At 71.6% G+C, this 57,671-nt stretch carries 40 protein-coding genes and 4 pseudogenes (1 of these 44 running past the window's edge); 28 read left to right on the forward strand and 16 right to left on the reverse strand.

Annotated elements, in window-relative coordinates:
* From FA014_RS00925 to FA014_RS00940, 4 genes and pseudogenes are all read right to left on the reverse strand, one after another.
* Window positions 1–1,204 (reverse strand): annotated as a pseudogene (locus tag FA014_RS00925) (hypothetical protein); the annotation flags it as partial.
* A gap of 143 nt (window positions 1,205–1,347) precedes the next feature.
* Entirely contained in the window at window positions 1,348–3,063 is a 1,716-nt protein-coding gene (murJ, locus tag FA014_RS00930) for a murein biosynthesis integral membrane protein MurJ (RefSeq protein ID WP_154727843.1), read from the reverse strand.
* On the reverse strand, window positions 3,060–5,393 hold the full coding sequence (locus FA014_RS00935; RefSeq protein ID WP_154727844.1) for a DUF6049 family protein: 2,334 nt from the start codon (window positions 5,391–5,393) through the stop codon (window positions 3,060–3,062). The genes murJ and FA014_RS00935 overlap by 4 nt, the downstream gene beginning before the upstream one ends.
* The gene (locus FA014_RS00940) at window positions 5,390–5,938 is read right to left on the reverse strand and encodes an NUDIX hydrolase (RefSeq protein ID WP_154727845.1); all 549 of its coding nucleotides are present in this window, start codon (window positions 5,936–5,938) and stop codon (window positions 5,390–5,392) included. The genes FA014_RS00935 and FA014_RS00940 overlap by 4 nt, the downstream gene beginning before the upstream one ends.
* A gap of 288 nt (window positions 5,939–6,226) precedes the next feature.
* Here FA014_RS00940 and FA014_RS00945 point away from each other — a divergent pair, with 288 nt between their 5' ends.
* Window positions 6,227–7,675: a CCA tRNA nucleotidyltransferase gene (locus FA014_RS00945; protein ID WP_328288162.1), complete on the forward strand. Its 1,449-nt coding sequence runs from the start codon at window positions 6,227–6,229 to the stop codon at window positions 7,673–7,675.
* 9 nt (window positions 7,676–7,684) lie between these two features.
* Here the strand turns inward: FA014_RS00945 and FA014_RS00950 are convergent, their stop codons facing one another.
* A complete protein-coding gene (locus tag FA014_RS00950) occupies window positions 7,685–8,980 on the reverse strand; it encodes an MFS transporter (protein WP_154727846.1) in 1,296 nt (431 codons plus the stop codon).
* A gap of 60 nt (window positions 8,981–9,040) precedes the next feature.
* Between FA014_RS00950 and FA014_RS00955 the strand changes: the two genes are divergently transcribed.
* Window positions 9,041–9,517: a hypothetical protein gene (locus FA014_RS00955; RefSeq protein ID WP_154727847.1), complete on the forward strand. Its 477-nt coding sequence runs from the start codon at window positions 9,041–9,043 to the stop codon at window positions 9,515–9,517.
* Window positions 9,518–9,671: 154 nt separating this feature from the next.
* On the opposite strand, the gene FA014_RS00960 is transcribed toward FA014_RS00955, so the two are convergent.
* Window positions 9,672–10,766 (reverse strand): inositol-3-phosphate synthase, encoded by a 1,095-nt coding sequence (locus tag FA014_RS00960; RefSeq protein WP_154727848.1) that lies wholly within the window; start codon window positions 10,764–10,766, stop codon window positions 9,672–9,674.
* Window positions 10,763–11,419, reverse strand: a complete 657-nt coding sequence (locus tag FA014_RS00965) for a PadR family transcriptional regulator (RefSeq protein ID WP_154727849.1) — start codon at window positions 11,417–11,419, stop codon at window positions 10,763–10,765. The genes FA014_RS00960 and FA014_RS00965 overlap by 4 nt, the downstream gene beginning before the upstream one ends.
* A 341-nt stretch (window positions 11,420–11,760) precedes the next feature.
* Between FA014_RS00965 and FA014_RS00970 the strand changes: the two genes are divergently transcribed.
* The 6 genes from FA014_RS00970 to FA014_RS00995 all read left to right on the forward strand — a co-directional run bounded on the left by FA014_RS00970 (window position 11,761) and on the right by FA014_RS00995 (window position 16,594).
* Complete coding sequence (locus FA014_RS00970) at window positions 11,761–14,172, forward strand: transglycosylase domain-containing protein (RefSeq protein WP_195969102.1); 2,412 nt, start codon at window positions 11,761–11,763, stop codon at window positions 14,170–14,172.
* Window positions 14,173–14,360: 188 nt separating this feature from the next.
* Window positions 14,361–14,654 carry a 30S ribosomal protein S6 gene (rpsF, locus tag FA014_RS00975; protein ID WP_147795064.1) on the forward strand — a complete coding sequence of 98 codons (294 nt, stop codon included), beginning with the start codon at window positions 14,361–14,363 and terminating at the stop codon, window positions 14,652–14,654.
* Between the two features lie 64 nt (window positions 14,655–14,718).
* Window positions 14,719–15,258 (forward strand): single-stranded DNA-binding protein, encoded by a 540-nt coding sequence (locus FA014_RS00980; protein WP_154727851.1) that lies wholly within the window; start codon window positions 14,719–14,721, stop codon window positions 15,256–15,258.
* 113 nt (window positions 15,259–15,371) lie between these two features.
* Entirely contained in the window at window positions 15,372–15,608 is a 237-nt protein-coding gene (gene rpsR / locus FA014_RS00985) for a 30S ribosomal protein S18 (RefSeq protein ID WP_013772910.1), read from the forward strand.
* A gap of 14 nt (window positions 15,609–15,622) precedes the next feature.
* The gene (gene rplI / locus FA014_RS00990) at window positions 15,623–16,072 is read left to right on the forward strand and encodes a 50S ribosomal protein L9 (RefSeq protein ID WP_154727852.1); all 450 of its coding nucleotides are present in this window, start codon (window positions 15,623–15,625) and stop codon (window positions 16,070–16,072) included.
* A gap of 222 nt (window positions 16,073–16,294) precedes the next feature.
* The gene (locus tag FA014_RS00995; protein ID WP_154727853.1) at window positions 16,295–16,594 is read left to right on the forward strand and encodes a hypothetical protein; all 300 of its coding nucleotides are present in this window, start codon (window positions 16,295–16,297) and stop codon (window positions 16,592–16,594) included.
* A 63-nt stretch (window positions 16,595–16,657) separates the two neighbouring features.
* Here the strand turns inward: FA014_RS00995 and FA014_RS01000 are convergent, their stop codons facing one another.
* Complete coding sequence (locus FA014_RS01000) at window positions 16,658–17,974, reverse strand: MATE family efflux transporter (protein ID WP_154727854.1); 1,317 nt, start codon at window positions 17,972–17,974, stop codon at window positions 16,658–16,660.
* A 342-nt stretch (window positions 17,975–18,316) separates the two neighbouring features.
* Between FA014_RS01000 and dnaB the strand changes: the two genes are divergently transcribed.
* Window positions 18,317–19,687, forward strand: a complete 1,371-nt coding sequence (dnaB, locus tag FA014_RS01005; RefSeq protein WP_154727855.1) for a replicative DNA helicase — start codon at window positions 18,317–18,319, stop codon at window positions 19,685–19,687.
* Window positions 19,688–19,882: 195 nt separating this feature from the next.
* Window positions 19,883–20,017 (forward strand): annotated as a pseudogene (locus tag FA014_RS01010) (helix-turn-helix domain-containing protein); the annotation flags it as partial.
* Window positions 20,018–20,224: 207 nt separating this feature from the next.
* Here the strand turns inward: FA014_RS01010 and FA014_RS01015 are convergent.
* Both FA014_RS01015 and mgtE read right to left on the reverse strand, forming a co-directional pair.
* Window positions 20,225–20,488 carry a hypothetical protein gene (locus FA014_RS01015; RefSeq protein ID WP_154727856.1) on the reverse strand — a complete coding sequence of 88 codons (264 nt, stop codon included), beginning with the start codon at window positions 20,486–20,488 and terminating at the stop codon, window positions 20,225–20,227.
* A 329-nt stretch (window positions 20,489–20,817) separates the two neighbouring features.
* Window positions 20,818–22,122, reverse strand: a pseudogene (gene mgtE / locus FA014_RS01020) (magnesium transporter).
* 993 nt (window positions 22,123–23,115) lie between these two features.
* Here mgtE and FA014_RS01025 point away from each other — a divergent pair.
* The 7 genes from FA014_RS01025 (at window position 23,116) to FA014_RS01055 (ending at window position 39,054) form a co-directional block, all read left to right on the forward strand.
* Complete coding sequence (locus FA014_RS01025) at window positions 23,116–23,649, forward strand: hypothetical protein (protein ID WP_154727857.1); 534 nt, start codon at window positions 23,116–23,118, stop codon at window positions 23,647–23,649.
* A gap of 736 nt (window positions 23,650–24,385) precedes the next feature.
* A complete protein-coding gene (locus tag FA014_RS01030) occupies window positions 24,386–29,773 on the forward strand; it encodes a DUF7507 domain-containing protein (protein WP_154727858.1) in 5,388 nt (1,795 codons plus the stop codon).
* Between the two features lie 487 nt (window positions 29,774–30,260).
* Complete coding sequence (locus tag FA014_RS01035; RefSeq protein WP_154727859.1) at window positions 30,261–32,777, forward strand: helix-turn-helix transcriptional regulator; 2,517 nt, start codon at window positions 30,261–30,263, stop codon at window positions 32,775–32,777.
* A 599-nt stretch (window positions 32,778–33,376) separates the two neighbouring features.
* Complete coding sequence (locus FA014_RS01040; RefSeq protein WP_195969103.1) at window positions 33,377–35,644, forward strand: DUF7927 domain-containing protein; 2,268 nt, start codon at window positions 33,377–33,379, stop codon at window positions 35,642–35,644.
* A 44-nt stretch (window positions 35,645–35,688) separates the two neighbouring features.
* Entirely contained in the window at window positions 35,689–37,176 is a 1,488-nt protein-coding gene (locus FA014_RS01045) for a SpaH/EbpB family LPXTG-anchored major pilin (RefSeq protein ID WP_195969104.1), read from the forward strand.
* Between the two features lie 322 nt (window positions 37,177–37,498).
* Window positions 37,499–38,314: a class C sortase gene (locus FA014_RS01050; protein ID WP_195969105.1), complete on the forward strand. Its 816-nt coding sequence runs from the start codon at window positions 37,499–37,501 to the stop codon at window positions 38,312–38,314.
* The gene (locus FA014_RS01055; protein WP_154727863.1) at window positions 38,311–39,054 is read left to right on the forward strand and encodes a class E sortase; all 744 of its coding nucleotides are present in this window, start codon (window positions 38,311–38,313) and stop codon (window positions 39,052–39,054) included. The genes FA014_RS01050 and FA014_RS01055 overlap by 4 nt, the downstream gene beginning before the upstream one ends.
* Window positions 39,055–39,223: 169 nt before the next feature.
* Here the strand turns inward: FA014_RS01055 and FA014_RS19780 are convergent, their stop codons facing one another.
* A complete protein-coding gene (locus tag FA014_RS19780; RefSeq protein WP_195969106.1) occupies window positions 39,224–41,161 on the reverse strand; it encodes a DUF7507 domain-containing protein in 1,938 nt (645 codons plus the stop codon).
* Window positions 41,162–41,989: 828 nt separating this feature from the next.
* Here FA014_RS19780 and FA014_RS01065 point away from each other — a divergent pair.
* Window positions 41,990–43,744, forward strand: coding sequence for an RCC1 domain-containing protein (locus tag FA014_RS01065; protein ID WP_154727864.1), 1,755 nt, complete (start codon window positions 41,990–41,992; stop codon window positions 43,742–43,744).
* A 49-nt stretch (window positions 43,745–43,793) separates the two neighbouring features.
* On the opposite strand, the pseudogene FA014_RS01070 reads toward FA014_RS01065, so the two are convergent.
* Window positions 43,794–44,039 (reverse strand): annotated as a pseudogene (locus tag FA014_RS01070) (SDR family NAD(P)-dependent oxidoreductase); the annotation flags it as partial.
* A 151-nt stretch (window positions 44,040–44,190) separates the two neighbouring features.
* Window positions 44,191–44,448, reverse strand: coding sequence for a helix-turn-helix domain-containing protein (locus tag FA014_RS01075; protein WP_230322770.1), 258 nt, complete (start codon window positions 44,446–44,448; stop codon window positions 44,191–44,193).
* A 284-nt stretch (window positions 44,449–44,732) separates the two neighbouring features.
* Between FA014_RS01075 and FA014_RS01080 the strand changes: the two genes are divergently transcribed.
* From FA014_RS01080 to FA014_RS01120, 9 genes are all read left to right on the forward strand, one after another.
* Window positions 44,733–45,086 carry a hypothetical protein gene (locus tag FA014_RS01080; protein ID WP_154727867.1) on the forward strand — a complete coding sequence of 118 codons (354 nt, stop codon included), beginning with the start codon at window positions 44,733–44,735 and terminating at the stop codon, window positions 45,084–45,086.
* Window positions 45,083–45,448 (forward strand): hypothetical protein, encoded by a 366-nt coding sequence (locus FA014_RS01085; RefSeq protein WP_154727868.1) that lies wholly within the window; start codon window positions 45,083–45,085, stop codon window positions 45,446–45,448. Before FA014_RS01080 ends, FA014_RS01085 begins: the two co-directional genes overlap by 4 nt.
* Complete coding sequence (locus tag FA014_RS01090) at window positions 45,445–46,149, forward strand: hypothetical protein (protein WP_154727869.1); 705 nt, start codon at window positions 45,445–45,447, stop codon at window positions 46,147–46,149. Before FA014_RS01085 ends, FA014_RS01090 begins: the two co-directional genes overlap by 4 nt.
* A complete protein-coding gene (locus FA014_RS01095) occupies window positions 46,124–46,495 on the forward strand; it encodes a hypothetical protein (protein ID WP_154727870.1) in 372 nt (123 codons plus the stop codon). Before FA014_RS01090 ends, FA014_RS01095 begins: the two co-directional genes overlap by 26 nt.
* Before the next feature lie 133 nt (window positions 46,496–46,628).
* Entirely contained in the window at window positions 46,629–46,979 is a 351-nt protein-coding gene (locus tag FA014_RS01100) for a hypothetical protein (protein WP_154727871.1), read from the forward strand.
* A 209-nt stretch (window positions 46,980–47,188) separates the two neighbouring features.
* Complete coding sequence (locus tag FA014_RS01105; protein WP_154727872.1) at window positions 47,189–47,893, forward strand: TnsA-like heteromeric transposase endonuclease subunit; 705 nt, start codon at window positions 47,189–47,191, stop codon at window positions 47,891–47,893.
* Window positions 47,890–49,956: a Mu transposase C-terminal domain-containing protein gene (locus tag FA014_RS01110; RefSeq protein WP_154727873.1), complete on the forward strand. Its 2,067-nt coding sequence runs from the start codon at window positions 47,890–47,892 to the stop codon at window positions 49,954–49,956. Before FA014_RS01105 ends, FA014_RS01110 begins: the two co-directional genes overlap by 4 nt.
* 104 nt (window positions 49,957–50,060) lie before the next feature.
* Complete coding sequence (locus tag FA014_RS01115) at window positions 50,061–51,062, forward strand: AAA family ATPase (RefSeq protein ID WP_195969107.1); 1,002 nt, start codon at window positions 50,061–50,063, stop codon at window positions 51,060–51,062.
* A complete protein-coding gene (locus tag FA014_RS01120; RefSeq protein ID WP_154727875.1) occupies window positions 51,055–53,241 on the forward strand; it encodes a TniQ family protein in 2,187 nt (728 codons plus the stop codon). The genes FA014_RS01115 and FA014_RS01120 overlap by 8 nt, the downstream gene beginning before the upstream one ends.
* Before the next feature lie 42 nt (window positions 53,242–53,283).
* Here the strand turns inward: FA014_RS01120 and FA014_RS01125 are convergent, their stop codons facing one another.
* Window positions 53,284–53,589: an STAS-like domain-containing protein gene (locus FA014_RS01125; RefSeq protein ID WP_195969108.1), complete on the reverse strand. Its 306-nt coding sequence runs from the start codon at window positions 53,587–53,589 to the stop codon at window positions 53,284–53,286.
* The gene (locus FA014_RS01130; RefSeq protein ID WP_154727877.1) at window positions 53,589–54,569 is read right to left on the reverse strand and encodes an ATP-binding protein; all 981 of its coding nucleotides are present in this window, start codon (window positions 54,567–54,569) and stop codon (window positions 53,589–53,591) included. The genes FA014_RS01125 and FA014_RS01130 overlap by 1 nt, the downstream gene beginning before the upstream one ends.
* A 625-nt stretch (window positions 54,570–55,194) precedes the next feature.
* Between FA014_RS01130 and FA014_RS01135 the strand changes: the two genes are divergently transcribed.
* Complete coding sequence (locus FA014_RS01135; protein ID WP_419178358.1) at window positions 55,195–57,315, forward strand: heavy metal translocating P-type ATPase; 2,121 nt, start codon at window positions 55,195–55,197, stop codon at window positions 57,313–57,315.
* Between the two features lie 101 nt (window positions 57,316–57,416).
* On the opposite strand, the gene FA014_RS01140 is transcribed toward FA014_RS01135, so the two are convergent.
* Window positions 57,417–57,671, reverse strand: the 3' end of a protein-coding gene (locus FA014_RS01140; RefSeq protein ID WP_154727879.1) for a TetR/AcrR family transcriptional regulator. 435 nt of this gene lie beyond the right edge of the window; the window shows 255 of its 690 coding nt (coding positions 436–690); its start codon lies off the right edge, out of view; its stop codon occupies window positions 57,417–57,419.

Raw genomic sequence — 57,671 nt, forward strand, 5'->3', positions numbered from 1 at the left:
CCGCCGCGCCCGCACCCGCTGCGCCGGTCGTGCCCGCACCCGCCGCGCCGGTCGTGCCCGCACCCGCCGCGTCGGCGCTCCCCGCGCCGCCCTGCGGCGCGCCCTGCGCCGGCGTCGTCGTGTCGTCCGCTGCGGGCTTCTGGTCGTCGGTCATCGGGCTGCTTCCCGTCGGAGGTGCGGTGGTCGTGCCGGTCCCCGCCCCCGCGGCGGCCGCCGCGGTGGAGGCCCCGGCACCAGCGGCCCCGGCGCCTGCGGCGGCGGCCCCCGCGGGCACCTGTCCCGGGAGGGCGGGCCAGCGGCCGGCGTCGGCGGCACGGAAGATCTCGTCGGCGCGGACGGCGCGCCAGGGCTCGAGCTCGCGCACGAGCTCGCCGGGGCTGTGCGGCCCGTCGTCGTGCGGTCCGAGCGTGACCGCGCACAGCGTGTCGAGGTCGGCGGGGACGCTGCCCACCAGGTCGACGGGCGGCAGCGGCGCGCCGTCGTGCTCGGGCGCGAGCGGCAGGCCGGCGTCGAGCTCGACGGCCGCGCGGGACGGCGCCGGTCCGCCGGCGGACCACTCGGCGAAGGTGGGCAGGGCGCCCGGGCCGGAGGCGGACACGGAGGGCCACCGGCCGGTCAGGGCGGCGTACAGCACGCGGACCAGGCCGACCGCGTCCGCGCGGCTCATCGCGTGCGCGGTGCCGCCGGCCGCGCCGACCAGCTCGCCGTCGACCGCGAGGCCCTCGAGCACCACGCGGCCGGCGGCGGTGAGGACGACGGCGTCGGGGCGCAGGGCGAGGTGGTGCACGCCGCGGCGGCGGGCGGCCTCGAGGGCGGCGGCGACCTCGCCCACGACGGCGCGCGCCTGGTCGGCGGGCAGCGGGGCGCGGCCGGCGAGAGCCGCGAGGCTGCGGCCCTCGACGGCGGCCGTGACGACGTAGCCGGTGCCGTCGGCCTGGCCGACGTCGAGGATGCGGGCGAGCCGGGGCTCGACCACGAGCGCGGCGCGCCGGGCGGCGTCCAGGACCGCGGCGGTACGCGGGCCGGACACCAGCGTCACGGTCACGGGCCGGGCGAGGATCTGGTCGGTGGCGGTCCAGCGCTCGGCGGACGGCAGGTCGGTGGGCCGGCGCTCGTCGAGCCGGTACCGGCCGGCGACGGTGCCGCCGAGCCGGCCGAGCACGGGGGCGTCGGGTCGTCCGGGGTCGCCGGGGCGGGCCTGCACCACTCGTCCTCCGTCCGGTCGTCGGTGTGCGTCGAGCCCGGCCGCCGAGGGCCGAGGCTCCTTGCCATGCTAGACGGGCAGGGGGTCCCCGCGTCCGATGCGCGCCCGGTCCCGGGCACCCGGGTGGGGCCGCGCGCCGGTGGTCACGACCGGCCCAGCCGGCGCAGCACGGGGGCCGCGAGCGTGTGGAGCTCGCGCACCCGGAGCAGCAGCAGCACGCCGACGTAGACGCCCGACATCACGACGGCACCGAGCACGCAGGCGAGCACCGCCCGCCCCCAGGTGTCCACGGGCCCGAGCTCCGCGAGCAGGGCGAGGCCCGCGCCGGCCGCGAGCACCGCGCCGGCCAGCGCCTTGACGTGCAGCGCCAGCACGCGGCGCCCGTCGATCCCGCCGAGCCGCCGGTGCACCGACACGAGCGCGACGCCGGCGCCGACCGCGTACGACACCGCCATCGAGAGGCAGGCCGCGGCGACCCAGTACCGGTCGTCGAGCGTGGCGCGCCCGATCTCGGTGCCGCCGACGACCACGGCGGCCATGACCACCTGCACGGGCACCATCGACCGCGCGTCCTCGTAGGCGTAGTACACGCGCTGGCAGAGCGACCAGATGCCGAAGGCCACGAGGCCGAGCACGAGCGCGACCACGGTGGTGGCGAGCGCGTGCACCTCGCGGTCCGGCGACTCCGGGAACAGCGCCCGGCCGAGCGGGAACGCCAGCACCGCGATGCCCGTCGTGGCGAGCACGGTGAACACGCCGACCGTCCGGAGGCCGAGCGACAGGTCGGACCGGACGGCCGCCGTGTCGCCGGCGGCGGCGCGGCCGGAGAGCCGGGTGAACAGCGCCGTCGCGAGCGACACCGTGACCAGCGAGTGCGGCAGCATGAAGATGAGGAAGGCCCGGTCGTAGACCGCGTTGCCGGCGGCACCCTGGGTCGCGACCGAGCTCGCGACCACGCTGATCCGCCAGACGCCGATCTGGCCGACCAGCAGCCCGAGGAACGTCCAGGTCGCCACCCGGCCCGCGTTGCCCAGGCCGGAGCCGCGCAGCCCCCACCGGGGCCGGTACCGGAACCCGCTGCGGTAGAGCGGCACCAGCAGCACGAGTGCCTGCACGACGATGCCCAGCGTGGCCGCGCCGCCGAGCAGGGCGGTCTGGCCCGCTGTCCAGTCGCCGACCTCGGCGCCGTCGGAGGTGCGCCCGAACACCTGCGCGAGCAGGAGCAGCCCGCCGATGAACACGACGTTGTTGACGACCGGCGCCCACATGTAGGGGCCGAACGACCCGCGTGCGTTCAGCACCTGGCCCAGCAGGGAGTACAGCCCGTAGAAGAACACCTGCGGGATGCACCAGAACGCGAGGGCGGTCGCGAACCGGGTCACCTCCGGGTCCGGGAACGAGGAGTAGAACGCGACGAACAGCGGCGCGGCGGCGGTGAGCACGACGGTCAGCCCGCCGAGCAGCACGATGCCCACGGTCAGCAGCCGGTCGACGTACTGCTGCCCGTCGGCGCGCTGGTACGCGCGCACCACCTGCGGCACCAGCACCGCGTTCAGCACGCCGCCGGCGATCAGCAGGTAGAGCGTGTTGGGCAGCTTGTTCGCGACGGAGAACGCGTTCGCGACCTCGCCGGTGACCCCGATCGCCCAGCCCAGCAGGGCGGTGTTGACGACGCCGAGCACGCGGGACGCGGCCGTGCCGGAGGCCATGACGAGCGAGGACCGGCGCAGGCCCGGGACGCGGGTGGCGGTGGCGCCGGCCGGGGCGCCGGGTCCGGCGTCCGTGCCGCCGCCGGCCGTCGCGCCCGCGGCGGTGCCGTCCGGGTCCGGAGCGCCCGCGTCGGTGGCGGGGGAGGTCATGGGTGGTCCTGTCGTGAGGGGGGTGCGTCGCCCGGGCGGGTGGCGGGCGGGGGCGTCGGTGCGGGGTCGCCGCCGGCGGCGCCCTCGGCGGCGGCGTCGCGGAGGACCCGCGCGCCGCGACGAGCGGTCTGCCCCCGGCGCACGGTCCGCCAGATGCCGAAGGTCAGGGCGAGCGCCAGCAGCACGCCGACGACGACGCCGCCGACGCTCTCGATCGTCGGGGCCACCCGCGCGGAGAACTCCTGCGGCGTGGCGAGCTGGCGCCCGGACTCGGACACCAGGGAGACGTCCACCGTCACGTCGCAGTTCGCGCTCGCGCGCAGGGTCATCGTCACCGTGGTGTCGGCCTTCGGCGCGACCTCGGTCACCGGCGAGCGCGCGGTGTCCAGGCAGGCCTTCTGCGGGCGGAGCTCGACCCGGACCCGCGCGGGCTGGTCGAGGGTGCTGCGGACGGCGACGCTGATCTGCGCCGAGCTCGAGATGACGGTGAACTGCTCGTTGAGCACGACCTCGAGCCCGGACTGCCGCTGCTGCGACTCGGCGATCGCGTCCTTGATGGCGGCGGCGCGGCCGTCGGGGTCCGCGCGCCAGGCGACGGCCAGGGGGGCGACGAGGTCGGCGTCGAGCCCCGCGAGCAGCGCGGCCGGGTCCGGCACCACCGCGGCGAACTCGCCCGCCGACCGCCACTGGGCCGCGAGCGCGTTCACCCACGCGGGAGTGAGCTCGGCGTCGGAGCGCTGCGACGCCGGCAGCGGGGCGCGCTCGGCGTCGTCCCCGTCGGCGCGGCCCGCCGCGTGCGCGGTGAGCATCTCGGCGACGGTGGTGGTGTCGACCCAGGGAGCCGACCCGAGGGCGGCCAGCTGCGCCTGGGTGACCGCCGCCGAGGGCTGCCAGTCACGCGGCGTGGTGGCGAGGACGTAGGTGTCCCGCGCGTCGTCGGACCGCGCGAGCACGGCCGTCTCGGCGAGCACCCGCTGCGCCGCCGTGGCCGCGGTGACGCCCGGCTGGGAGGTCGCGGGGTCGGACAGCAGGTCCGAGAGCGTCGGGTCGGGGACCAGCGCGGTGACGGCACCGGCCGTCGTGCCGACCGTGGTGGGGGAGCTGGGCGACTCGGAGTCCTCGGCGGGCATGGCGTCGGGGCCGACCACCAGCGGCGTGCCGGGGTCGGACTGCGCGGCGCGGGCCGCGGTGACGAGGTCCGGCACGTCGTCCGCGGTCCAGAGCACGGGACCGGCGTCCGCCCACAGGTCGGCGCCGGCCTCCGAGGGGACGCCGCGGGCCAGCGCGAGCAGGTCGGCGCTCCCCTCCGGGTCGCCGGCGTGCGCCACCGCGCCGAGGTCCGGGTCGGCCCACGGCAGACGCAGCACCTCGCGGTCCGCGGCCGCGCCGGTCAGCGCGGACAGCCAGGCCTGGTCGGCGCGGGAGCCGCTCGCCGCGCTGTCGACCAGCGCCGGGTCGACCGCCCAGGAGACGAACGGGTGCTCCCCGGTCGCCTGCAGCAGCTTGCTCAGCCGACCGCCCGCGGCGGTGAGCGCGGCGAGCCGGTCGTCGGTGCCCGCGCCGTCGTCTCCGGTCTCCGCGGCGGCCTCGCCGCCGGTCGGGGTCGGCGTGGGTGTCGGTGCGGCGCCCGCGGCCGTGCCGTCCTCGGCGCCCTCGTCGTCGTCGCCGAGCGAGGGGTCGGTGGCGGGCCCGACCACCGCGGACAGCACGCCCACCTGCGCGGTCGGCAGCTCGGTCGCGGAGTTCCAGATCAGGTAGGAGCGGTCCAGGCCGACCCGGGTGCGGCCGTCGGTGACGTCGAGGGTGAGCCCGCGCGGGCCCCAGGCGTCGTCGGTGCGCAGCAGGCCGATGTCGGCGGCGGGCACGGTCACCTGGACCGTGGCGCTCGCGCCCGGCTCGAGCGGGGCGTCGAGCGTGGTCACGGCGGCGACGTCGCCGATGGGGCTGGAGTCGCCGGCGTCGGCCCACGCGGCGACCTGCTCGCGGGTGGACATCCGGTAGCGGTAGATCCGGACGGACGCGCGCGGGGACTCGACGACCTCGTCGCCGTCGTTGCGCAGCGTCGCCGTCACGGTGAGGTCCTCGCCCGGCTGCAGCACCTGGGGCGCGACCGCGGTGATCGCGACGGAGACCGGCAGGTCGTCGGTGGACGGGGCGGCCGGGACGACGGGGGCCGCCGCGGCGGGCCCGGCCGCCGCGAGCGGGGCCGCCGGGAGCGGGGCCGCCGGGACGGAGCCGAGCGCCGGGACGCCCGAGAGCGCGACCACGCAGGCGGCCAGGACCGCCGCCGTGACCGCCCGTGCGCGCCCCGCGGTGCCGCGCAGCCTCATGCCTCGCCGACGAGGACCACGTGCGCGGCCTCGGCCAGTCGTCGCTCGTTGGGGTACGCGAGCCGCCCCGGCAGGTCCACCACCGGTACCCACGCCACGTCCTCCGCCTCGCCGTCCGGATCACCCTCGACGGTCAGCTCGCCGCCGACCGCCCCGAGGAGATAGTGGTGCACCATCTTGTGCACGCGGCGGTCGTCCCCGGTGAACCAGTAGTCGATGACGCCGAGGCGCCGCACGATGCGGCCGACGATGCCCGTCTCCTCGGCGATCTCGCGGACGGCCGCCTGCTCCGGCGTCTCCTCGCCCTCGAGGTGCCCCTTCGGCAGGCACCACTCCAGCCGACCGGCGCGGTTGCGGCGCGCGATCACGGCGGCGACGTGCAGCCCGGCGTCCAGGCGCACGACCAGACCGCCGGCGGACGTCTCCTCGACGACGGGCAGGTGCGGGTGCCGCGGCCGGGTCGCGCGGGGGTCGATCCGCAGCGCGTGACCGCCCGGCGGCGCGGGGACGCCCTGCGGGGGCAGGGCGCGCGCGGGCTCGGGCATGCAGGCCACTGTAACGACTCCGTCACGGCCGCCGGACGGACTCGGCGTGGAGGACCTGTGCGGGCCGACCGGCGGCGGAGCCGCGGCGGGACCGCCCCGACGGGTCGGGAGCGGGCGCGCGGACCCGGCCCCGGGACCCCCGGCGGGGCGGGCCGCCGCGCCGATCTGGCAGGCTTGGTCGTCGTGCCGTCCGACGACCTGACCCCCCGCACCGCGCCCGACGAGTCCCCGGCCGCGGCGGACGCCCTCGCACCCGCGGGCGGGGGGACCGGCGTCGACGCCGAGGCGCTGCTCGCCCTGCAGAAGCGCGCGCTCGGCGTGATCGCGGGGCTGGCCCCGGCGGCCCTCGAGCTCGGCGACCTGTTCCGCGCGGCGGGCCACGAGCTCGCCCTCGTCGGCGGGCCCGTGCGCGACGCGTTCCTCGGCCGGCCCAGCGCCGACCTCGACTTCACGACGTCGGCCACGCCCGACGAGACCGAGCGCATCCTCGCGGCGTGGGGCGACGCGCACTGGGACATCGGCCGGGCGTTCGGCACCATCGGCGCGCGGCGGCACGGGCGCCGCGGCACCGAGGACGTCGTGGTCGAGGTGACCACCTACCGGACCGACGCGTACGACCCCTCGTCCCGCAAGCCCGAGGTGGCGTTCGGCGACTCGCTCGAGGGCGACCTGTCGCGCCGCGACTTCACCGTGAACTCCATGGCGATCCGGCTCCCGGACCTCACGTTCGTCGACCCGTTCGACGGCCTGCGGGACCTGGCGCGCGGCGTCCTGCGCACGCCGGTGGACCCCCGCCAGTCGTTCGACGACGACCCGCTGCGCATGATGCGCGCCGCCCGGTTCGCCGCGCAGCTCGGGTTCCACGTGGAACCGGCGACGCTCGCGGCCGCGACGGACATGGCGGACCGGGTCGCGATCGTGTCGGCGGAGCGGGTGCGCGACGAGCTGGTCAAGCTGCTGCTGTCCCGGCAGCCCCGACCGGGCCTGCGCGTGCTCGTCGACACCGGCCTGGCGCAGCAGGTGCTGCCCGAGCTGCCCGCCCTGCGGCTCGAGATCGACGAGCACCACCGCCACAAGGACGTGTACGAGCACTCGCTGACGGTGCTCGACAAGGCGATCGCGCTGGAGACCGGCCCGGACGGCCCGGTGCCCGGGCCGGACCTCGTGCTGCGCCTGGCCGCGCTGCTGCACGACATCGGCAAGCCGGCGACCCGCCGGTTCGAGCCGGGCGGCGGCGTCTCGTTCCACCACCACGAGGTCGTGGGCGCCAAGCTCGTGGCCAAGCGGCTGCGGGCGCTGCACTTCGACAAGGCGACCGTCCAGGCGGTCGCCCGGTTGACCGAGCTGCACCTGCGGTTCCACGGGTACGGCGAGGGCGCGTGGACGGACTCGGCGGTGCGCCGCTACGTCACCGACGCGGGCCCGCTGCTGGAGCGGCTGCACCGGCTGACCCGGTCCGACTGCACCACGCGGAACGTGCGCAAGGCGCGCCGGCTGTCGGAGGCGTACGACGACCTGGAGGAGCGGATCGCGCGGCTCGCGGAGGCGGAGGAGCTGGCGTCGATCCGGCCCGACCTCGACGGCACGCAGATCATGGCGGTCCTCGGCATCGCGCCCGGCCGCGAGGTCGGCGAGGCGTACAAGCACCTGCTCGAGCTGCGCATGGAGCACGGTCCGCTGGGGGAGGAGCGCGCCCGCGCCGAGCTCGAGTCCTGGTGGGCGGCCCGGCAGGGCTGACCCGGCGGGTCAGGCGGGGACCGGCACCTCGGCGGGCTCCGTGGCCCGCGTGCGGTAGACCAGCGCCGTCGCCAGGTAGCCCGCCGCGATCAGCGCGAACACGGCGGGGGACCACCCCGTGTCCGGCAGCGCCACCGCGGCCAGGGCCGCCGCCCCGACGAACGCCGCGTTGAACAGGACGTCGTAGAGCGCGAAGGCCCGGCCCCGGAACGCGTCGGCGGTGTCCCGCTGCACGATCGTGTCGACGGCGATCTTGGCGCCCTGCGCCGCCAGGCCCAGCACGAGCGACCCGGCGAGCACAGCCGGGTAGGCGACGGTGAAGACGAGCAGCACCTGCGTCGCCGCGGCCAGCAGCAGGCACGCCGTGACCCAGCCGTGCGGGCCGATGAGCGGCGAGACGACGGGCGTCACGACGATGGCCAGCGCGAACCCGACGCCGGTGACCGCGGCCACCGTGCCGAACGTGACCAGCCCGGCGCGCGGGTCGGCGGGGTCGGAGAGCAGGTTGCGGGAGATGAGCAGGCTCGCGATGAACACGGCCCCGTAGAGGAAGCGGTGCACGGCCATGACGCCGAGCGCGCGGGCGGGGGTGCCGCGACGCACCAGGTACCGGGCCCCGTCGACGAGACCGCGGGCCAGCGTCCCGAGGGCCTGGCGCAGCTCGGCGGCGTCGGCCCGGACGTCGGGCCCCAGCCGGTCCTTCCCGAGCCGGGTGGCCAGAAGCGCGGCGACGGTCATCAGCACGGCCGCGGTCAGCAGCGAGGCGACGTCCTGGGCGCCGCCGTCGGGCAGCGCGAGGCTCAGCAGGAACCCCAGGCCCCAGCCGACCCCGGACGACACCGTCCCCAGGGTCGGGGTGATCGAGTTGGCGGTGAGCAGCAGCGGCCCGGCGACCACCCGCGGCTGGGACGCCGACAGCGCCGACAGCAGGAAGCGGTTGACCGACAGCGTCGCGAGGGCCAGCACGTACACCGCGGGCCCCACCCCCGCCGTCGCCATGACGAGCGCGACGACCAGCGTCAGCCCGGCGCGGACCAGGTTGCCCACCAGCAGCACCTGCCGCCGGCGCCAGCGGTCGAGCAGGACGCCCGCCCACGGCCCGACGACGGTGAACGGCAGCAGCAGCACCGCGAACGCGGCGGCCACGCCGGTCGCGGTCGTGGCGTTCTCCGGCGAGAAGAAGAACAGGGTCGCCAGGCCGGCCTGGAACAGGCCGTCGGAGCACTGGCTGACCAGGCGGACCGTGAGCAGCCGCCGGAAGTCCACCAGGGGCCACAGCTGCTTCAGATCGGAGACCACCTGCACCCCGACAGGCTAGCGGTGCCCCTGCCTACACTCGGCGGACCCCCGGAACCGAGGAGACGCATGACCACCGACGCCCAGGACGCCGCCCCGCTGCCGGAGGGCTGGCACCTCATCCCGCCGGAGACGCTCGGCACGCCCGGCATCGCGTTCGCCGCCGCGCACGAGACCCCGGACGCCGGCTTCACCGCCAACGTCACGGTGGGCGTGCAGCGCTCGGCCGACCCCGGCCTGGTGGTGGCGCTCGGCGCCGAGGCGGTCCGCGCGATCGAGGCGACCGAGCAGGAGGTCGTCGTGGCGCGCCGCGAGCAGCGGGGCGACTCCGCCGTCGCGCAGGAGGTGCACTTCACGACGACCGTCGACGGCGGGACGGTGCCGATGACGCAGGTGCAGGAGTTCGTGGCGGTCCCGGTCGCGGACGGCGGCCCCGACCGGGTGTGGACGGTGTCCGCCACCGCGACCCGGGCGCAGGCCGAGGCGCTCGCGGACGGGCTCGCGACGCTGCTCGACCAGCTGCGCGCGGAGATCGCGGGGGGCTGAGGCACGCGGAAGGGCCCGGCACCGTGTGGTGCCGGGCCCTTCGCCGTGGCCGCCCGGGAAGCAGCGCGCCGTTCTCCTGGTCGCGCTGATCCTGCGTTCCGCTACGGGCGGGTCACTCGCTGCGCTCGCGCCCCACCCTCCGCTGCACTCCGGATCAGCGCTCGATCTCGCCGCGGATGAACTTCTCCACGAGCTCCCGGCCGTGCTGGTCCTCGTGCTGGACCGGCGGGGACTTCATGAAGTAGGTCGACGCCGACAGGATCGGGCCGCCGATGCCGCGGTCCAGCGCGATCTTCGCGGCGCGGACGGCGTCGATGATGATGCCGGCCGAGTTCGGGGAGTCCCAGACCTCGAGCTTGTACTCGAGGTTCAGGGGCACCTCGCCGAACGCGCGACCCTCGAGGCGGACGTACGCCCACTTGCGGTCGTCGAGCCAGGCGACGTAGTCCGACGGGCCGATGTGGACGTTGCGGTCGTCCTTCTTGCCGGCCAGCGGGCCGTCCTCGAGGTTCGAGGTGACGGCCTGCGTCTTCGAGATCTTCTTGGACTCCAGGCGCTCGCGCTCGAGCATGTTCTTGAAGTCCATGTTGCCGCCGACGTTCAGCTGGTACGTGCGGTCCAGGATGACGCCGCGGTCCTCGAACAGGCGGGCGAGCACGCGGTGCGTGATCGTGGCGCCGACCTGGGACTTGATGTCGTCGCCGACGATCGGCACGCCGGCCGCCTCGAACTTCGCCGCCCACTCCGGGTCGGAGGCGATGAACACCGGCAGCGCGTTGACGAAGGCCACGCCCGCGTCGATCGCGGCCTGGGCGTAGAACTTGTCGGCCTCCTCGGAGCCCACCGGCAGGTAGGAGACGAGGACGTCCACCTTCGCGTCCTTGAGCGCCTGGACGACGTCGACCGGCTCCGCGTCGGAGACCTCGATCGTCTGCGCGTAGTACTTGCCGACGCCGTCGAGGGTCGGGCCGCGCTGGACGGTCACGCCGAGCGGCGGGACGTCGGCGATCTTGATGGTGTTGTTCTCGGACGCGACGATCGCCTCCGACAGGTCGAAGCCGACCTTCTTGGCGTCGACGTCGAACGCCAGGACGAACTCCAGGTCGGAGACGTGGTAGTCGCCGAACTGCACGTGCATGAGGCCCGGGACCTTGGCGCTCGGGTCGGCGTCGGCGTAGAACTGCACGCCCTGGACAAGCGACGAGGCGCAGTTGCCCACGCCGGCGATCGCAACGCGGATGGCGGTCATCCTCGCTCCTTCTGAGGGGGTAGTGCCGCGACGATGGAGTCATCCTCGACAGCGTTCGTGCGGGGGTCGGCCGGACGGCCGGCACCCCGGGGACGGGCGCCGCGGTTGCTGCGCTCGTGGTCGATGAGGTCGTCGAGCCAGCGGACCTCGCGCTCGACCTGCTCGAGCCCGTGACGCTGCAGCTCGAGGGTGTACTCGTCCATGCGGACGCGGGTGCGGGACACGGAGTCCTTGATCAGCTCCAGCCGCTCGGTCATCCGGGTGCGGCGGCCCTCGAGGATCCGCAGCCGGGTCTCGGCGTCGGTCTGGCCGAAGAACGCGAACCGGAAGCCGAAGTTCTCGTCCTCCCAGGCCGCGGGGCCGGAGGACGCCAGCACGTGCTGGAACTGCTCCTTGCCCTCCGCGGTGAGCTGGTAGACGATCCGGGCCCGCTTGCCGGCGAGGCCGTGGGCGGGCGCCTGCTGCGGGTCGGACCCCGCGATGAGGCCGCGCGCGACCAGGGACTTGAGCGCGGGGTACAGCGAGCCGTACGACAGCGCGCGGAACGAGCCGAGCAGCAGGTTGAGCCGCTTGCGCAGCTCGTAGCCGTGCATCGGGGAGTCGTGGAGCAGGCCGAGGATGGCCGACTCGAGCACGTCGGAACGTCCGCGCACCGTGGCCTCCCGTCCGGCTGTCCGCATCGCGATGTATCGAACTGATACATCGGGGAGGGTAGGACGAAGCGGGTGATCCGGGCAAGACCTGGGCCGCGTCCGGCGTGGCGGACCGTCCCGGCGGCGGTTCGCGGCCCAGGTCACGTGCCCGCGACCGGTGCGGCTGCCAGGATGATCAGCGGGCCGGGAAGCCCGGCGGGGGGCCTCGTGGCGATCGCGTGAAGGTCGCCGGGAGGGGCCGCCCGTCCGCGGGCGCGGCACGACCGCTCGCGCATACTGATCCGGGCCCGGACGGCTCCCTGCCGCCCGCCCCCCCCAGCAGTCCACAGGAAGGCAGTGCCGTGGCAGGCTCCAACCGACGGTCCACCGGGACCCCCGCGCGCGGCACCGCCGCGCCCGGCGGTCGGCGGCGGATCATCGACTACCCCCGGCGGGGCTACCGCGGTCTGCACCGCTGGCTGCCGTCGTGGCGGTTCGTCGTCGGCGCCGTCACCGGCTTCGTCTTCCTGTGCCTCGGGCTCGCGGTCGCCGCGTACGCGCTCACCGACGTGCCGGCCCCCGACGAGTTCGCGGAGGAGCAGGCGTCCACCGTCTACTTCGCCGACGGCACCACGGAGATCGGGACGTACCCCGGGCCGAACCGCACCCTGGTGGACTACGAGACGCTGCCCGCCCACGTCGGCGAGGCGGTGGTGTCCTCCGAGGACCGGACGTTCTTCGAGAACTCCGGCGTCTCGATCACCGGCATGGCGCGCGCGTTCTGGAACAACGTCCGGGGCGGCGCGACGCAGGGCGGCTCCACGCTGACGCAGCAGTACGTCGAGCGCTACTACGTCGGCGAGACCACGGTCAGCTACGTCGGCAAGGCCAAGGAGGCCCTGCTGGCGATCAAGATCGCGCAGTCCGAGACCAAGGAGCAGATCCTCGGCCGGTACCTCAACACCATCTACTTCGGCCGGGGCGCCTACGGCATCGAGGCCGCCGCCCAGGCGTACTTCGGCAAGCCCGCCGCCGAGCTCTCCGTCTCCGAGGCCGCGCTGCTGTCCGGCATCATCCCGTCACCCGGCAACTGGGACCCCGCGGTCAGCCCGGACAAGGCCGAGCAGCGCTGGAACGGCGTGCTCGACGGCATGGTCCGGGACGGCTACCTGACCCAGGCCGACCGGGACGCGCAGACGTTCCCGGCGACGGTCGAGTACACCCAGAGCGACCGGCTCGGCGGCACGAACGGCTACCTGCTGAACTACGTGAAGCAGGAGCTCGTCGCGACCGGGACCATCACCGAGGACATGCTCGAGCGGCGCGGGCTCAAGATCACCACGACGATCGAGCCGCAGGTCCAGCAGGACGCGGTCGACTCGGTGATCAAGCTGCTCGACCAGGACGACGACATGTACGAGCACGCGAACGGGGAGATCCCCTCGCCCAACCTCAAGGTCGGCGTGGTCTCGATCGACCCCGCGACGGGCGGCATCGTGTCGATGTACGGCGGCCGCGACTTCCTGACGGACCAGATCAACCGCGCCACCCGCGGCACCCAGCAGGCCGGCTCGACCTTCAAGCCGTTCACGCTGATCGCCGGGCTGGAGAACGGCGTCCCGCTCACCAAGTCGTACCCGGGGTACTCCCCGCAGGAGTTCGGGGACTGGAAGGTCAACAACTTCGGCTTCGAGGACTTCGGCACCATCGACCTGGTCAAGGCCACCGAGCAGTCCGTGAACACGGTGTACGCGCAGCTCAACCTCGAGGTCGGCCCGGAGAAGACCGCCGAGGTCGCCCAGCGCGCCGGCGTGAAGTCGCCCGTCAACAGCGAGCGGTCCAACGTGCTCGGCACCGACGCGGTCACCACGCTCGACATGGCATCCGCCTACGCGACCATCGCCGCGCAGGGCGTCTACCACAAGCCGTTCATGGTCGCCCAGGCCACCTACCCCGACGGCGACGTGGCCTACTCCGGCCAGACGCAGCCGGTCCAGCAGTTCGAGGCCGACGTCATGGCCGACACGACCTACGCGATGACCCAGGTCGTCGAGAAGGGCTCCGGCCGGGCCTACGTGAGCCCGCTCGACCGCCCGATCGCCGGCAAGACCGGCACCTCGAACGACAACAAGTCCGCGTGGTTCGTGGGCTTCACGCCGCAGATCGCCACCGCGGTGTCCCTCAGCCAGGTCGGCGACAACGGCAGCGACCCCGTCACGATCACCCCCTGGGGCGAGGACGCGTCCGGCCGGTCGCTCACGGTCAACGACCGCGGGATCACGGGCGCCACCTGGCCCGCCGCGGTGTGGGCCGACTACATGGGCAAGGTGTTCCAGGTCGAGAAGTACGCCCCCGTGGTGGACTTCCCGGCGCGCGCGAACGTGAACCGCGCCTCGGCGCCGACCTCGACGCCGACCACGCAGGCCCCCGTCGAGACCCAGGCGCCGGAGCCGGAGGAGCCGACGACGGTCGCGGTGCCGTCCGGGCTCACCGGCCAGCTCTCCGGCGACGCGCAGGCCGCGCTGCAGAACGCGGGCCTGGTGCCCTCGGTGGCCGAGGAGTTCAACGCCGCGGCCCCGGGCACCGTCCTCGGTGCGAGTCCCGGCGAGGGGTCGCAGGTGGCTCCCGGGTCGACCGTCACCCTGCGGGTGTCGAAGGGGCCGCAGCCGCAGCCCCAGCCGACGCAGCAGCCGACCCAGGGCGCCGGCCAGGCCGGCAACAACGGGCAGGCCGGCAACAGCCAGGCCAACCCGGCGCCCGGCGCCGGCGGCTGAGCCGCGCGGACCACGACCCGCACCGTCCACCCGGTCGGGCGGCCCCGAGGGGTCGTCCGACCGGGTAGACTGGTGCGCTGCTGTGCCCGCCCGACCGTCGCCATCGACGGTCACCTCCGGGGGCAGCGACGCAACGACACCCTCCTGCCACGGAACGACCGTGGCCGCCGAGACCAGAGGAGGTGGGTATGAGCCTGCGTCAGTACGAGATCATGATCATCCTCGACCCCAGCATCGACGAGCGCACCGTCGCCCCGTCGCTCGACAAGTACCTGTCGGTCGTCAAGACCGACGGCGGCTCCGTCGACAACGTGGACATCTGGGGCCGTCGCCGCCTGGCGTACGACATCAAGAAGAAGTCCGAGGGCATCTACGCCGTCGTCGACTTCTCCTCGACGTCGGACACCGCCAAGGAGCTGGACCGTCAGCTGGGCCTGAACGAGGTCGTCCTGCGCACGAAGGTCCTCCGCAAGGAGTCCTGACGCGTCAGACCGCGCGCGTACCGTGCGGGACACCCGCGAGCATCGACGAGAACGAGGAGCTGGCATGGCTGGTGACACCACCATCACGGTGATCGGGAATCTGACCGCCGACCCGGAGCTGCGGTTCACGCCGTCCGGCGCCGCGGTCGCGAACTTCACCGTGGCGTCCACGCCGCGCACGTTCGACCGCCAGAGCAACGAGTGGAAGGACGGCGACACGCTGTTCCTCCGCTGCTCGATCTGGCGGGAGGCGGCGGAGAACGTCGCCGAGTCGCTCACCAAGGGCACCCGCGTGATCGTCAGCGGCCGCCTCGTCCAGCGGTCCTACGAGACCCGTGAGGGCGAGAAGCGCACCGTCTACGAGCTGCAGGTCGACGAGGTCGGCCCGTCGCTCCGCTACGCCTCGGCCAAGGTCACCCGGACCCAGCGGTCCGGTGGTGGCGGCGGCGGGTTCGGCGGCGGCGGTGGCGGCGGCTTCAACGGCGGTGGCGGCGGCGGTGGCGGGTTCAACGGCGGCGGCCAGGCCGCGCAGCAGGACGACCCGTGGGCCACGCCCGCGGGCGGCGGCGGCGCGGGCGGCTACTCCGACGAGCCCCCGTTCTGATCGAGCACGGCTGACCGCCAGGTCGGCACCGGCGCCGCGCGCGCCATCACGAACATCCCATCCCGGGGCATGGCAACGCCCCGGGCTCCGTACGTAGAACAAGGAGCACCACGATGGCCAAGGCCGTTGTCCGGAAGCCCAAGAAGAAGCAGAACCCGCTCAAGGCGGCGAAGATCGAGTCGGTCGACTACAAGGACACCGCCCTGCTGCGGAAGTTCATCTCCGACCGCGGGAAGATCCGCGCCCGCCGCGTGACCGGCGTGTCCGTCCAGGAGCAGCGCGCGATCGCGCGGGCCGTGAAGAACGCCCGCGAGATGGCGCTCCTGCCGTACTCGTCGTCGGCTCGCTGAGAAGGAGCAACAAGATGGCCAAGCTCATCCTGACCCACGAGGTCACGGGCCTCGGCGCTCCCGGCGACGTCGTCGACGTCAAGGACGGGTACGCCCGCAACTACCTCGTCCCGCGTGGTCTCGCGACCGCGTGGAGCAAGGGTGCGGAGAAGGAGATCACGGCGATCCGCCGTGCTCGCAAGACCCGTGAGATCGCCACCCTCGACGAGGCGCGCGCCGTGCGCGACTCGCTCCAGGGCAACCCGGTGACCGTCTCGGCGAAGTCCGGCGACGCCGGCCGCCTGTTCGGTGCCGTCACGACCGCCGAGATCGCCGAGGCCGTCAAGGCCGCCGGTGGCCCGTCGATCGACCGCCGCAAGATCGAGGTCGCGCAGCCGATCAAGTCGACCGGCGAGTACGCGGTGCAGGTCCGCCTGCACCCGGAGGTCTCCGCGAAGCTGACCGTCAAGGTCGTCGCGGCCTGACGCCTCGCGCCCGCGCGAACCGCGCCCCCGTCCCGGTCCCCGGGGCGGGGGCGCGGTCGTCTCCGGGGGGCGTGCGCCCGGCGCCGAGATCGGCGCTTCCACCCGAGATCGGTGGTCGCAGGGACCGATCTCGGCGCGAAGCGCCGATCTGGGCGCGTGACGAGCCGGAGATCCGTCCCGCGGCCGAGGCGCCCGCGCCCCGGGTCGGCCTACGGTCGGGGCATGTCGGACGAGCGCACCCCCGCCCCGCCGGACGAGCCGGGCGGTCCCGGGTCCGGGCCCCCGCCGGAGCCGGCGGAGGACGCGACGGGCGGGCGAGCCGCCTACCTGCCCATCGGGATCGTGTTCATCGTGCTCGGCATGTCCGGGCTGCTCAACGACTCGATGCGGGCGTCGGCGTTCGCGTTCTTCCCGGTCGGCGTGGTGTTCCTGATCCTCGCGATGCAGGGGCGGTCCGAGTCCGACGACGCCGACGGTCCGGCCGGTCCGCCGGGGGACGACGACGGCCCGCCCCGGACCTGACCGGGGTCGCGGCGCGGCACCACCGGGCCGGCCACCGGGCCGTGGCCCCGCGACCGGGGCGCGTCACGCCCCGGTGACCATCCAGGTGTCCCGACGCGCGCGCAGGCCCGTCGTGACCGCGCGGGCGAGCATGAACACCCCGGCGAACGCCGCCCACAGCCACGCGAGCCCGGCCCAGCCGTCCGGCGCCCACGCGCGCACCGCCAGCGCGAACGGCACGTAGACCACGAGCGTCACCATGCCGGCCGCGGCGAGGAACCGGCCGTCACCCGCGCCGATCAGCACGCCGTCGAGCACGAACACCCACCCGGCCATCGGCATCAGCACCGCCGCCACCGCCAGGCTCAGGGTCACCGCGTGGCGCACGTCGGGGTCCGAGGTGAACAGGGCGGACAGCCACCACCCGAGACCGCCGGTGACGACCCCGAGCACGACACCCGCGCCGACGCCCCAGGCCAGCGTGCGGCGGAGCAGCGCGCGCACCAGGCCGGTGTCCCCGGCGCCGAGGGCGTGGCCGATGAGCGCCTGCGCGGCGATCGCCAGCGCGTCGAGCGCGAACGCCACGAAGCCCCAGATGGCGTTGACCACCTGGTGGCCGGCCAGCGCGACGGGGCCGAGCCCGGTGGCGACCCACACGGTCAGCAGGATCGCGGCGCGCAGGGACAGGGTGCGGAGCAGCAGCGGGGTGCCGGTGCGGACGCCCGCGAGGATGCCGCCCGGCGCGGGCCGCAGCGACGCCCCGGCGGCGCGGGCACCCCGGACGACGACCACCGTCAGGACGATCCCCATGCCGACCTGGGTCGCGGCGGTGCCGGCGCCCGAGCCGGCGATCCCCAGGTGCAGGCCGTAGACCAGCACCACGTTGAGGACGGCGTTCACGGCGGCACCGACCCCGGCGACCACGAGGGGCGTCTTCGTGTCCTGCAGACCGCGGAGGGCGCCCGTGGCGGCGAGCACGACCAGCATCCCCGGCAGGCCCGGCGCGGACGCGCGCAGGTAGAGCACCGCCTGGTCCGCGACGTCGCCGGTCGCCCCGAGCGCGCCCACGGCCCACGGGGCGACGAGCAGCGCCACCGCCGCCAGCAGCACGCCGAGCCCGGCCGCGAGCCACAGGCCGTCGACGCCGACCTGGAGGGCACCCGACCGGTCGCCGGCCCCGAGCCGGCGCGCGACCACCGCGGTCGTGGCGTACGCGAGGAACACGCACAGGCCCACGACGGTCACCAGGAGCGTCGACGCGAGCGACAGCCCCGCGAGCTCCGTCGTCCCCAGCCGCCCGACGATGGCCGAGTCGACCAGCACGAACAGCGGCTCGGCGACGAGCGCGCCCAGCGCGGGCACCGCCAGGCCGAGGATCTGGCGGTCGACGGTGGACGGCATCTGTCCGAGGCGTGAAATGGCGGCCAACTTCTTCCCGTCCACATGGGTTCACAGTGTTTGCGCCGGTGAGAACGCCCTGATCACAGGCGTGCCCGGCTTCATCCACACCTGTGTCCACGACCTGTGGACATCTCACGGTGCGTGTCCACAGCCTTCCACAAGCTCGTCCCCAGCCCCTGTGGACGTCTCGCTCGACGGACGGTCCCCCGGGGTCCTAACCTCGCGTCGGCGCGCGGACCGGACTCGCTCGCCCGCCCTCCGCCGACGTGTCGGGGGGCGGTGCTAGAACGGGTGTTCGACGGCAGTCGCCGGGGGACGAGCGAAGGTGGGGCGGGCAGCAGCGTGACGATCGAGGAGCTCGAGTACGGAGCCCCCGCGGGGCAGGGCCGCGCGGCGTTCGACCGGACCCCGCCGCAAGACCTCGACGCCGAGCAGAGCGTCCTCGGCGGCATGATGATCTCGAAGGACGCCATCGCGGACGTCGTCGAGGAGATCCGCGGCAGCGACTTCTACCGCCCGGCGCACGAGGCGATCTACGACGCGGTCCTCGACCTGTACGGCCGCGGCGAGCCCGCCGACGCCGTCACCGTCGCGGACGAGCTGACCAAGCGCGGCGAGATCGGCCGCGTCGGCGGCGTGCCCTACCTGCACACCCTCATCTCGATGGTGCCGACCGCGGCGAACGCCGGGTACTACGCCCGCATCGTCCGGGAGCGCGCCGTGCTGCGCCGCCTGGTCGAGGCCGGCACCCGCATCGTGCAGCTCGGGTACGCGACCGACGGCGGCGACGTCGAGGAGATCGTCAACAACGCCCAGGCCGAGGTCTACGCGGTCAGCGACCGCCGCACCACCGAGGACTACCACCGCCTCGGCGAGGTCGTCGCCGGCACCCTGGACGAGATCGAGTCCGCCGGGCACCGCGGCGAGGGCATGGTCGGCGTCCCCACCGGGTTCGCCGACCTCGACCGGCTCACCAACGGCCTGCACCCCGGCCAGATGATCGTCATCGCGGCCCGACCCGCGATCGGCAAGTCGACCCTCGCCCTCGACTTCGCGCGCGCCGCGTCCATCAAGCACCAGCAGGCGTCCGTCGTGTTCTCGCTCGAGATGAGCCGCTCCGAGATCACGATGCGTCTGCTGTCCGCCGAGGCGCGCGTGCCGCTGCAGAAGATGCGCAACGGCTCGATGGGCGACGACGACTGGCAGAAGCTCGCGCAGATCCAGGGCAAGCTCACCGAGGCCCCGCTGTTCATCGACGACTCGCCCAACATGTCGCTGATGGAGATCCGCGCGAAGTGCCGGCGGCTCAAGCAGAAGCACGACCTCAAGCTCGTGATCATCGACTACCTGCAGCTGATGTCCTCCGGCAAGCGCGTCGAGTCCCGCCAGCAGGAGGTCTCGGAGTTCTCCCGCGCGCTCAAGCTGCTCGCCAAGGAGCTCGAGGTCCCGGTCATCGCGCTGTCGCAGCTGAACCGTGGTCCCGAGCAGCGCACCGACAAGAAGCCCGCGATGTCCGACCTGCGTGAGTCCGGGTCCATCGAGCAGGACGCCGACATGGTGATCCTGCTGCACCGCGAGGACGCCTACGAGCGCGAGTCCCCGCGCGCGGGCGAGGCCGACCTGATCGTGGCCAAGCACCGTAACGGCCCGACCGACGTCATCACCGTGGCGTTCCAGGGGCACTACTCGCGGTTCGTGGACATGCAGGCGTAGGACGTCCTGTAGGTTCCACGTAGATCTTTCGGATTCCACGCCGGAATCTCGGTGGCGCTGCGGCGGCGCGATGCGGCGCGCTGAGCTGCGGTCCTCCTGATTGCCGCGGCTCGTCGAGTGTGCGAAACGGACGGGCTCTAGGGAATCGATGAGACGGTTCGGCGGTATGGAGGGCCTTCTGGGCGGTGAGGTGCCTCCGAGTTGGCAGGTGTAGGCGGCGTCGTGAACCTGTCGGTGCTGAAGAACGACCGGGCGCGGGCCATCCGGTTCTCGACGCTGACCGCCGCCTGCGACGTGCTCGGCTGCCAGGTCGGCGACCTCCTGGTGGTCCCCCCGCCTGGGCGGCCCGGCGCGGTCAGGTGCGCGAGCGGCGTGACCGGCGATGCCGGCCGCTCGGCAGCGGGCACCCCCCGTCTGACCGATTCGCACGCGAGGTGGGTTGGCACCGTGGTCGTCGATCTCAAGACACGGCCTACCGCGCGCCTTGCTGATGCGGCGCTGCAACTGGCCGGCAAGAGCGTGCGCGCGTGAACCGCTTCAGAGCCCCAGGTCGCGCTGAAGCGCATCAAGGGCGTAGCGGTGCCGGGGCCGTTTGATCCTGAGGCCGCCGTCGCGGGTCCGCTTCACGGAGTCGCCGGCGATGAGTTCGTCGACCGCGCTCCAAGAGCCACCGCGCTGGATCCAGTGTTGCAGGTCGGTCGCCGTCATCGGTCGCGTGAACACGCTTGCGAGCAGTTCGGCTTTCATGAGCGGCTCGGCCCACTCTCGCAGCGTCGGGTGTCCTTGCTCCAGCAGTTCCACGGTCGCTCTCCGGGTGGTCGGACCGCGGCTGGAGCCGCGGCTGTGCGGTCCCAGCGTGGCCCAGGTCGGTCTCCCTGGTGGGCGGTTGAGTGGTCATATCCGGCTTCGGTTGAGTAGCCGCCGCGCAAAGTCTGGTGCAGGTTGCGTGCCCGTCGAGGAGGTCGGCGCCGCGAAGACATGCCCTGGACGTGGCCCAGGCGACGGTCATGAGCTGCGCTCACGCCGGTGCCAAGGTCGATGGCTGGTGGCCTTCTCGAGTGGTCAGTGCACGAGCGATGGCCTGCGGGGGCATCGCTCGTGCACTGACAACGCTGCTGTCGCCGTGCCCTTCATGTGCCCAGCGAGGAGATGACAAGGTTGGCGATCTCGAAGTAGATAATCAGGCCGGTCCCGTCGACCAGAGTGGCGATCATCGGTCCCGACACGACGGCGGGGTCAATCCCGAGCCTGCGCAGCACCAGCGGAAGTCCCGAGGCGATCAGGGACGACCAAAGCACGATGCATGCGGCGGCGACCGCCACGGTGAGCCCAACCTGCGGGCCGACCCCGAGGGTCCAGGCTCGGCGCTATCCCACGACGGCGATCGTCGCGGCGATTAGCAGACCGGTAGAGAACTCCTTGCGCACGACCTGGGCGAGGTCGCGCAGCTCGACCTGTCCGACCGCCATCGCGCGGATGATGGTCGTGGTGACCTGGGTGCCGGTGTTGCCGCCGGTCCCGATCAAGAGGGGGACGAAGAACACCAAGGCGATGACGCTCTCGAGCTCTTCTTCAAAGGCGCGCAGGACGGTGCCGGTGTACATCTCAGCGATGAACAAGGCGAGCAGCCACGGCATGCGCTTGCGCCACAGTTGCCAGGGCGAGGCGCGCAGGTAAGGGCGGTCGAGTGGCAAAGCGCCGCCCTGACGCTCAGCGTCCTCGGTCGCTTCCTTCTCATCGATGTCGGCGACGTCGTCCAGAGACAAGACCCCGAGGAGCTCGCCGTCGTCGACCACCGGCAGGGCGGTCAACCGGTGCTCGTGCAGGAGCCGTCCGGCGTCCTCGCGGTCCACTTTCGGTGCGACGTGAACAACATGCTCGCGCATGAGATCGGCGACCATGCAGTGCGGTGCGGCCAGCGCCAGATCCCGGAACGACACCGCGCCGACTAGCACCGGACCGACGTCGCGGGATTCGGCGCTAGTGACGTAGACCTCGCCCTGCCCGAACCCGGACCCGGGTCCGGACTGCGCGCGCACGGCCGCGATGGCCTCGACAGCGGTCATGTAGGGGCGCACTTTGACCACGTCGGGGTTCATCCGCGCGGCGGCCGACTCCCGCGGCCAGGCCAGCAGGCCACGCACGATAGCGGACCGGGAGGTCGACATCGCGGCGAGGACTGCGGCGCGCTGGACATCGGGCAGGGCGCGCAGCAGCCCGGCCGACTCGTCGGCGTCCATGCTGCTCACGAGCCCGGCGGCGACCGCGGGCGTGACCGCGGCCACGACCTCGGCCGCTGTGTCCGGATCGATGGAACCCACCAGGTCGGCGGCCGTGTCGGGGTCGAGCAGCCCAACCAAGTCGCGAAGCTCGGTGCGGGAAGCCCGACGAGTTCCTGAGCTCGAGCGCGCGGGTCGCGGGTGCCGTGCAACCACGCCCGCACGGCGTGAGGTGTGCCGAACCTGAGGACGTCACGCAGATCGACGTCAGTGAGGTCGGCGGCGGCACGGTGCGGCGGCAGGACGGTGAATCGACGGTTCATGACGGGATCTCCTCCGAGGCAGGCCACGGCACGTGACAGCCACCCACTCGCCTCTGGAGCACCTGGGCACGGCTACGCCACTACGGCAGCGCGAATCCGCCCGATTCGGGGTTGGCGGTGCGAGCGCGCGAAGCGTCAGAAGCACGCGCGCGTCGAGGTTCGGGTGGAGAGGTCACGGCCGAGGCCGATGACGGCTGTTGGACGCCGCTTCGGCGCGGCGCCTTGGCCCGTCGACGCGAAGACGTCCAGCCCGCACGGCCGTCAGAGGACCAAGCAGGTCGCTCAGTGGCGCACAAGCAGCACGACGGGCGTCGACGGACGCTGACTACTCGCGCTCTCGCCCAACGCGTCCACCTCCTCACCGTCGTCCGCTCAGGATCGGATGATCCGGCTCGACTCTATGGGCGGGCCTGCGGCACCCACAACGTAGGTCCGCCTACTCGCGCCCTCTTCGTGAGCGGTACAGGTCCTCCGAAGGCGTGCTCGCTGAATCGTCGGCTGACTGACGAGGTGTGCTGCCGGCCATGTGTCGGTGCTGTGAAGAGTCACTGGCTGGACCGAGGCGCCGCCCGGAACGCTAACGCGGGCCGGTGCACGCGCCTGGTGCAGCCAGCCGGCCAACCGTGGCGTTGTTCAGCGACCGGGCCGACCGACCGGTCCGACCCAACCCCGCACCACGACCACCTAACGACCACGCCGCGGGCTAGGTGCCGCGCACACATGGCACCGTCGCGCCGTGCATGCCGAATCACACCCCGAACCCAGCCCCACCGCCAGCTCCCATACCGCCGGCGGGCCCTTTCCTAGCGCCTCGCGCCGACGAAGACTGCTCACCTGGGCAGTCGCGGTCGGCGGTATCGCGGTCGGCGCCGCCGCGGCCCTCGCGATGACCTGGCCCGACCGCCACGGCACCCAGGTCGTCCAGCCGGCCGTGACAGCCCCGGCCACCCCGGTGACGCCGGGAACGGCGACCACCTCACCCCCGGACCTCACGGATCGCGGGAGCGCCACTGCCGATGAGCTCATCGCCGCCATCGACACGGCGGTCGCGGCCGCCCAGGGTCGGGGCGCCGAGTGCATAGAGGTCCATCGCGGTGGCTTCCTCGTGACTGTCCAGCTGGCGGACGGTGCCGACGTAGACGTCGTGGTTCCTTCCACAGGTGCCGCTGAGGTCAGACACCAGCGAGACGACCGCGACCGCACGCCCAGCCCGCTGCTGAATCCGGATGACATCCACAAGCTCGTCGATGTAGCCCGCGAGGCGAGCGCAGGTGCCACGCTCATCGAGCTTTCGACGTCCGACGACCCAGGCGAGGCATTCGAGGCCGTGGCATTGCGCGCGGACGGCCACCAGTTCGAAATCTCAATCACCGACGCAATGGTCGCCACGGTCACGGACGTAGAAGACTCGAGGGACTGATCTGCGCCTCGGGGCCGCTTGAGGCACTGGGGGTCCGGCCGCCGGATGCCGAATCCGGTGACGAGGATGCGCCGCACGGGCACGCTTTTGCCGACCGTCGCGGTGACTCCTCGCAGTGCACCCGCGCAAGCGTGCACATGCGGTCGTCCGGCGGCCACGACCGCAGCGGCGCGCTGGCCGTAGCCCGTCCGAGCCGACATCGTCCACCGGCAGCGCGCTATCTCCACCAAGCCTCACTCACGGGGCGCCGTGAGCAACGTCGCGGCCCGAGCGGCAGCGATCACCACGGCGGTGGTCACCGTGCTCGACCCATCGGAGAATCGGCTCCTGGATGACGGGGCGCGCTCGTCGGCCGGGCGTCCTGACCACGATGGATCCGTACATCGCAGCACCTAGCAGAGCACTCAATCGCGGCCGTGCTCCCCCTAGTGGGCGCCTGCTGGCTGCGCAGATGCGTCCGGGACCACCTACGCAGGCCGCCATGTGTGTGAAGTGGGGCGGGGGGCGCCCGGAGCATTGCCGGGACTCAGCCCCAGGGACTCGTCGGTCACGAGCCGACGGTCCCCGACTCCTGGAGACACCCATGCCCTCCGCCCTCCGCCGCCGCGAGCCCGGGACCGGCCGTGCCCTCCTGCGCCGCGGTCGATCGACGGTGGCCGCCGCCCTAGCGACCGTCCTCGCGACCGGCGCTCTCACCCTCGCGGCCCCGCAAGCAGCGTCCGCGGCGTCCGGGTCCGTGACCGACCTCGCCATCATCGTGACCGGCGACGGGACCGCCCCCGGTTTGGACATCGACGGCTCGCCCACCAACGGCATCGTGGCCACGAACAACGCCGTCACGATGACCTGGTCCCTCTCCGGCGAGCAGCTGACCGACGGCGTGCTCACGCAGACGTTGCCCGAGGGGTGGGCGTGGGTGCCCTCATCGCTCGGCAAGCTCGTCTCGGACACCTCGGTCTACAAGTCGTCGTACGCCTTGAGTGACGAGGGACGCACGGTCACCGCGACGATCTCGCTGCCATCCAACGCCCTGGTCTCGATCACGGGTCTCCAGGCCGTGGTCGGCCACACCCTCGTCAACGGTTCCGGGTACTCCCCGGAACTCGTCGTTACCGACGCGACCGGCAGCCGCACTGCGGTCGCGCCGGCATTGACCGTGATCAGCACTCCGCAGATCTTCTTCGGGAGCGGTGGGTCATCGGTGACGACGCCGACGACCCACGACTTCGGCGCGGGCGAGGAGAAGGCCACCCTGCTGTCCACCAACCTCGGCTACCACCACCGCCCCTCCACGGTCGGCCAGGACGTCCACGCCGAGCTCGATCTGCCGCACACGTTCACGATGACCTACGACGGTCCCGTGGCCGCCGAGGTGTCGCTCTGCAGCAACGGCCTCGGCGACGGGCTCACCCTCGACTCCGTCGACGGCCGGACCGTCACCCTGACCCTGCACCGCCAGCCGGAGCCCTCGGAGAGCACGCGGAACGCCTCGCTGTGCCGGTGGTACCCGGCGGACACCGTCCCGCAGTCGCAGACCGAGGCGGTCGACGTGACGACCACGACGACACAGCCGGACCTGGTGCTCGCCGACGGCGCGGTCGCCCGGGCCGGCGGGACCGCGCCCAGCACCGCCGGGGTGTACTACGAGGAGCCCGTGGATCCGGAGGACCGGCTGGTCGACGCTGCCGTCGCCGCCGGGGCGGGGTACTACAGCTGGGGGTCCGGTGCGCCGGCCCCCGACCTGCCGGTCCCGAACACGACCGAGGTCTGGCGCTGGACCACCCCGTCGGGCTCCGCGGCCGTGGGCACCGGTGCGTACCTCGCGACGAAGTCGGAGTACACCCCGCAGTCGTGGAACCTGAGTAAGCAGGTGGTTCCCGCGAGCAACCTGGTCGGCTACCAGTTTTGGGACGCCGGCCTGGCCCGGATCACCGAGAACGCGTCCGACGTGTTCGTCGGCACCGGCAGCGGCACCAGCCAGGGCGTCGCCCTCGACCCGAGCACCTACCGCCTGCAGTTCAGCCCGAACCGCACGACCGACGGCCCCTGGTACGACACGATCGCCGAGGCGGGCGGAACCGCCGCGGTCCAGGGCGTGCGCGTGGCATACGAGGGCGGCTGGGGCGAGGGCAAGACCACGGGGAACTCGGCCGTGCTGCGGCTGGTGGTGCCGCGGGTGGTCCTCTGGGACCAGATCACCGAGACCACCTTGGCGGTCCAGACGCGCTGGGAGGCCGACCAGCACGAGGCGCTGACCCGTACGGTGAACACCACCCTGTGCGCGATCACCGCCGCCCACGGCCTCACCGGCACCCCGGCGCTGCTCGTCAGCGGCAACGAGATCAGCTACCGGGTCTCCCACTCGATGCGCCTCGCGGACGGCACACCGCCAGACACCGAGCCGCTCACTGTGCATCAGACGCTCACCCGGGTGGAGCTGCCGGCCAACATCACGGCGGTCGACTACCAGGACGCGATCGCGCAGGGGTGGTCGGTCGCCGACTACACCCCGGCCGACTGGGGCCCCGACGGACTGCCCGGCACGAACGACGACGTTCGCGGCGCGGTCATCGACCTCGTGTACGGCGGACCGGCGCTGCAGGTGGCGACCACCCCGGCGTCCCTGCCGGGCTTCACCATTCTCGCGACCACCTCGCTGCAGGCACCGACCCGGAACCGCGGGGAGATCGCGGCGAGATCATCCGCCTCCTTCACCAGCGAGGGTCGCGGCGACCGGACCCTGTCGGCGCTGGCGCTGAACACGATGCTCCAGGTCGACACGCTGACGATGGACGGCACGGTCGCCGTCCCCGTGATCGAGCCGAACGACACCACCGTGCAGTTCGACACCAACTGGTACAACTTCGGCAAGGACTCCAAGTCCGGCACCGGCTACGTCCTCGACGTGCTCCCGTACGACGGTGACGACCGCGGCACCAGCACCAGCGGCGCGCTCGCGCTGCAGTCGGTGCAGGCCCTCGGTGACGCCCGGCGCGGCGTCCTCGAGTACACCGAGACCGCGCCCGACCGGATCGGTGACCGCGGTGAGCACGCCACGTGGCTGCCGATGACCGACGGCTCCGACCTCTCGCGCGCCACCGCGGTCCGGGTCGACCTGGACGGTCTGCCGGCCGGCGCCGTCGGGTCGATCCGCATGGTCCTGTCCGTCTCCGGGCACAGCGGCGGCGACGTGTTCATGAACAGCGGCACCGGCTGGGTCGGGAACAGCGTCACCCTCGGCAGCGGCACGTACCAGGTGCGCGTGGCCGAGTCCGTGATCACCGGAACGGTGTGGAACGACGTGGACGGCGACGGCGTGCGCGCGCAGGACGACACCCCGGCCCAGGGCGTCCGTGTCACGCTGACGGACGAGTCGGGCACGGTGGTCGAGGACGTCACCGACGCCGACGGAGCGTACGCGTTCGCCGGCCTCAGCGCGGGCGAGCACCGGGTCCAGGTCGACCGTCAGAGCTTCAGCACCGTGGTGCGGCAGACCGCCGGCCCGGGTGGCGTCCTGGACGGCGGCGCCGACCTGACGCTGCTGAGCGACCAGACCCGCACCGACGTGGACTTCGGGTACGCCGAGGCCGATGTGGCGCTGTCCGTGAGCGGGACCGGCACGGCGCCGGAGCCCGTCGTCGCGGACGGTACCGCGACCCTCACCTACACGGTGACGAACGACGGGAGCAGCGACCTCGACGGGGTCATCGTCGCCGACACGCTCGACCCGGAGCGGGCGACCGGTGTCTGGTCGTGGCCGGGCGATGCGGGCTCGCTCGCGGTCGGTCAGTCGGCGACATTCACCGTCAACTACCGGGTGGACCAGACCGAGGTCGACGCGGGTGAGCTGCTGTCCACGGTGACCGCCACGGGGGTGTTCGACGGCGCGCTTGTGACCTCCGCGCCCGCGGACGTGCGGGTGCCCCTGGCCGCGGACGGCGCGCTGTCGCTGACCATCCAGGGATCGGTCACCGAGCCGGTCTCCGAGGGAACGCCCGTGAGCTGGACGGGCACCGTCGTCAACACGGGGGCCGTCACGCTCGGCGCGGGTGCGATCGCCGAGAGCACAGCGGACGTGACCTGGACCGGCATGCCTGCCTCTCTCGCGCCGGGTGAGTCCGCCGCCCTCGTCGGGAGCTCGTCGCTCACGCAGCAGCAGGTCGACGCCGGCGCGGTGACGGCGACCTCGGCGGTCACCGCGGACACCCCGGGCGGCACCACCGTGACCGCCGACGCCGCTGCGACCGTCACGTTCGCAGTGCCGGCCTCCGTGTCGATCGACCTGCAGGTGAACGACACCCACCTGCCCGCCCCCGGCCTCGGGGTGCTCGAGGACGACGAGCTGACCTGGACCGCCACGGTGATCAACACCGGCTCGGCCACGCTGCGCGACGTCGCGGTCTCCGACGGCGGCGCGGGCACCGGCCTGACCATGCCGGGGGACGCCGACGGCACGCTGGCCCCGGGTGCCAGCGTGCGGCTGTCCGGGACCGGCCCGGCGCTGCTCGGCGAGCACAGCGCGACGGCCACCGTGACGGCGGCTTCCGGGCCCGCCGAGGGTCGCGTCGAGGTCACGGACTCCGACACGGTCGTCTACACCGCGACCGCCGCCACGACGGCGTCGCTCACCGGGTACGTGCGGCACGACCGCGCGGGAGACGGCGTCCTCGACGCCGGTGACCCCGGCCTCGCCGGGGTGACGGTCACCCTGGTCCCGGCCGACACCGGACGGGCGCCGGCCGACGACGCGGCGGCGGTCACGACGGTCACCGCCGACGACGGCAGCTACCGGTTCGACGGCCTCGGCTCCGGCAACCTCCAGGTGCGGGTGGACCGCGCCGGTGTGCACGCGGGCCTGGCCGAGCCGACAGTGGCGCCCGGCGGGTTCCCTGCCGACACGGCCACGGTGACGCTGGTGAAGGGCGAGCAGCGGACCGACGTGGACTTCGGCTACCGGTTCCTGATGCCCGCGATCGCGCTCACGGGCGAGGTCGCGGCACTCGACGCCGATCCCGTCGCGGGCAACGTCCTCGACCTCAGCTTCACCGTCACCAACGTCGGCGAGACCGACCTGTCGGGGGTCGAGCTCACCCAGGACCTCGAGGGGGCAACCCATCGGGGTGACAAGGACGGGGACCTCGGCGAGCTGGTGGTGGGGGAGTCGGGCGTGGTCGAGCTGCGCGCGGCTCTCACCCAGCAGCAGATCGACGCGGGGGGGCTCGTCATCACGGCGCAGGCCGCCGGTACGGACGCGGCCGGCGAGCAGGCGACCGCGAGCGTGGAGCTGGCGATCGACCTGCCCTCCGCCTCCGCGCTCACCGTCGTCGAGACCGGCGTCCTGGAGGGCGAGGCCGAGGCAGGTGCCACGGTCCGCTGGACCGCGACGCTGACCAACGCGGGTGCGTCCACCCTGACCACTCCGGCGATCACCGGGGACGGCTGGACGCTCGACCCCACCGAGGCGTTCGCCCCCGGTGAGAGCGTCACCGCCACCACGGTGACCACCCTGACGCAGGAGCAGGTGGATGCGGGCGTGGCGACCTCCGAGGTCACCGGGACCGCCGCCACCCCGTCGGGTGCCACGGTGTCCGCCGCCGCCGAGGCCCGCGTGGAGCTGCGGGGGGTCGTCGGCCTGTCGCTGGACCTGCTGCTGGATGGGCACGCGTATCCCGCGGCGCCGGGCGCTGGGGTCGCTCCCGGGCAGCAGCTGGGCTGGACGTACGTCCTCACCAACACCGGTGCGGTGACCATCACCGGGCTGGGCGTCACCGACGATCTGGCGGGCCGAGGCGACCTGCTGCTGCCGACCGCGTTCGACGGGACGTTGGCGCCGGGGGCGACGGCCGAGGTCACCGCCTCGTCGCCGGCGGGGCAGGGGCAGCACTCCGTCATCGCGGTCGCAGACGGCGAGGTCGCTACCGGGCAGGCGGTGTCTGCCGGCGCGACGGCCTGGTACTCCGGTACCGCGGTCGTCGGCGAGCGTGGGGAAGACGGCACGTCCGGCTCTCCCGGGGTCCTCGCGATCACCGGTGCCGGCATTGGTGGGGCGGGTGCGCTCGCTCTCCTGCTGCTGCTCGCGGGTGTTCTACTGCGCCGGCGGGACTCTCGAGCCTCGGCGCGCTGAGTCTGGGCCCGGGACACGCTCGCGCGTGTCCCGGGCCCGACTGGCACATGGCGCGCCACGTCGCGCGCACCGCCGCCAGGTCACCACGTGTCCGTGGTGTCGGGACTCCGTCGAGCGGGGGGGAGCGATCCACGGGACCGCCCGACCGGTCGGCGTGACCTACCCGTCGACACGTATTCCTGGGCGGCCCGCCGGGCTGTGACGCGACGCCCGAGCGAGCGCGCGAGGGCGTGGGAACTCCATCGCGCACAGGAATCGGGGCACAGGCCACGGGCGGCTATCGCGAGGTCAGACGGGATGGACACCACGGGCGAGACCAGTCCCTCCTCGTTACCGCGCCGATCCGCAGACAGCATGTTCGCTGACGATCGTCCGCTGAGCGACGAGGCGTGCTGCCGGACTTGTGTAGGTGCTGTCGGAGGTCACTGGGTGGAGCGCACCCAGCGAGCCTTGGTGGCGACAATGGTCTCGCGCAGGAGGAGTGCAGGTGAGCGCTGAGGGTTTCAGTACCACTATCGCGGCGGTGCAGCGGTGGCTGCCGTTGGGTCGAGACGTCCTCATTCGGGGGGACCGCGGGGCCGGCAAGTCCACGGTGCTGGAGGCGTTGCGCGCCAACAGCTCCAGGGGTAGCGCGCAGCGCCTACTGATGCGCGCCTCAGGCAAGGAGCCGCTGTCCGCGTTCCGTGACCACCCCTCGACACCGCGAGGCAGGACCGGAGAGAACGCGTGGGCCGAGTGGCTGATCGACGAGCTCGGCCCGCGACGCGGCATCCTGCTGGTCGACGATATCGACCGCATGGACGCGCGCAGCGTCGAAGTGGTGCGTCGCGTGCTCTCGCATCATCCGAGTTTGCTCGTCGCGTCCAGCACGCTCGACCCGCTGCGATCGCCGACCGACGCGATGCGCGAAGTCCTGCTCATCCGACAGCCCGCCGAGGTGCGAGTACAGCCGTTCGGATTGCGCGCGGTCGCGGACCTGCTCGCATCCCGGCTCGGTGGTCCAGCCGACACCGGGCTGATCTCGTCGGTTCTGTCTCAGACCGGCGGCAACCCGCGCGCCGCGGTAGCGCTCGTCGACGCCGCGCGCGCCGCCGACGTAGTCGGTCGGGTCGACGGGCTGTGGATCGAGGAAGGGTCTTTGGATGACGTCCCCGTAGACGCCGCCGTGTTTCTCTTCCTGTCGACGTTGCCCGGCGAGCTGGTGGGAGCCTTGGAACTCTTGTCCACCGTTGGCCCATTGCCCGCCGACGCTGCCGCGCGGCTAGTCGCACCGGCGGTGTTGGCGGAACTCACCGACCTCGGTCGTGTTGTCGGCCGGGACCTGGGCGAGTCTGGAGAGATGCTGGTGGTCGCGCCGCCGGTGCTGGCGCGGGGCCTGCGCGAGCGGGTCGCGCCATACCGTCGCCGGCAACTCGCCGCACGAGTTCGAGCCGAGGCCGGCTCTGCGGTCACGCCACTGCATCCGGCCACGGATGACCTCACTACCGTGCTCATGGGTGACTTCGCCGGCGACGGCGACGAGTACTGGCGGTCCACCGCGGAGCTTGCCAGCTTGGTGCACGCCCGTGCCACCACCGAGGAGTCCGCACGACGCGCGGCCTGGTTGACGGCGCCGACTCTCCGCGCTGCGAACGCATACCTCGCACTGCTCATGCGCCGGCCAGCGGCGGAGCGGCTCGCCGAGGTGTTCGAGGGGACTCGACCGGACGAGAGTGACGGCGCTGCTGAGCGACTGACGTTCGCCTACTACCGATTCAGGTGGGTTGCCTGGGCCGGTGCGTCGCCGAGCGAGGTGGAGCAGAGTCTGACCCTGGGGGGCGACGACATGCACCTGCTCACCCATCTCCGCGACCTCAAGGAGCGCCTGCTGCACGAGCTGGCCGCAGGCCGATCGGCGGACCTGGTAGTAGACGAGGAGCCCGTCGCGGTGCCCGCGCGGTTCCTGCGGGGCTGGCCCGCCGTGATCCGAGCGGCCGCCCTACTCGAGGCCGGACACCCGGAGCATGCGACGCGCGTCTGCGCTGGGGAGGACGGGTCCGGCATGGACCTCGAGGTTCGGCACTACGTCGCCGCGCTGCGCGGCCAGGCGCTACTCATGTCAGGACGGCTGCCCGAGGCCGAGGGATGGCAACGTCAGATGCTCGACGCCGCCTACGACGAACTCGATGCGCTCGGCATACGAGTACACGCGTGTGTGCTCGCGGAGGTCCTGTACTTCTCCGGTCGGGGATCCGCCGCCTGGCGGGTGGTTAGCACCGCCCTGCGGATCGGGGCCGCAGGGCCGATAGAAACCACCTTCTACCGCCGGGCACTCACGCTCGGTGCAGTGCTGCAAGCGCAGACCGGCAACGTGGAACTCGCGCGGGTGCTGGTTCGTGAGCTAGACAAGTCGGTGCGCCCTTACCACCCGCTGATCCGGTCGATGCGGGTGCTCGCTCACGTGGCCGTGCGATCCGCGTCCGGTGGTATCGCTGACTCCGGGCAGCTCGCTTGGGAGGCGGGGGAACGCTACGCCGGGGACGGCTTGTTCCAACCGGCACTGCTCGCGTGGATCGGTGGTCCGGCTGCCCTCACCCCAGCCCGGGTCGAGGTGGTGCGTGCTGTCCTGGGTAGGGTGCACATCCCCCTGCTCGAGCCGTACGTGCGCCTGCTCCTCGCCGTGGCGGAGAAAGACCGCTCCGCAGCGGCGGGGCTTCTGTCACAGGTGCACTCCGGCGTCGCCCCTGGACTGGTTCAAGCAGGCAGAGCGTTAGTCGGTGGGCCGACCGCGCGAGAAGACGGCGTGTCGGGCATACGGCAGACCGCCGGGGCCCGCCGAGATCCGCTATCCCCCCGGGAGCGCGAGGTCGCCGCAATCGCCCGGGAGGGTCTGAGCAACGCGGAGATCGCCGATCTTCTCCGCATCAGCGTGCGGACGGTGGAAAACCACATGAGCAGCTTGCTGCGCAAGCTCGGATACACGAGCCGCGTCGACCTCGCTGGGTGGCAGGCCGACGATCGATAGCGAGCGGAGTGAGCTCGTGGCCAGCCACCCGCCGGCACCGGCGGGGTCCGGGGACCACCAGCAGTCAGGAGCTCCGACCGCCGAAGGAGATTCCGACCGGCCGCACAACGGGGTGTGGCGCGACGCGCGTCGGGCTATCGCCGTCACCGGGCACCGGCCTCAGCGGAGTTTCAATGCGGCTCATCGCAGCGGGCGCGCCATCACCCGGTCGACGTTTCGAGCCGTTGCGTCGACCGAGCTAGCGCGCCGGGTCCAGGTCAGACGGGCGTCTTTCCGGCCTTAGATCCTCTCACCGTGATGCACCGCCACCTATGAACAGCGTGCTTCGCGAAGACGGGCACTCACCCGCGCTCCGTCGGCGCCTCATTTGACGGTCGGAGTCTAGGGGGCCAGTGGTGCTGTGGCACTAGGTGGTCGCGGGGGCGGATTGAGTGCCGAGCCCGGCTGCCAGTGTGCTCCGTGTCCGCAATTAGGGACCGGTCGACTTAGATCGACGGCCCTCGACCCTGTCCGGAGGCTCCAAGCAAATGCCCTTCACTCGGTGGGTGCGACCGGCCGCACCAGCCCGAGCGGCGCGTTCCCGCCGCAGACGATCAGCCGTGCTGGCCGTCGGCATCACCGCCCTGCTTCCGCTCGCCGGACTCGGCCCCCTCGCCGCGGACGGTCCGGCCACCGCCGCGGTGCCGACCTGGAACAACGGGACCTACCAGGTGTTCACTGCCGCACCGTTTGGGCCGGGCCCCGCCGCGGTGGACTTCACGCACGGGCCGGCGCATACGGCGACGGTCACCGCCGTCCCCGACGCGTCCGCCCCGCACTTCCTCGCTCCGGGCGGCCAGGCCGACGGGCGGACCACCAGCGTCTCGCCCATCTCGGCGGACAGCGGGAACGGCACCAGCGACGACCCGTGGTGGAACGACGCCACCAGCGACTGCCTGATCGAGCCGGCCGGCTGGAGCTCCTCCGACCCGTGGTACACCAGCGGGCGCACGGTCGAGTGCGGGACAACCCACACGGTCACGCTCGACTTCGACGCCCCGGTCGTGGACCCGGTGGTGAGGATCGCCCTCCCGGGGTGGACGAAGGCAGGCGGTGAGAACGCCTGCTACGCAACGTGGTCGAACACCTCGTTCGCGAGCGTCAACGGGTCGGCGGCCGAGCCCGGCCGGGTCACCCGGCTGACGGACTCGTCGGGGGCCGGCTTCACCGACAACCGGGTCGACGGCACCCCTGCGACCTGGGACCGGTGGAACGCGGACGGGTGCACGCCCGACACGGTGTGGCCCGTCGCCAGCTCTAGCTGGAGCTTCTACCAGGTCAGCGGCTACGTCTCGTCCATTACGTTCGAGTGGCAGCAGGTCGCCAAGATCGTCTTCTCCACCGGCGTCGAGTGGGACGCCACGCTCGCGGCCCCCGGCCCGGCGTACTCGGTCATGGGCGCGGTGTCCGACCTGCAGATCACGAAGTCCGGCACGGCCACCGTCCCCCCGGGGGGCGATGTGGAGTGGGAGCTGGCGGTCACCAACAGCGCCCAGTCAGCGCCGTCGCACGGGTTCGTCGTCACCGACGCCGTCCCGGCCGGCGTGACCGACGTCGCGCTCGTCTCGGCTCCCGACGGGTGCACGCTATCCGGCTCAGACCTGGTGTGCACGGGTGCGGCCCCGGGCTGGCAGATCACCGACCCGCACGCGACGCCGCTGACGCTCACCGGCGGCGACCCCTCGGCCACGGTGGGCGCGGCGCTGGACCCGGGGGGGTCGTTCGGGCCGATCAGGCTGCGCGCCACCGCGACGGCCCCCGCAGGAACCTCCCTTCCGAACACCGCTGCGGTGGTCGGGGTCGACTACGACCCCGACATGACCAACAACACCGCGGGCAGCACGACGCTCGTTGTCGCACCCACGTGGGCCGTGAGCAAGTCAGCGGCCATTCCCGGCGGCCGGGCGTACGCGCAACCCGGCGAGGTCATCACCTACACGGTTACGGCGACCAGCTACGGCAGCTCCGACGTGTCCGGCGTCAAGCTGAGAGACGACCTCACGAACGTCCTGGCGAGCGCGAACATCGTTCCTGGATCGGTCCGGCTGACCTACGACGAGCGGTACCTGGTGTTTTGGACACGCCCGGTCATCAAGACGCTGCCGGATCCGAGCGCTGCGTCACCGATCATCACAGCCCCGGCGTTCGTGCTGCTCGCCGACAGCACTGCGACGCTGACCTACCAGGTGACCGTGAAGCCGGGCGCGTGGAGCGCGGTCCTCGAGAACACGGTCAACGCGACGGGATCCCGCCCGCCCGGGACCTGCGCTGCAAGGGAGGCGCCCGTTCCTGTGTGCTCGACCTACACGGTCGTGGCCGCGCGTCTGGAACTGGTCAAGCGCGGCACGGTCAACGGATCCGTGGTGCCCCTCGACGGCGCCGCATTTGAGGTGCTGACGGACTCCGGGGACGCCCCCGGGCCCCCGGCGAGCGTTGTGGTCGCCGCGTCCGCGACGCAACCGGGCGCCTTCGAAATCGCGGGCATCGTCCCTGGCACCTACTGGCTGCGCGAGACCCGCGCGCCCGCCGGCCACGACCTGCTGGCCCAGGCTGTGCGGTTCACCGTGGACGACGTCGGCATCGTGACGCTCAGCGACCCGGCGGCTCACACCCAGATCACCACCGACGGTGGCCAGATCGTCGTCACCGACAGCCCGAGGTTCACCCTGCCGGCGACCGGTGGGCCTGGCACCGGCTGGTTCACCTGGACCGGGCTGCTTCTGACTACCACCGCACTCGCGGTTGGCGTGGCCCTGTGTTCGTCGAGCCTCGGCCACGGTGCTCGGTGCTCTGGACGACGCGACGAGGAGGGATCGCCGACGACCTGACCGACTAGAGACCTGAGCTGCTGAACGACGAAATGGGAGATGAAATGTCCAACCCCGTCACGGGCGGGCGACTGCGTGCAGCCGCCGCCCTCTTGGCCGGAGGCGCGCTCGCGCTTACCGGAATGGGCGTGGCCAACGCCGCAACCACAATCGACCCGACGGAGAGCGCGTCACTGACGATCCACAAGTACGAGCAGCCGACTACGGCAACCGGCCTGCCGAACGACGGCCGTGAGCTGGATCCCTCGGTCCTGGCCGGGCTCACGGCACTTCCCGGCGTGGAGTTCACCGCCAAGCAGGTGCCCGGCATCGACCTGACCACGAACGCCGGCTGGGAGGCCGCCGCGGACATGACCTCCGCTGAGGCCGCCGCCGCGGTCGCCTCGGTGACCGGGGTCTCCGGCACCACCGCCGCCGACGGCACGCTGACCTTCAGCGGCCTGCCGCTGGGTCTGTACTACGTGGCGGAGACCTACGTCCCGATGGGCGTCACCGCGGCGGCGCCGTTCCTCGTCACGCTGCCGCTGACCGACCCGGTCGACAACGCCAGCTGGATGTACGACGTCCACGTGTACCCGAAGAACAGCACCACGCACACGGACAAGACGATCCAGGACGAGGACGCCGTCGCCGTGGGCGACGACGTGCTGTGGCAGATCACCTCGACCATCCCGGTCGGCGGCACCGACGGGTTCAAGATGGTCGACCTCCTCGACGCCCGGCTTACGTACAAGTCCGTCGCGGTCCGGATCGGTGCGACGACCCTCACCGAGGGCACCCACTACACCGTCACCACCCCGGACGTCGGCGGCCGGACCCAGGTCTCGGTGCAGCTGACGGCTGCGGGTCTCGCCATCGCCAACGACAACCTCGGTCAGGCGATCGTCTTCGACCTCACCACCACGGTCGTGGGCACCGGCGAGATCGCGAACGAGGCGGACATCTACAACAACCAGACGGACATCGACAACGAGGACCCGTCCGACACGACCGGCGGCTGCGAGCCGGGCGACGAGGACTGCGAGCCGACCGACCCGCCCGTCACCAAGTTCGGTGAGCTGACGATCAGCAAGGTCGACGCGACCAACTCCGCCACGCTCCTCGCAGGCGCGGTCTTCCAGGTGTACACCTCCGAGTCGGACGCGCTGTCCGGCACCAACCCGGTGACGATCAACGGCGTCAGCTCCTGGACCTCGGGTGCCGACGGCAAGGTCTCGATCAGCGGTCTTCGCTACTCGAACTGGGAGAACGGCGCGGAGCTCCCCGCGGCGGATTGGCAGCACTACTGGCTCGTCGAGACCACGGCCCCGGCCGGCTACGAGCTGCTCGCGGCTCCGGTCCAGTTCGACGTCACCAGCAACGACGCCACGGTCATCGACCTCACCGTCGAGAACGTCGAAGCCGACGCCGGCTTCACCCTGCCGCTTACCGGTGGGAGCGGCATCGCGCTGCTCATGATCGGCGGCACCGCGCTGATCGTGGGCGCAATCATGATCGGCGCCCGCAACCGCAGGGCCGCCGTCACCGCGTGATCACGCGGTGACGTGAGGTGAAAGGGGCGGGTGCGTCGGAGGGGCGCATCCCGTCCACTCAACCCGGGCGAGGGCTCCGGCACCCAGGTGCCGGAGCCCTCGTTCGTGCCGGCCACACGACCGTTGACCACCAGGAGGCAGGGCGATGACCGCCAGAAAGCGCGAGCGCCGAATGCCGGACCGAGGGCTCCGTGGCCGGCACGCGCCCGCACGGCACCTTCGTGTGCGCGGCAGGCGCCCCCTGGGGAGCCGACCGAGAGCCGGGTCGAGCGGGCCGCGCGGGGATGGGGTCACCCGTCGAGCGCTCCGGCGGGCGCCCACCGTGCTCGTCGCCCTCGTCGGGGTCGGTCTGCTGCTCTACCCCAGTGCGGGCAACTGGTTCGCCACGCGCGCGCAGGCGGCGAGCACGAACAGCTATGTCGCCGCGGTCGAGCGGATCCCGCAGGCCGACCGCGAGGCGGTCCTGCGTCGGGCGCGCGAGTACAACGCCCGGATCGGCGTCCAGACGCTGACGGATCCGTACACGGACGTCGACGAGGTCGAGGCGACGTCCGCCGAGTACGACGACCAGCTGCGGGTCGAAGGCGCCGAGGCGATGGCGCGCGTTCGCATCCCGGCAATCGACGTTCGGCTCCCCGTCTTCCACGGCACCTCCGAGGAGACGCTCACCGCCGGTGTGGGCCACCTCCAGGGCTCCTCGTTACCCGTGGGAGGACCGGACACGAATGCCGTGCTCACCGGCCACAGCGGACTGCCGAACGCCATCCTGTTCACCGACCTGCACCAGGTGGTGACGGGAGACCTCGTGTACATCGACGTGCTCGGGGAGACCCTGGCGTACCGGGTCGACCTGATCGAGACGGTCCTGCCCACCGAGACGGACCTGCTCCGGGTGGTCGCTGGCGAGGACCTACTCACGCTGGTCACCTGCACCCCGGTCGGGGTGAACAGCCACCGCCTGGTGATCCGGGCGGAGCGGGTCGAGCTCCCCGAGGGCGACGAGGCGGCGGCCGAGACCAGTACCGAGGCGCAGGCGGTGCCGTTCGCGTGGTGGCTGCTGGGCGCCGCCGGAGCGGTGCTGACCGGCGCGGTCGTGCTCGTGGTCCCGCCGCGGGCGCGCAGCGGGGGCGGCGGATGAGCCGGACCCGCCGACGCAGCCGGTGCGCACCGCTGCGCACGGCGGTCGCGGTGTGCGGGGAGCTCGTGGTCACGGTGGGCGTGTTGGCGCTCCTCTACCTGGTGTGGCTGTTCTGGTGGACTTCGGTCGTCGCGGGCCGGCACGCCGCCGACGCCGTCGAGGCGTTCGCCGTCGCCGCGCCGGCGGGGAGCGCGCAGCCCGCCGAACTGCGTATCGGGGACCCCCCGGTGCTGCCGGCAGCGGAGCCGGGCGAGACGATCGGTCTGCTGCGGGTCCCGCGATGGTCCGGCCTCACCGCCAACGCCATGCCGGTCGTCGAGGGAACAGGGGCCGACGTCCTGGACCGGGCCGCTGCGGGGCACTACCCGGGCACGCAGATGCCGGGAGATGTCGGCAACGTCGGACTGGCCGGCCACCGGCGGACGTACGGCAACTCGTTCCGCTACGTCGACCGGCTGCGGGTGGGTGATCCGATCGTCATCGAGACGGCCGAGACCTGGTACGTGTACGAGGTCACCGGGTGGGAGATCGTGCACCCGGCGAGCTCCGACGTTGTGGCACCGGTGCCCCACCATCCCGAGCGGGCACCCACGGCCCGGATGCTGACGCTCACCACCTGCCACTCGCTCACCACTGGGGAGTACGGGAACGACCACCGGTGGATCACGTACGCCGAGTTGGTCGGCTGGCTCCCGCGGGGCGACGGCACTCCGGCCGTGCTCACCGCCACCCCCCGCTGACTGGCTGACAGGCGCCGGTCGTGCACACCAGTGACCGCGCGACGCGCACCGATGACGCGAGACCGGTCGGAGTCCAGGAACGTGACTCCGACCGGTCCGTCACGTTGGTGACATGTGGTGCGTGCTCGAGCCAGCGGCCGACGGAGACGGAGCGACCCGGCGCTCGGATCTACTCGCAGTCGACCTCGCGCCGGGACACCAGCACCGCCACGACGCCAGCCATCAGCAGACCCATGATCAGCAGCACCGGGGGCAGACCCCCACCCGTCAGGGCGAGCGCACCGGGGTCGTGTGCGACGTCCTCGGCGGTCTCGGGCTGCGGGTCGGGGTTGGGCTGCGGATCGATCTCGGGCTGCGGGTCGGGGTTGGGCTGCGGATCGATCTCGGGCTGCGGGTCGGGGTTGGGCTGCGGGTCGGGGCCAGGCTCGGGGTCGGGGTCGGGGCCAGGCTCGGGGTCAGGGTCGGGACCAGGCTCGGGGTCAGGGTCGCCGCCTCCGTTGGGGACGAGGTCGATGGTGGCGGAGTCCTGGTCGGTGACGGTGGTTCCGCCGATGGTGATGGCGTTGACCGTGGCGGTGTTGTGGACGCTTCCGGCGTCCACGTCGTCCTGCGTGAGGACATAGTGGGCGGTGGCGGTGGCCTGCTGACCGGGGGTGAGGACACCGGCCTGGCCGGGCCAGGCGACCGAGAGGTCCGTCAACCCGGGCAGCGCGTCGGTGATCGTGACGTCCGTGAGGGTGACGTTGCCGGTGTTCGTGACCTCGAACCCAAAGTCCACCGTGTCACCACTGACGCCGGTGGCGCCGTCGGTGAGGGTGCCGGTCTTGGTCAGCGACACTGCTCCCGTTTCGTCGACGGAGTTCTGGATGATCTGGCCGCTGAAGTACATGCCGGTCACGGTTCCTTCAGGGGTCGTGATCGGCACGGACCAGTTCAGGACGTTCCGTCCTGCGGCCGCGAATGACCAGGTGTTGCTCGCCTCGTCGACGGCGGCGGTCTGTGAGGTGGGGATCACGGGGGTGCCGTCGACGTCGATGAGCGGGTTGGCCTGGTTCCAGCCCACGAAGATGTCCTCGAGGGTGACCGACTGGTTGACCATCTGGAAGTAGTACGCCTCCGGCTTGCCGTACAACGGGCTCGCGTCGACGATCCGGTTTGCAGAGAGGTCGGCGAACCTCAGCTGCGCCAGGCCGAGCAGCGACGTCATGTCCGTGACTCGGTTGGAGCCGGCGTACAGCGTCTGCAGAGACGACCACCCTGAGGCGAAGGACAGGTCGTCGATGTCGTTGTGGTCGATCGAGAAGAAGACCAGGTCAGGAATCTCGGCAAGCGAGGACGCGTCGTGGATCTGGTTCTCGTCCAGCAGCAGCTCCGTCAGCGAGGCCATGGTGCTGAGCGGCGATGGGTCGGTGATCAGGTTGCGCCCGAGGTGCAGGTACCCCAGGGAGGACATCGAAGCGAGCGGCGCGACATCGGTGATCCGGTTGTTGACGAGCTCCATCCACCGCATCCGGGAGAACCCGGCGAGTACGCCCAGGTCGTCGATCTTGTTCCCGTTCAGCTGCAGCCGCGTCAGACCTGTCAGCGGCGCCAGGGGAGCAACGCCGTCCCCGCTCAGGTCCCCGACGTAGTTGAGCCGGAGCTCCGTCAGCCCGGTCAGCCGGCCGATGTCGGTCAGGTCGGTCAGGTCGACCGTGGGTCGCTGTACGGACAAGAGCCTGAGCGCGGGCAGCTCCGCGAGCACGCTGAAATCCGTCACGCCCGAGCCGGTGAGGCTGACCGATGACAGCTGCGACATGCCCGCCAGGGGAGCGAGCGAGGTGAGCACGTCGCGCTGACCCTCCTGCAGGACGCTGAGCGAGGTCAGGTTCGTCAGCGCCTCGATGCCCTCCAAGCTCGTCACCCCGCCCGAGCACGGCAGCGATGTGATCGCTGCGGCCTCCTCAGCGGTGACGGGTGCGGCGGGGGTGTCGCCGCGGCCGAGCGCGGTGTTCACGCACCCGAGCAACACCCGATCGGGGAAATCGACACCCGTGTCGGCCGCCGCGGGCTGCGCGGTCAGCCCGACGCTGGTGACGAGCGCCGCAGCAGCAGCGACGGCGCCCACCCACCTCCTGGTGGTTCTGAGCATGGTTGTTGCCTCTCAAATCGATGCGTGCGACGGGCTCAGCCGCCTCGAGGACAGGGCGCACTCGGGCCGTCAGCAGGAGGAAACAGACGACCACGGCCGCGCGCCACCCCCCGGTGCAGGGCGACACTGAGTGGTCCTGACTGAGTAGGACGTGGGTTTGTGCGGGTCGCGAACCTGCGCAAACGGGCCCATCGCGCGGCCTAGTAGGTGGTGGAAAGCACCCGTGGGTAGGTGCCGCCGCGGCCGGCTGGCTGGCTCGGAGCGACCGCCACGCAGTCGCCGTCGCGGGAGGGTCGAGTGCGTCTAGGTGGTAGCGGCGGGTGCCAGGATCGACCGTCCGCGGACGGTCACCAAGCGGGGGTCGAGTGATGACCTGCGGACGGAAGGCCCGGCGGCGGGTCCGCCGGGCCTTCCCGCCGGAGGCAAGTCGCGAGCGTGCATCAAGGGGTGAGGGTGAGGCAATCCGCACCGTTCGGCCCGGACCTTCCGCGAGCTACCAGCCGTGCCGTTTCGCTCCAGGAGCGGGGTCGGACGCGCCGGCTCGGGTCCAAGCGTGCCCTTTCTCGCCCGAACCTCGAGTGCCATGATCGAGAGAGCAAACTCGATGGTGCGACGCGAGAGCCCCGAGGAGGACCGCGGGTGAGTGTGGCGACCCGAAGTGGCAGGGCAGGCGCACGCGTCCTGCTGGTGGGCGCGTTGGTGCTGGCGTTCGCCGTGAGTGCGGCACGAGGGACTGTCGCAGTCACGCCGGACTCAGGTCCGACGGCGGGGCAGACCGCGGTCTCCGGTGACGTGCCGCCCGGGATGACCTTCACAGACCTGGCTGCCGGCGCGTTCCACTCGGTGGGCCTGGGCGCCGACGGCGTCGTCTACGCCTGGGGCCGCAACAACGTGGGTCAGCTGGGGGACGGGACGACGGTGGACTCGTCCGTGCCGACGCCAGTGGCGCTGCCGGCCGAGGTCGTCATCACCGCGGTGACCGCGGGGCAGTACTTCTCGGCGGCACTGTCGGCTGATGGGGTCGTCTACGCGTGGGGCTCCAACAGCAGTGGCCAGCTCGGCGACGGCACGACCGCTCCGTCCCCGGTCCCGAAGCCGGTCTCGTTGCCCCCGGGCACGGAGATCACTGCGCTCGCAGCGGGTTACTACCACGTGGTCGCTATGTCGTCGGACGGTGGCGTCTACGCCTGGGGGTACAACAGCAGCGGCCAGCTCGGCGACGGCACGACGACCACGTCCTCGGTCCCGGTGGTTACGCAGGTGCCGTCGGGAGTCACCTACACGGAGCTGTTCGCGGCGGGGTACCGCTCGTCCGCGCTGGGCTCTGACGGCAACGTGTACTCCTGGGGTGACAATCGGGAGGGGCAGATCGGCGACGGCACGGTCTCCAACGCCACGACCCCGGTCGCCGCCCGGTTCCCCGACGGTGTCACCGCTGACGTCCTCAGCGTCGGGTACAACTTCTCCGTCGCCACCGGCTCGGACGGCATGGTCTACGCCTGGGGCAGCAACGGCCGCGGCCAGCTGGGCGACGGCACGAGGATCGGAGCTTCTCTCCCGGTGGCCGTGCAGACCCCCGCCGGGGTGACGTTCAGCGCGATGTCCAGCGGCGAGAACCACACCGTCGCCACCGGCTCGGACGGCAGCACCTACGGGTGGGGATGGAACACCTACGGTCAGGTCGGCAACGGCGCGACCGGTGACGTCTTGGTGCCGGTGGCGATCCCCACCGGCGGCGTCACGCTCAGCGCGTTCGCGACAGGGTTCGGGCACTCCCTGGCCGTCGGCTCGGACGGGAACACATACGCGTGGGGATGGAACGCGTACGGCCAGCTCGGCGACGGCACAACCTCCTCTTCGTCGCTCGCCCTGCTCGCCGTCGAGGATCAAGTGCAGGTGCTGTCGGTGCAGTTCGGCGGGATCGCGGGCACGGAACTAACGCAGTCGGGTGGGGGTTGGACGGTGTTGACCCCGGCGCACGCCTGCGGGCCGGTAGAGGTCCTGGTAACCGCTGCTCACTCCTTCGGGAGCGTCGGGGAGGTCAGCACCACGGACGGCACCTTCACCTACGGGACCGCCCCTGTAGTCACCGAGGAACCGACCACCACGATCCAGGTCCCCGCCTCAGGCGGTGAGATCTCTGTGCGCGCGGCCGCCGACGGCGATGACCCACCCACCATCCAGTGGCAGCAGCGCCCGGCGGACGGCGAGTGGAGCGACGTCCCGGGCGCCACGGCGACGTCGCTGACGCTCACGGTGACCACACCATCCGAGCTGCGCGCGGTCTTCACCAACTGCTTGGGCACCGCCACCACCAGGGTGGCTGCGGTCACTCTTGCCGCCCCCGAGCCCACACCCAGCCCGACGCCGTCTGAGCCAGCCCCGACGCCCTCTCCGACATCGACCGCACCGACCGGTGGGACAGCGCCGGCGGGCGACGCGACGACACTGCCCAGGACGGGTGCACCTGAGCTTGGCGCCCTTCTCTTGGCCGCGTTCGCGCTGATCGTGGTCGGCGCCGGGCTGCACGGTGCGCACCGCCGACGTGCGCGGCACTAGACGGGCGCTGATCTGTCCCAAGACCTCTGCGACGAACTCAAAGCCATGCTCAGTGACGAACGCTGGGATCGGGGCGCCGCAACCAGTTGTCGTGCGTGACGCGGAAGTCGACCGGCCCGCGCCCAGACGCCTGCAAAGCGTCAACAGCCGCGCGCATCCGATAGAAGGCGCCGTTCAGGTTGACGGCGATCACGAGCCGCCAGTCCTCAAGATCGTGCTGGTCGAACGGAGCGGACCGCACCACGCCGGCGTTGTTCACCAGGACATCCAGACCACCGAACTCGGCGACTGCCCCCTCGACTGCCGTTTGCTACTTCGCGTGCTCACGGACATCGAGCGGGACGAATCGCGCGCGCTCGCCCAGCTCCGCCACCGACACGGGTCGGGAGCGCGGCGCTTCGATCGTGGTCCTCGCGTCCGGCAGGGTCCGCGGGCACCCGCGGCGGTCACGCGGGGGGCTCGGACTCCTCGTGCTCCACATGTGGAAAGAACGAGCGTGGCGATACATGCAGCGCGACGGCGAGCTGCCAGATCGTGGTGAGCGTCGGGTTTCGCACTCCGTTCTCGGCCTCGCCGATGTAGGTGCGTCCCACGCCAGCGGCATGTGCGAGCTGCTCTTGCGTCAGGCCGGCGTCGGTCCTGATCAGGCGCAGCGTGGCACCGAAAGCGCGCAGCTGGGTCGCTTCCGGCTCTTGGCGCTGCACCCGCTCGACGGTAGGAGGCGCAAGGCCGCGCCTCGACCCCCTATGAGTGGAGCCATGATCGGCACTCATTGTCTAGACAGTACCGCTTGATCTGCCTTCTGACAGGCTTGAGCTGGTGCAGGGGGTGTTGACGACCGCCCGATCATGTCTACTATCAGTGGAGTCGCGGTCGACGCGATGAGGCGACGGAAGCCTCATCACGCCTCGAAGCAGCCGATGCGCGCTACGCCCCACCCGCCCAGCGAGGGAAGGTGCTTATGCGACAGGACGAGTCCACTCCTCGTGTGCCCCATCCCCCATCCCCGGCGCGGGCCCGCATCCTGTGGTGGGCGCCGACGATCGCGATCGCGATCATCACGCTCGTGGGCGGCACCGCCTCGCTGCTCACCGGCGAGCCCCTAGGCGTCGCCGTCGGCTGCTTCGCGATCACCGTCGTGGCCGGGTCTGGTGGCCTGCGCGCCCGCGAGCAGTACCGCCGCGGGTGGCGCCACGGGTACGAAAGCGCCGTGCGGACCATGCTCGAGCACTCCGCGGGCCGGACGCCCGACGTCGAGGCCCGCGCCGCGGTGCATGGCGACCCGACCCCTGAACCGTGGGACGAGCACCACCCGGTCCCCATCTTCCGGAGCGCGCCGTGACCCGCATGCACATCGACGAGCTCGTCCTCGCTGACGCCACCGGAGTCTGGGCGGTGCGCTCCGCAAGCGAGACGGTCTACTTCGTCGACGCGGACTCCTCGCTGCTGCTGCGCCAGCCCCGCCCGGAGTCTTCACTCGGCCCGGGGGACGGCAGGTGGGTGCCGCTCGTCGCGGTCGAGGCCCTGTTCCGCGGCGACCTTGGGGTCATCCGGGTCGGCGATAGGCACCGGTACCTCTACGACTGGGACCCTGAGGGCCGCGACTACGGGTACTGGATCCAGCGGCTCGTCACCTCGATCGACTACGTCGAGGCCGAGGAGCTCGCGGAGCTTCCCTCCTTCCCGCAGGACGACCCGCTGTGACCGGCACCAGGCGCCCCTGGTCCTTGCCGGTGCGGGTGGAGCTCGCCACTGACGCGACGGTCCACTTCGTTGAGGCCGGGCAAGTCGAGCTCCGGTTCTCCCAGAATCAGCTCGACCGACTGTTCGAGATTGGCCTGATGCAGCCACCGCGCACACCACAGACTGACCTGAACGTGCCCACCCACGTCTCGCTGACGGGTGACGCCCGGTTCCTCGTGGGCGAGGTAGACCTCGGTCGGGAGGTCGGTATGGACGTCCTGGTCCGCGGTATCGAGTTTGTGGTGCACGCGTCCCTGCACGAGCACCGCGACCACCACGTGGAAGCAGAGGCTGAGGGTGACCAGGTCAGGGACTCGGCGGAGAGCTTCCGGGAGGAGGGCGGGCGACTGAGTGTCATGACCATCCAAGAAGCTGCGGCTCAGTGGGACGACCTCCGCTCCAGGGTCAAGCTGTGGGACCGGATCGTCCTGACTGAGGACGGCCGGCGGGTCGCGCTCATCGTCGCGTGGGACTGGTGGAGCCTGCACCAGCACCGCATGGCGTCGCTCGAGGGCGCGTACTGGGGACACTGGCACACCGGTGAGTTCAACGCCTCTGGGTACGCGTGGGACATCCTGCGGTTGCTCGAGCCGCGCGACGCCCGCATCAGCCACGAGGCCGACGAGCCTGGTGATGGTGACGACGATGAACCCCGCGATTGACCCGATGCGTACCCCCGGGCGATGGCTCGTGACGACCGTGTCCGGAGCCATGCACCTGATCGAGTCCACAGCACCGGACGGGACCGTCACCGCCACCCGGGTCACGGCTGGGCCACCGGGTGACGACCCGCGGTTCCCGCGGGGCACGCTTCGCCGCGACGATGAGCCCGTTCTGGTGACAGGCGTACAGCATCTGACCGAGTCGACGATGTCGAACGGCATCGTGGTCGGCGAGGACATGTACCTGTACCTCGAGCCGCTCGACCCGGCGGCGGACCTGACTCTGCGTCGCACAACGCCCGTTCTCGAGGTCGTGCCCTTGCCGCCGGTGCCTGATCGTGGCTAGAGACGACGCGCCGGCTCGAAGTCCGCGGCCCTGCGCCGCCACCGTGTCTCGTGCCGAGGGTGAAGAGCGGGTCGACGTGATCGTCCTCGCGAAAGGCTCCGGTGTCTGGGCGGCGCGGTCCGAGGAACCGGCCGTGATCTACCTGGACCTCGACCACCATGCTGTGCTCCGGTTCTCCGTCACAGTAGGCGCGCCGTTGCCCGGCGATGGTCGCTGGATGCCCCTGGTACAGGTCGAGCGCTACCTGCACCTTGGGATCGGCGTGGTGAAGCGCGGCGAGCGACATCGCTACGTCTACGACCACGATCCCGGAGGGACCGACTACTCCTGGTGGGTACAGCCGCCGGTGACCGAGATCAGGTCGGTGAGCGCGGATGCCCTTAGTCAACTGCCAACCCGGCTGAGTGCGTCGATGACGGCGCAGCGGGGCCTGTCCAGGACTCACCAATCTCGGCGCTTCGAGCGTCGTGCGTCGTCGCCGTGAGGCGGTCGACGGGTGCTGTGCACTCGGCAGACCAGGGCGTGAACTGCAGCCACGCTCTCAGACAGACGCTCGAACGCCATGACGCGCAACTCACTGTCTAGACGTGTTTGCGCAGGTCAGAAGCCTGCCGGGTCTTGCGTACGTCGCACCAGCGGCTTACCGTGACGACGGCGAGACCTCCGGAGCGGCACGGCACGGGGAGGTGCGCGATGCTCACTACGGACACGACGTTGGAGCTGAGAGTCAGCGGGCGCAGGATCCGCGTCCCGCTGGCGGAGGGCGACCGCCTGCAGGTGGTGCGGCGTGCTGAGAGCCGGCCCGAGCGTTTCCTGTGGCTGCCGAAGCAGCGCCACATCCCCGGGTTCTACTGGGCAGCCACGAACCGCGGGTTCGTGCCCTACGAGTCCCAGCTCGAGCGGGGCCGAGTCGTGCTCGCCGATTTCGACCACACGGTCAGCCGGATCATCTCTCAGCCGTTCGACATGATCGCCAACGGGCAGACCTACCAGATCCCCGACTTCATGCTGCTGCACGTCGACGCACGAGTCACCATAGTCAACGTCAAGCGCCCGGAAGACGCCGCGAAGCCGAAGGTCCGTAAGCAGTTCGCCCGCGTGACGCGCGCGCTCTCGGAGGTCGGATGGACCCACGAGATCTGGACCGGTGACGCCCGCCCGTTCGCGCGGAACGTCGAGCACTTGAGCGCCTACATGCGGCCGCAGCTGGCGCTGGACCTCGCTGTGGAACCGGCGGCGCTCCACGGGCTCTCGATCGGGACGGCTGTCCAGGCCCTGGAGCGGATCGTCGGCGAGGATGCCCGCCCTCAGATCGGCGCCGCACTGTGGCGGCATGAACTCCTCACCGACCTCTCGGTCCCGCTGAGCGAGGCGTCGATCCTGTGGGCCGCGGCATGAACGTGCGATTCACGGTGCTGCTGACGGTCGGGGCGCGATTCCGGTACGACGGCAAGACCTGGACGGTGACCGAGATGGGAGAGGGCGGCCCCATCTACGCCAAGTCCACGGTCGGCGACCGCATCGTGGTGGACCTCCAGCAGCTGGTCACGCATCCGACCTTCGAGTCGCTGGACCTCCTGGGCGGGAGCCGCCCCACGACGTCCTTGTCGCTGGAGAAGCTCGTCAGCTCGTCCGCCCTCGCGTCGGCCGACGCGAAGACCGCGCACGTGCTCGAGGTGCTGACCGGGTTCCGCAGCGGCGATGCCAAGCACGCTCTGCCGAACGAACCTCGCCCCGAGTACGCGCCCGCGCTGCCGCAAGGACAGCGGATCCGGGCCAAGGCCGCCGAGATCGGCAAGTCCGAGCGGACGATCGAGGCTTGGATCAGCGCTTGGCGCAAGTCCGGACCCTTGGGGTTAGTCGACGGATCCCTGGTGAAGGCTCGCGTGGAGATCTTCTCGCTCTGGCGTGAGACCGCCGCCATTGTGCTCGCAGAGAGGGTCGGCCAGACCCGGGTCGGCCGGCATGTCGTGATCCCCACGATCACCGAGCGGCTCCGCGCCGAGAAGCCGGACGCGCCGATCCCGAAGCGCGCCAAGCAGTACGAGATCCTCAAGGAGCTGGACCGCAACAATCAGTACTTCACGGGGACCACGAAGACCCAGCGTGGGCGCGCAGCGGTCCCTGAGGGTGTCTACGGGTACAAGGACGCCCGACGGCCGGGCCAGTTCCTCGTCCTGGACACCTCTCCGCTGGACGTCTTCGCGATGGACTCCATCACCGGCAAGTGGTTGCGCTGCCAGCTCACCCTCGCGATGGACTGGTGCACCCGGTGCATCGTCGGCCTGAGCCTGACGCCGTACTCGGTCAAGGCCAAGGACGTCGCCTCTGCGCTGTACCAGGTCGTGATGCCGCGGCAGCGGATCCAGGGCAAGCCCTGGCCCTACGTCGGCGTTCCGGACGTTCTCGTGGTCGACGCCGCCAAGACCGAGTTCTGGGGCCGGGCGCTCGGGCCAGCGCTGTACCCGGAAGGCATCGTCGTCGACCACGGCAAGCAGTACATCTCGCGGCACGTGTGGGGCGCCTGCCTGAAGTTCGGGATCCACGTGCAGCCTGCCCGCAAGGGCCGGGGTTCCGACAAGGGGATTCTGGAGCGCTACTTCCGCACCATCCGCGAGGGCTTTCTCGAGTACCTCACCGGGTACATGGGGCCGGACCTGTCCCAGCGCGGGCGGGATGTCGAGGCCGGGGCGTTCTACTTCATGGACGAGCTCGAGCAACTCCTGCGGGACTGGATCGAGGAGCACTACCACCACCGTCCCCACCAGGGGCTCCAGTCGGAGCACGCCCCTGGTGTGGACCTCACCCCCGCTCAGATGTACGAGCTCCGTGTGGGCGTGACCGGCCCCATCCGTGTACCGGCGCGTCCCGACCTCGCCGTCGACTTCCTCCCCGTCGAGTACCGGATGATCCACCACTACGGCGTCCAGCTCGCCGGGCTCAAGTACAGCGGCCCCATCCTGAAGGGACGACGAAAGCGGCCCGGCCCGATCGGCGGTGACGTCAAGGCCCGCCGGAAGTGGCCGATCGCCTACGACCCTGACGACATCCGGACGATCTTCATCCAGATCGAAGACGGCAGCTGGCACGCCCTTACCTGGAACAAAGCTCACACCCTCGGGGGGCCGTTCAGCCTCGACCAGCTGCGGGCGACGAAGGCGATCATCGACCCTCTGAACCGGCGTCGGACCCCGACGCCGGTCGAGGACATCCTGGCGCGTCTGCCGCTGGCGTCCGCCACGACCGTCGCGGAGCGCAGGGTCACCGTCCGCGCCTCCGCGATGAACCGCGACAAGCTCACCCAGGACACTCGGGCGTTCGCGATCGGCGGGCTCGACACGTCCAACCTGGCCGCCTACGAGAACATCGCGCAGATCGCGGCTCGTGACGTCGCCACGTTCGAGATCGACGACTGGGACGACCTGCTCGCCAGCGACGACAGCACGTTCCGGGAGGCGTGATGTGTCTCGAGATCCCGCGCCGTCCGAAGCTCACCTTGACCACGGCCCAGGGGTGGCGGGAGTTCGTGGATGCACCCCCGGTCCCGGACCCCCCACGCCTGACCGTGGTCCAGCTCGAGCGCATGCCCGGCAGCGACCGGGAACGTTACGACCTCATCCGGCGGCTCCACCACGCCAACCTTGGTCCCTTCGAGACACCTGCCTACCTCGAGTTCAAGAGGGACGCGATGCTCATCCTGGGTTCCAACGTCCAGGACGGCACCAGGCTGCGGCCCTCGTTCGGCCTCCAGGGGGAGGCGGGCACAGGTAAGTCGACGGCCGCCAAGTTGATCGGCCGGGACCTGTGGCGCGAGCAGGTCCGCATCTTCACCGAGCTCACCGCCGAGGGCCAAGTGCGGGTGCCGGTGACGAAGATCAGCATGAAGGGCAGCAACACCGAACGGGCCATCAACGAGGCGCTCGCGGTGTCCTACACCGGCACCGCCGTAGGCCGGGGATCCGCGCCTGCGCTCGACAGGTTCTGCCGGTACGCGCGCGAGGTCGAGACCGTCCTGATCATCGTGGACGACTTCCACTTCCTCGATAAGCACGATCCCGAGGCCACCTCGAACCACTTCAAGGGCATCGCCGAGGAAGTGCCCGCCACGTTTGTCTTCGTCGGCGTCGGGCTTGCCGCCATGGAGCTGTGGGACACCGAACGTCTTGGACTGACGCCGAGCCTCTCGCAGACCGCGCGCCGCTGGCCGTTGCTCACGATGGACCTCGCCCACATCCGCACCCCCGAAGAGCGCAAGGCGTGGATCACGCTCCTGCACACGATCGACGACCGGATCGTCTTGGCAAAGCACGAGCCGGGGACGCTCCAAGACATGGCCGAGCTGCTGTACGAGTACAGCCAGGGCCACATGCAGACCCTGTTCGACGCGATCAACCAGGCCACCTACCGCGCCATCACCACCGGAACCGAGCAGATCACCGAGGGCATCCTCGAGAAGCTGCCGTGGTCCAAAGCCGCGATCGTCGGGCGCGAGCAGATCCTGGCCGAGCGCGCCGAGCAGCAGCGCAAGCAGCGGCGAGCGGCCGCGCTGGACGGCGCAGGTGGCTGACCCCGAGCGGCTGGTCCTGGTGGAGCGGCCGTTGGAAGGCGAGTCCTTCATCTCGTGGATGCAGGCGGCCGCTCGCAAGATGATGTTCTCTCTGTCCGACTTCATGACGTACATGGACATCCCGGTCGAGACGTCACGCAGGGACCTCCTGCTCCGGCTGGACCCTCACTGGCTCCACAACCTCACCGCCGCGACCGGCTTCGACGAAGCCGTGTTCCAGGGCATGACGCTCGAGGGCTGGGCCGCAACACTCGGCGCCGGCCGCCGGACCGCGGCCGCGATCGGACTGGGTGGCTCGACGATCGGGAGGTTCTGCAGACTGTGCCTGCGGGCTAACGACAATCGGTGGCCTTTGAGCTGGCATACGCCGTGGGCGTTCTACTGCCTCGAGCACGAAACCTTCTTGGCCCTGCGGACGCCGAAGCGCGTGCTGCGGATGTGGCGGATTCACGACGACCTGAGTGAGATCGCCGAGCTCCAGCACTGGCACGAGGGGCCGTCGCCAGTGGCGCGCACCGCCCAGACCTGGCTCGACGCCCAGCTTGCATCGGCGGACGCTTCGGATGTGCTGACGGCCCTGCACCTGCTCTCAGCGCGCCTCGTGCGCGCAGACATATCCACCGTGGCGGACTCGCTGGGGGAGCCGTACCGCTCGGAGGTGCACTTCGCGCAGCTCGCGGATCACGGTCCCGACCGGGGACACGCGCGACAGGGCCGGGTCGCGCTGACGTTCCAGCAGTCCTCACCCGTGCTGACCGTTGCAGCCGAGTGGACCAGACGCGTGTTCACGGCACCGTCTCTGCCGGAAGCGACGGAGGCGCTCCGTGCGGAGCTGGAGGCCGAGATGGACTTCATACCCTGCTCGCCTCAGGCCCGCCTTCAGAAGTGGGGCGGCCTGAGCCCCACACTCACGGCAGCGGCACTGCCCCTCATCAAGAACGCCACCCCTTACTACGCGACCGAGCTGCAGTTCCGCCTGGGCACCGCCTCGGCCAGACGTCCAGAACTCGACGACGACGCCGTTGCCGAACGCGCGCGACGCACCCCCACTGCGCTGTGGCCTGCAGCGACCGCCGAGCTGTGGCGTCCGGAGTACGGGGCGCTCCGCACCTTCCGCCGCGCGGCAACGACCGCACTGCTCCACATCGGGGCTCGGTCGATGACCCGGGAAGCAGCCCAGGACCAGCTGGGCACACCTCGTGGACTGGTCGCTCTCACCAAGCTCGCGCACGAGGACAGGAAGCGCGTCCTGATCTCCCTGGTGGCGCTCGCGGACGAGGTAGACGCATGTGAAGTCGTCATCGACTACAGCCGCAGGCGCTCCATGTCCTACGACGACCTGCTCCCCGAGGGGGAGTGGGCCGCCATCGCCGACACCGAGCGCTGGCGCGCCCCGACTTGGTCGCACGCGGCGGCGCAGGCCCTCCTCCGTAGCCTGATGATCGGGGACGCACTGACCTACCTGCCGGTGCGGGGATCCGACCTGTTCACCAGGGCGCCGCGACAGGTCTACGAAGAACTCGTCGACAGCGGCGAGCGCTGGCTGCGATCGCGCGGGATCGCAGAGCCCCTGACCGCCCAACCGAAGGTGGGTGCGGCGGCCATCCCGTGGGACCCGAGCGGCCCGCGAGGAGCCGACGTGCGGTCGCTCCGCCTCGAGCTGAACCCGGGCATGCGGGCAAGCCCAACCCCACGGCACACGCGTCGTTGGCGCTTCTCGGAGCAGGCACTGCGGTGGTGGTACGAGGACCAGCACCTCACCACCTACCAGATCGGTGAACGACTGCACCTGAGCGCACCGGCAGTCCAGCGCCACCTCGACGCCGCGGGAATCAACCGTCGCCCCCGGGGAGGAGGGTCGCGTCCAGTCGGGACCAGCTTCCTCCCTGTGCAGGATCTCCCGATGGTGGCAGCGGCGACGGCGACGCAGGGTGGCCTGACTCGCCTCAAGCGGTTCGTGACGGCAATGCAGTACCCCACGGTGACGGCAGCTGCCAGAGCGCTCGGCGTCACCCAGGCGGTCCTGGCCGTTCAGCTGCAGGAGCTCGAGCGTGACTCCGGCATCGTCCTGTACTTAAGAGCCGAGCGCGGACGACCGCAGCAGATGACTTCCGCGGGAGGTGAGCTCATCAGGCAGTACGCCACGCTGCTGGACCGCGTGCCGGACGGCTATTCGTGAGCTCAGCTGAGCTCGCTGGTGTGCCGGAGCGCCCATGTGGCGTCAGACCTCTGGGGTCTGCACGCCTTCACCCCAGTTCTCCTGGCAGTAAGACACGACGATCTCGATGATCGACCTGACGTTGGGGTCGCAATTCTTGAAAACGAGATGGTCGAGGCCGTCGTAGTCACGGATTGCCGTGGCGACGAGCGCGTGCACAAACGACTGCGTCGTCAGATAGACGCCATCGAAGTCGAGCGTGACGTCCTCCCCGCGTTTGACAGCAGGAAGGATCGAGCGCGTACGAAGGGACTTCGCTCGCTCCTTGTTCTCCGCGAACGGGCCGGTCTCGTCGATTAGGGATATCATCATTCGAACCTCGCCCTCTTCTTGCTTTTCGATCGCCTCTTGGAATCGACCTCTGTGGCATACGTCCCGCGCACGAAGTCCATGAAACCAGCAAAGTCTCGGTTCGAGTTCACGTCGATGTCCATCCCGACAAGCGTTCCGGGCCAGCCAGGAAGGTCATCGTGTCTCGTGGCTCGATCGAAGCGCGGGTCCGCGTAGATCGCGTTCACTTGCTGGGTGGCTGGCGCCTTGAGGAACTTAATCATCGCGCTGCCGCTGTGCACGACCAGGTAATTATGAGAAACTTGAGCCATCGCCTTGCAGAAGAACAAGCCCGCACCGGCATTATCCGCGGTCCCGCCAACTTGACTCGTCTTCCCCGTTACCCCGGGTTGCATCGCCAGGTGGAGGGCGTCGATGTCCGTGGCGACCGTGTGGGCGTCAGAAAGACTGGATGCAATGCCTCGGCCGCAATCCGCAACGCCGATGGAAACTATTCCTGACTTCGGGTACACCTGTGCCGCCACGACGGATGCATAGCCGATGCCGGCGTGTTCGAGAGTGTTTCGGACTAGTTCGCTCATCACGTACTGAATCGGCTCGACCTGGCGATGGTCTTCCGCGTGCAGTAGCGGTGGGAGTTGCACGGCGAACTCGGAGAGCTGTAGTCCTGTGCGAATCGTGCGAAGCGGCATGAAGCGGCCGATCGCCTCTCGTTCCCGCACCTTCATGTTTGGGTCGATATCGAGAGATGAGAAAAGGCCCATGCGTTGCAGATACCGGCAACTTGGCGTATCCGGGATGTCGTCGATTATGACGTCCTTCCCCGACTGGCGCGCTCGGATTCCGGCGGCGGCGGTAGCTGCCAACACCAGTGGATGCACGGAGAAGTATGTCGCGGGAAGCGATATGCGCAGTTCGGGCGATTCTGAATCCGAGATCCGCTTGACGAAGGACTCGATATTCTGGAGCCGCGCGCTCGTGGGCACCGCGATGTGCACCTGTCCGCCTCCCTGCAAGGGCGACGACCCCTGTCTGGGCCGTTGCGACCATCCAGACGTGACGCTAGCGCCTCGACGCGGTCTTCGGGCGCAAACTGGCGAGCGGCTGAGGTGGCGGCTGAGCGGGTCAAGCTCTGGGGCCACGGATTCCCAGAGGCGTCGTGGACTGGCTAATCTCGAGTGGCCAACCGATCCAGCGGGGTCTCCTTCGTCGTCGACCGGTCCGTTCTGGTCGACCGGTCCGCAAACCGCAGCACCAGCGTGGAACCGGCGGCGAGGCACGTCGTGGAACGGTTGCAGACGTGCTGGACAGCGCCATCCGCGCCGCAACTTGAAGACAGGACCTACACGTCCTCGTCGCCTGCCGCCTCCGCCTCCGGCTCCGGCTCGAGTTCCTCCTCACCTGACGTCGGCGACCGGAATACCCCCCGGGGGTATGCCGTTGCACGGGGTGAAGCGTCATCACCACGTGGACGAGTCGACGAGAGAGGCCACCGACATGAGCCGCGACGACCACACCCAGCACCACCCCGACGTGTCGGACCGCGGCCACGCTGGGCACCCGGAGGCGGCGCAGCCGATGCGTGAGGACGCGGCCGGTCTGCCGCACGAGGGCGGGCACGCGATGACCGCGACTCGCGCCCACGAGGAGCACCCCGCGCGCGGCACGCAGGCCGGGCACGACTCGCACGCTCCGCACGCGGACCACGCGGACCACGCGGACCACGCGGACCACGCGGACCACGCGGACCACGCGGACCACGCGGACCACGCGGACCACGCGGGTCACGGTGGTCACGCGGGCCACCTCGGGAAGTTCCGGCGGCTGTTCTGGGTCATGCTCGTGCTCGCGGCCCCGGTGGTGGCGACCAGCGGGATGTTCGCGATGCTGCTGGGCTACGAGCTGCCCGACCTCGCGTGGCTGTCGTGGGTCTCGCCCGCGCTCGGCACGGTGATGTTCGTCTGGGGTGGCGCGCCGTTCCTGACCGGCGCCGTCGACGAGCTCAGGTCCCGGCGTCCGGGGATGATGCTGCTCATCGCCCTGGCGATCAGCGTCGCCTTCGTCGCGTCCTGGCTCTCGACCCTCGGCGTCGTCGCGCACGAGCTCGACTTCTGGTGGGAGCTCGCGCTGCTCATCGTGATCATGCTGCTCGGGCACTGGATCGAGATGCGGTCCCTCGTCCAGACGACCTCGGCCCTGGACTCGCTGGCGGCGCTCCTGCCCGACGAGGCCGAGCGGGTCGTGGGCGGCGACGTCGTCCGGGTCGCCCCGTCCGACCTCACCGTCGACGACGTCGTGCTGGTGCGTCCCGGCGCCCGCGTCCCCGCCGACGGCGCGATCGTCGACGGCGCCGCCGAGATGGACGAGTCGATGGTCACCGGCGAGTCGCGCACCGTGCGCCGCACCGCCGGCGACCGCGTCGTCGCCGGCACCGTCGCGACCGACTCCGCGCTGCGGCTGCGCGTGACCGCCGTCGGTGAGGACACCGCCCTGGCCGGCATCCGGCGGCTCGTGCTCGAGGCGCAGAGCTCCTCCTCGCGCGCCCAGCGCCTGGCCGACAGCGCCGCAGCCCTGCTGTTCTGGTTCGCGCTCGGCGCCGCCGCGATCACCGCGTTCGTCTGGTCGCTCCTGGGGATGCCCGACGCCGCCGTGGTCCGCACCATCACCGTCCTGGTGATCGCCTGCCCCCACGCCCTCGGCCTGGCCATCCCGCTGGTGGTGTCCATCGCCACCGAGCGCGCCGCCCGCGGCGGCATCCTGGTCAAAGACCGGCTCGCGCTGGAGAGCATGCGCACCGTCTCCACCGTCGTGTTCGACAAGACCGGCACCCTGACCAAGGGCCGGCCCACCGTCACCGAGGTCCACCCCGCGAACGGCTTCGCCCACGACGACGTCCTGACGCTGGCCGCCGCGGCCGAGGCCGACAGCGAGCACCCGCTCGCCCGCGCGATCGTCACCGCCGCAGCGCACCTGCCGGTCCCCGCCGCCAGCGGCTTCACGTCCTCGCCGGCCGTCGGCGTCCGGGCGTCGGTCGCCGGACGCAGCGTCGAGGTCGGCGGGCCGAACCTGCTGCACGAGCGGGGCGTCGCCGAGCTCGACGGCGTCGAGCAGTGGCGCGCCCAGGGCGCGATCATCCTGCACGTCCTGGTCGACGGGCAGGTCGCCGGCGCCCTGAAGCTGGCCGACGAGATCCGCGAGGAGTCCCGCGCGGCGATCCGCGAGCTGCACGACCGCGGCGTCGACGTCGTCATGATCACCGGTGATGCCGAGGCCGTCGCCCGCACCGTGGCGACCGAGATCGGCATCGACCGGGTCTTCGCCGGCGTGCGCCCGGCGGACAAGTCCGCCAGGGTCGCCGAGCTGCAGCGCGAGGGCCGGACCGTCGCGATGGTCGGCGACGGCGTCAACGACGCCCCCGCGCTCGCGCAGGCGGACGTCGGCATCGCGATCGGCGCGGGCACCGACGTCGCCATCGCCTCGGCCGGGGTCATCCTCGCCAGCGACGACCCGCGGTCCGTCGTGTCGGTCATCGACCTGTCGTCCGCGAGCTACCGGAAGATGAAGCAGAACCTGTGGTGGGCCGCCGGGTACAACCTCGTCGCCGTCCCGCTCGCAGCAGGCGTGCTCGCCCCCGTCGGGTTCGTGATGCCGATGTCGGTCGGCGCGATCCTCATGTCGGTGTCGACGATCGTCGTCGCCCTCAACGCCCAGCTGCTGCGGCGGCTGGACCTCCGACCGCGCTGACGCAGGAGACGGATCCGGCTGTCACGCGACGATGCGCGCATCATCGCGTGGCAACGCACGTCCGCAACCGGGGCGACCGCCTCGTGGCGGCTGCTGCCCGTCTACGGCTCGTCGCCGCCGCGGGGGTCCGGGGACGCGGCGATGCCGGCGACGAGGGCGGCGATGGCCCAGCTGGTGCGCTCGGCCGGGGTGCCCGAGACGACGGCGTCGGCGTGGGCCGCGACGTGCGGGGCGTCCTCCGGGTCGGCGGAACGGAGCGCGACCGTGAGGGCGTGGAGCTGGCCCTCCGCGGACTCGGGGACCGCCTCGGGTCCCGGGGTGCTGTGCTCGGCGGCGGACGCCGTGACGTACTGCAG

The sequence above is a fragment of the Cellulomonas hominis genome (assembly GCF_005239125.1).
GTDB lineage: Bacteria > Actinomycetota > Actinomycetes > Actinomycetales > Cellulomonadaceae > Cellulomonas > Cellulomonas hominis_A.

Excerpts from the sequence above, each read along its gene's own strand:
- FA014_RS00955 (WP_154727847.1), top strand. The coding sequence starts at position 9,041 with ATGACCACCGACGCCCAGGACGCCGCCCCGCTGCCGGAGGGCTGGCAC.
- FA014_RS01105 (WP_154727872.1), top strand. The coding sequence starts at position 47,189 with ATGCTCACTACGGACACGACGTTGGAGCTGAGAGTCAGCGGGCGCAGG.
- FA014_RS00940 (WP_154727845.1), bottom strand. The coding sequence starts at position 5,938 with ATGCCCGAGCCCGCGCGCGCCCTGCCCCCGCAGGGCGTCCCCGCGCCG.
- rpsR (WP_013772910.1), top strand. The coding sequence starts at position 15,372 with ATGGCCAAGGCCGTTGTCCGGAAGCCCAAGAAGAAGCAGAACCCGCTC.
- rpsF (WP_147795064.1), top strand. The coding sequence starts at position 14,361 with ATGAGCCTGCGTCAGTACGAGATCATGATCATCCTCGACCCCAGCATC.
- FA014_RS01065 (WP_154727864.1), top strand. The coding sequence starts at position 41,990 with ATGACCTTCACAGACCTGGCTGCCGGCGCGTTCCACTCGGTGGGCCTG.
- FA014_RS01125 (WP_195969108.1), bottom strand. The coding sequence starts at position 53,589 with ATGATATCCCTAATCGACGAGACCGGCCCGTTCGCGGAGAACAAGGAG.
- FA014_RS01110 (WP_154727873.1), top strand. The coding sequence starts at position 47,890 with ATGAACGTGCGATTCACGGTGCTGCTGACGGTCGGGGCGCGATTCCGG.
- FA014_RS01000 (WP_154727854.1), bottom strand. The coding sequence starts at position 17,974 with ATGCCGTCCACCGTCGACCGCCAGATCCTCGGCCTGGCGGTGCCCGCG.
- FA014_RS00995 (WP_154727853.1), top strand. The coding sequence starts at position 16,295 with ATGTCGGACGAGCGCACCCCCGCCCCGCCGGACGAGCCGGGCGGTCCC.
- FA014_RS01055 (WP_154727863.1), top strand. The coding sequence starts at position 38,311 with ATGAGCCGGACCCGCCGACGCAGCCGGTGCGCACCGCTGCGCACGGCG.
- FA014_RS01025 (WP_154727857.1), top strand. The coding sequence starts at position 23,116 with ATGACCTGGCCCGACCGCCACGGCACCCAGGTCGTCCAGCCGGCCGTG.
- FA014_RS00935 (WP_154727844.1), bottom strand. The coding sequence starts at position 5,393 with ATGAGGCTGCGCGGCACCGCGGGGCGCGCACGGGCGGTCACGGCGGCG.
- FA014_RS01045 (WP_195969104.1), top strand. The coding sequence starts at position 35,689 with ATGTCCAACCCCGTCACGGGCGGGCGACTGCGTGCAGCCGCCGCCCTC.
- rplI (WP_154727852.1), top strand. The coding sequence starts at position 15,623 with ATGGCCAAGCTCATCCTGACCCACGAGGTCACGGGCCTCGGCGCTCCC.
- FA014_RS00960 (WP_154727848.1), bottom strand. The coding sequence starts at position 10,766 with ATGACCGCCATCCGCGTTGCGATCGCCGGCGTGGGCAACTGCGCCTCG.
- FA014_RS00980 (WP_154727851.1), top strand. The coding sequence starts at position 14,719 with ATGGCTGGTGACACCACCATCACGGTGATCGGGAATCTGACCGCCGAC.
- murJ (WP_154727843.1), bottom strand. The coding sequence starts at position 3,063 with ATGACCTCCCCCGCCACCGACGCGGGCGCTCCGGACCCGGACGGCACC.
- FA014_RS01135 (WP_419178358.1), top strand. The coding sequence starts at position 55,195 with ATGACCGCGACTCGCGCCCACGAGGAGCACCCCGCGCGCGGCACGCAG.